51 protein-coding genes (2 of these 51 cut by a window edge) are annotated in these 57,671 nt (G+C 45.6%); 41 read left to right on the forward strand and 10 right to left on the reverse strand.

The genetic code is table 11. The annotated features are described in order from the left end of the window. The 29 genes from A8709_RS10670 to A8709_RS10810 form a co-directional block, all read left to right on the forward strand. Positions 1-683: the 3' end of a DUF4082 domain-containing protein gene (locus A8709_RS10670; protein WP_065852328.1), read on the forward strand. Its footprint begins 3,736 nt before the window's first position; 683 of the gene's 4,419 nt are visible here — the last part of the coding sequence; the start codon falls outside the window, past its left edge; its stop codon occupies positions 681-683. A gap of 176 nt (positions 684-859) precedes the next feature. Then, positions 860-2,713, forward strand: a complete 1,854-nt coding sequence (locus tag A8709_RS10675) for a beta-L-arabinofuranosidase domain-containing protein (protein WP_065852329.1) — start codon at positions 860-862, stop codon at positions 2,711-2,713. 88 nt (positions 2,714-2,801) lie between these two features. Next, positions 2,802-3,725: a helix-turn-helix domain-containing protein gene (locus A8709_RS10680; RefSeq protein ID WP_065852330.1), complete on the forward strand. Its 924-nt coding sequence runs from the start codon at positions 2,802-2,804 to the stop codon at positions 3,723-3,725. Positions 3,726-3,818: 93 nt separating this feature from the next. Then, positions 3,819-4,814, forward strand: coding sequence for a phytanoyl-CoA dioxygenase family protein (locus tag A8709_RS10685; RefSeq protein ID WP_065852331.1), 996 nt, complete (start codon positions 3,819-3,821; stop codon positions 4,812-4,814). A gap of 911 nt (positions 4,815-5,725) precedes the next feature. Continuing rightward, on the forward strand, positions 5,726-8,710 hold the full coding sequence (locus tag A8709_RS10690; RefSeq protein WP_065852332.1) for an alpha-galactosidase: 2,985 nt from the start codon (positions 5,726-5,728) through the stop codon (positions 8,708-8,710). A 47-nt stretch (positions 8,711-8,757) separates the two neighbouring features. Further along, positions 8,758-11,547 carry a GH36 C-terminal domain-containing protein gene (locus A8709_RS10695; protein WP_065852333.1) on the forward strand — a complete coding sequence of 930 codons (2,790 nt, stop codon included), beginning with the start codon at positions 8,758-8,760 and terminating at the stop codon, positions 11,545-11,547. Positions 11,548-11,976: 429 nt separating this feature from the next. Next, positions 11,977-13,395, forward strand: a complete 1,419-nt coding sequence (locus A8709_RS10700) for an ABC transporter substrate-binding protein (RefSeq protein WP_065852334.1) — start codon at positions 11,977-11,979, stop codon at positions 13,393-13,395. Positions 13,396-13,537: 142 nt separating this feature from the next. Next, on the forward strand, positions 13,538-14,365 hold the full coding sequence (locus A8709_RS10705) for a carbohydrate ABC transporter permease (protein WP_167357052.1): 828 nt from the start codon (positions 13,538-13,540) through the stop codon (positions 14,363-14,365). Between the two features lie 9 nt (positions 14,366-14,374). Continuing rightward, the gene (locus A8709_RS10710) at positions 14,375-15,223 is read left to right on the forward strand and encodes a carbohydrate ABC transporter permease (protein ID WP_141692488.1); all 849 of its coding nucleotides are present in this window, start codon (positions 14,375-14,377) and stop codon (positions 15,221-15,223) included. Between the two features lie 157 nt (positions 15,224-15,380). After that, positions 15,381-16,172 carry an SDR family NAD(P)-dependent oxidoreductase gene (locus A8709_RS10715; protein ID WP_065852337.1) on the forward strand — a complete coding sequence of 264 codons (792 nt, stop codon included), beginning with the start codon at positions 15,381-15,383 and terminating at the stop codon, positions 16,170-16,172. 30 nt (positions 16,173-16,202) lie between these two features. After that, the gene (locus tag A8709_RS10720; RefSeq protein WP_065852338.1) at positions 16,203-17,159 is read left to right on the forward strand and encodes a C-terminal binding protein; all 957 of its coding nucleotides are present in this window, start codon (positions 16,203-16,205) and stop codon (positions 17,157-17,159) included. Between the two features lie 24 nt (positions 17,160-17,183). Further along, complete coding sequence (locus A8709_RS10725) at positions 17,184-17,609, forward strand: cupin domain-containing protein (protein WP_065852339.1); 426 nt, start codon at positions 17,184-17,186, stop codon at positions 17,607-17,609. A gap of 32 nt (positions 17,610-17,641) precedes the next feature. Further along, positions 17,642-18,424 carry an MBL fold metallo-hydrolase gene (locus A8709_RS10730; RefSeq protein WP_065852340.1) on the forward strand — a complete coding sequence of 261 codons (783 nt, stop codon included), beginning with the start codon at positions 17,642-17,644 and terminating at the stop codon, positions 18,422-18,424. A gap of 86 nt (positions 18,425-18,510) precedes the next feature. After that, complete coding sequence (locus A8709_RS10735) at positions 18,511-19,278, forward strand: SDR family NAD(P)-dependent oxidoreductase (RefSeq protein WP_065852341.1); 768 nt, start codon at positions 18,511-18,513, stop codon at positions 19,276-19,278. A gap of 10 nt (positions 19,279-19,288) precedes the next feature. After that, positions 19,289-20,236: a thiamine pyrophosphate-dependent dehydrogenase E1 component subunit alpha gene (locus tag A8709_RS10740; protein WP_065852342.1), complete on the forward strand. Its 948-nt coding sequence runs from the start codon at positions 19,289-19,291 to the stop codon at positions 20,234-20,236. A gap of 15 nt (positions 20,237-20,251) precedes the next feature. Continuing rightward, positions 20,252-21,325 (forward strand): aldose 1-epimerase family protein, encoded by a 1,074-nt coding sequence (locus tag A8709_RS10745; protein WP_084224815.1) that lies wholly within the window; start codon positions 20,252-20,254, stop codon positions 21,323-21,325. A gap of 24 nt (positions 21,326-21,349) precedes the next feature. After that, positions 21,350-22,261, forward strand: coding sequence for an SMP-30/gluconolactonase/LRE family protein (locus tag A8709_RS10750; RefSeq protein ID WP_065852343.1), 912 nt, complete (start codon positions 21,350-21,352; stop codon positions 22,259-22,261). A 13-nt stretch (positions 22,262-22,274) separates the two neighbouring features. Next, on the forward strand, positions 22,275-23,102 hold the full coding sequence (locus tag A8709_RS10755) for an SDR family oxidoreductase (RefSeq protein WP_084224816.1): 828 nt from the start codon (positions 22,275-22,277) through the stop codon (positions 23,100-23,102). Between the two features lie 50 nt (positions 23,103-23,152). After that, positions 23,153-24,139, forward strand: coding sequence for an alpha-ketoacid dehydrogenase subunit beta (locus A8709_RS10760; RefSeq protein WP_279615854.1), 987 nt, complete (start codon positions 23,153-23,155; stop codon positions 24,137-24,139). A 24-nt stretch (positions 24,140-24,163) separates the two neighbouring features. Further along, positions 24,164-24,634: a VOC family protein gene (locus A8709_RS10765; RefSeq protein WP_065852344.1), complete on the forward strand. Its 471-nt coding sequence runs from the start codon at positions 24,164-24,166 to the stop codon at positions 24,632-24,634. A 17-nt stretch (positions 24,635-24,651) separates the two neighbouring features. Continuing rightward, the gene (locus A8709_RS10770) at positions 24,652-24,861 is read left to right on the forward strand and encodes a tautomerase family protein (protein WP_065852345.1); all 210 of its coding nucleotides are present in this window, start codon (positions 24,652-24,654) and stop codon (positions 24,859-24,861) included. A gap of 5 nt (positions 24,862-24,866) precedes the next feature. After that, positions 24,867-26,105, forward strand: coding sequence for a dihydrolipoamide acetyltransferase family protein (locus A8709_RS10775; RefSeq protein ID WP_065852346.1), 1,239 nt, complete (start codon positions 24,867-24,869; stop codon positions 26,103-26,105). Between the two features lie 13 nt (positions 26,106-26,118). Beyond that, positions 26,119-26,790 (forward strand): SDR family NAD(P)-dependent oxidoreductase, encoded by a 672-nt coding sequence (locus A8709_RS10780; protein WP_065852347.1) that lies wholly within the window; start codon positions 26,119-26,121, stop codon positions 26,788-26,790. Beyond that, positions 26,787-27,587 carry an SDR family NAD(P)-dependent oxidoreductase gene (locus tag A8709_RS10785; protein WP_065852348.1) on the forward strand — a complete coding sequence of 267 codons (801 nt, stop codon included), beginning with the start codon at positions 26,787-26,789 and terminating at the stop codon, positions 27,585-27,587. The genes A8709_RS10780 and A8709_RS10785 overlap by 4 nt, the downstream gene beginning before the upstream one ends. Before the next feature lie 30 nt (positions 27,588-27,617). Beyond that, complete coding sequence (locus A8709_RS10790; protein WP_065852349.1) at positions 27,618-28,391, forward strand: SDR family NAD(P)-dependent oxidoreductase; 774 nt, start codon at positions 27,618-27,620, stop codon at positions 28,389-28,391. Between the two features lie 15 nt (positions 28,392-28,406). Next, positions 28,407-29,432, forward strand: a complete 1,026-nt coding sequence (locus tag A8709_RS10795; RefSeq protein WP_065852350.1) for a DUF6786 family protein — start codon at positions 28,407-28,409, stop codon at positions 29,430-29,432. A gap of 16 nt (positions 29,433-29,448) precedes the next feature. Beyond that, on the forward strand, positions 29,449-30,141 hold the full coding sequence (locus tag A8709_RS10800; protein WP_065852351.1) for a GntR family transcriptional regulator: 693 nt from the start codon (positions 29,449-29,451) through the stop codon (positions 30,139-30,141). A 205-nt stretch (positions 30,142-30,346) separates the two neighbouring features. Continuing rightward, positions 30,347-31,039: a GntR family transcriptional regulator gene (locus tag A8709_RS10805; RefSeq protein WP_065852352.1), complete on the forward strand. Its 693-nt coding sequence runs from the start codon at positions 30,347-30,349 to the stop codon at positions 31,037-31,039. A 681-nt stretch (positions 31,040-31,720) separates the two neighbouring features. After that, positions 31,721-33,850, forward strand: coding sequence for a hypothetical protein (locus A8709_RS10810; protein ID WP_065852353.1), 2,130 nt, complete (start codon positions 31,721-31,723; stop codon positions 33,848-33,850). 86 nt (positions 33,851-33,936) lie between these two features. On the opposite strand, the gene A8709_RS10815 is transcribed toward A8709_RS10810, so the two are convergent. Further along, on the reverse strand, positions 33,937-34,305 hold the full coding sequence (locus A8709_RS10815; protein WP_065852354.1) for a winged helix-turn-helix transcriptional regulator: 369 nt from the start codon (positions 34,303-34,305) through the stop codon (positions 33,937-33,939). A gap of 185 nt (positions 34,306-34,490) precedes the next feature. Here A8709_RS10815 and A8709_RS10820 point away from each other — a divergent pair, with 185 nt between their 5' ends. Beyond that, positions 34,491-35,549, forward strand: a complete 1,059-nt coding sequence (locus A8709_RS10820; RefSeq protein WP_065852355.1) for an LLM class flavin-dependent oxidoreductase — start codon at positions 34,491-34,493, stop codon at positions 35,547-35,549. Between the two features lie 19 nt (positions 35,550-35,568). Further along, positions 35,569-36,135, forward strand: a complete 567-nt coding sequence (locus tag A8709_RS10825) for an NADPH-dependent FMN reductase (RefSeq protein ID WP_065852356.1) — start codon at positions 35,569-35,571, stop codon at positions 36,133-36,135. Between the two features lie 69 nt (positions 36,136-36,204). On the opposite strand, the gene A8709_RS10830 is transcribed toward A8709_RS10825, so the two are convergent. Beyond that, the gene (locus A8709_RS10830) at positions 36,205-36,483 is read right to left on the reverse strand and encodes an ArsR/SmtB family transcription factor (protein WP_065852357.1); all 279 of its coding nucleotides are present in this window, start codon (positions 36,481-36,483) and stop codon (positions 36,205-36,207) included. A 347-nt stretch (positions 36,484-36,830) separates the two neighbouring features. Here A8709_RS10830 and A8709_RS10835 point away from each other — a divergent pair, with 347 nt between their 5' ends. From A8709_RS10835 to A8709_RS10860, 6 genes are all read left to right on the forward strand, one after another. After that, positions 36,831-38,000: an MFS transporter gene (locus tag A8709_RS10835; protein WP_065852358.1), complete on the forward strand. Its 1,170-nt coding sequence runs from the start codon at positions 36,831-36,833 to the stop codon at positions 37,998-38,000. Between the two features lie 187 nt (positions 38,001-38,187). Further along, positions 38,188-40,230 carry a Na+/H+ antiporter gene (locus tag A8709_RS10840; protein WP_065852359.1) on the forward strand — a complete coding sequence of 681 codons (2,043 nt, stop codon included), beginning with the start codon at positions 38,188-38,190 and terminating at the stop codon, positions 40,228-40,230. A 47-nt stretch (positions 40,231-40,277) separates the two neighbouring features. After that, on the forward strand, positions 40,278-40,961 hold the full coding sequence (locus A8709_RS10845) for a response regulator transcription factor (RefSeq protein ID WP_065852360.1): 684 nt from the start codon (positions 40,278-40,280) through the stop codon (positions 40,959-40,961). Between the two features lie 2 nt (positions 40,962-40,963). Further along, positions 40,964-41,965 (forward strand): sensor histidine kinase, encoded by a 1,002-nt coding sequence (locus A8709_RS10850; RefSeq protein WP_065852361.1) that lies wholly within the window; start codon positions 40,964-40,966, stop codon positions 41,963-41,965. A 96-nt stretch (positions 41,966-42,061) separates the two neighbouring features. Further along, positions 42,062-42,745: an ABC transporter ATP-binding protein gene (locus tag A8709_RS10855; protein WP_065852362.1), complete on the forward strand. Its 684-nt coding sequence runs from the start codon at positions 42,062-42,064 to the stop codon at positions 42,743-42,745. Then, positions 42,742-45,312, forward strand: coding sequence for an ABC transporter permease (locus tag A8709_RS10860; RefSeq protein ID WP_065852363.1), 2,571 nt, complete (start codon positions 42,742-42,744; stop codon positions 45,310-45,312). Before A8709_RS10855 ends, A8709_RS10860 begins: the two co-directional genes overlap by 4 nt. Positions 45,313-45,368: 56 nt before the next feature. Here the strand turns inward: A8709_RS10860 and A8709_RS10865 are convergent, their stop codons facing one another. From A8709_RS10865 to A8709_RS10890, 6 genes are read right to left on the reverse strand one after another with little or no spacing between them, the layout of a single operon-like run. Further along, on the reverse strand, positions 45,369-46,448 hold the full coding sequence (locus tag A8709_RS10865; protein WP_065852364.1) for a Ger(x)C family spore germination protein: 1,080 nt from the start codon (positions 46,446-46,448) through the stop codon (positions 45,369-45,371). Beyond that, positions 46,445-47,488 carry a GerAB/ArcD/ProY family transporter gene (locus tag A8709_RS10870; RefSeq protein ID WP_279615858.1) on the reverse strand — a complete coding sequence of 348 codons (1,044 nt, stop codon included), beginning with the start codon at positions 47,486-47,488 and terminating at the stop codon, positions 46,445-46,447. The genes A8709_RS10865 and A8709_RS10870 overlap by 4 nt, the downstream gene beginning before the upstream one ends. A 53-nt stretch (positions 47,489-47,541) precedes the next feature. Then, positions 47,542-48,990, reverse strand: a complete 1,449-nt coding sequence (locus A8709_RS10875; RefSeq protein ID WP_065852366.1) for a spore germination protein — start codon at positions 48,988-48,990, stop codon at positions 47,542-47,544. Between the two features lie 38 nt (positions 48,991-49,028). Next, complete coding sequence (locus A8709_RS10880; protein WP_065852367.1) at positions 49,029-50,114, reverse strand: Ger(x)C family spore germination protein; 1,086 nt, start codon at positions 50,112-50,114, stop codon at positions 49,029-49,031. After that, the gene (locus A8709_RS10885) at positions 50,111-51,172 is read right to left on the reverse strand and encodes a GerAB/ArcD/ProY family transporter (protein WP_065852368.1); all 1,062 of its coding nucleotides are present in this window, start codon (positions 51,170-51,172) and stop codon (positions 50,111-50,113) included. The genes A8709_RS10880 and A8709_RS10885 overlap by 4 nt, the downstream gene beginning before the upstream one ends. Next, positions 51,169-52,512 (reverse strand): spore germination protein, encoded by a 1,344-nt coding sequence (locus A8709_RS10890; protein WP_084224819.1) that lies wholly within the window; start codon positions 52,510-52,512, stop codon positions 51,169-51,171. Before A8709_RS10890 ends, A8709_RS10885 begins: the two co-directional genes overlap by 4 nt. 187 nt (positions 52,513-52,699) lie before the next feature. Here A8709_RS10890 and rpmF point away from each other — a divergent pair, with 187 nt between their 5' ends. Beyond that, complete coding sequence (rpmF, locus tag A8709_RS10895; RefSeq protein ID WP_028553571.1) at positions 52,700-52,876, forward strand: 50S ribosomal protein L32; 177 nt, start codon at positions 52,700-52,702, stop codon at positions 52,874-52,876. A 234-nt stretch (positions 52,877-53,110) separates the two neighbouring features. On the opposite strand, the gene A8709_RS10900 is transcribed toward rpmF, so the two are convergent. Together A8709_RS10900 and A8709_RS10905 are read right to left on the reverse strand one after the other, a co-directional pair. Beyond that, positions 53,111-54,565: an aldehyde dehydrogenase family protein gene (locus A8709_RS10900; RefSeq protein ID WP_065852369.1), complete on the reverse strand. Its 1,455-nt coding sequence runs from the start codon at positions 54,563-54,565 to the stop codon at positions 53,111-53,113. A 17-nt stretch (positions 54,566-54,582) separates the two neighbouring features. Then, on the reverse strand, positions 54,583-55,626 hold the full coding sequence (locus tag A8709_RS10905; RefSeq protein ID WP_065852370.1) for a zinc-dependent alcohol dehydrogenase family protein: 1,044 nt from the start codon (positions 55,624-55,626) through the stop codon (positions 54,583-54,585). Positions 55,627-55,756: 130 nt separating this feature from the next. Between A8709_RS10905 and A8709_RS10910 the strand changes: the two genes are divergently transcribed. The 3 genes from A8709_RS10910 to A8709_RS10920 all read left to right on the forward strand — a co-directional run. Continuing rightward, the gene (locus tag A8709_RS10910) at positions 55,757-56,641 is read left to right on the forward strand and encodes a LysR family transcriptional regulator (RefSeq protein WP_065852371.1); all 885 of its coding nucleotides are present in this window, start codon (positions 55,757-55,759) and stop codon (positions 56,639-56,641) included. Between the two features lie 145 nt (positions 56,642-56,786). After that, complete coding sequence (locus A8709_RS10915) at positions 56,787-57,212, forward strand: MerR family transcriptional regulator (protein WP_065852372.1); 426 nt, start codon at positions 56,787-56,789, stop codon at positions 57,210-57,212. A gap of 17 nt (positions 57,213-57,229) precedes the next feature. After that, positions 57,230-57,671 carry the beginning of an MFS transporter gene (locus tag A8709_RS10920; protein WP_065852373.1) on the forward strand. The gene runs 824 nt beyond the window's last position, so the window shows 442 of its 1,266 coding nt (coding positions 1-442); it begins with the start codon at positions 57,230-57,232; the stop codon falls past the right edge of the window.

Raw genomic sequence — 57,671 nt, forward strand, 5'->3', positions numbered from 1 at the left:
GCCTTGGTCAAGTGACGGTGCTAGGCGTTACCCAAGCCGTAAGGGATTTACTTACGAGCAAAGGCGCTACTTTGCATGAGTATAACGCAAGTGAATCACTGAACAATGAGGTCATTGTTGTGGGCAATTCGGTAACGAATAATGCAGCGACATGGCGGCCATTGTACAAGAAAGCAGCAAGCGGAGCGCAGATCGTATTCTTATCCAGCAATGTGTTCAGTGGCAATACCGGGCCAAACAAATGGATTAAAGTGGCCAATAAAGGGGACCAAAGCGGCGTGTATAACGGTTTGGGCTGGCTCTATCATGCGGAGCAACTAGCTAAACCGACAGGCATTCTTAACACATTACCAGCGAAATTGATGTCACCTGATGTGTACGGCGATATGCTGGGTACTGTGAAATATTTGCGCAATATTACGGCGCCTACGGTGACAACTGCCTTCTCCATTGATGATAACGGCAGCAACTCCTATGCGGATGGGCTCTTGATTGGAACCTATAATGAGTACGCGGGTAAATTCACCGTCAATACGTTTGATTTGATGAGCAATATTGGTAAGCCTGTGGCAGATCGGATGATTCTCAACATGGTGGCTTATGCCAAGTCGACGACTTCCGCGGTTCAGGCGTTGCCAGCTAATTATGATACAGAATTAAACACATATGGGATTGTGGATTAAAATGTGATAGTAAGGTGCCGGAAGCTGGTCGTCTCCATGATTTGGCCGGTTTCCGGTTTTTCTAGAAATGCACGCCGATTCTTCCTTGAGGGCGGTGCACTTGGTCATTGTGGTTCCCATAACACATGCGGATAGAACACGAAACTGTAAAATGACCCTAGTCGGGAGTGAGTACGGTGGAAATAAGGAAAGCTATGGAAACGATCGATATCCGGCAGATCACAATCGGTGGCGAAATCGGTAGACGCATCGACGTGACGGCTGTTAACAACTTGTTAGCTCTCAACGTGGAGCGTGATTTTCTATCCCCTTTTCAAGAAGAATGGCATAACGAACAGGAACTAGGCGACTATGTCGGTTTGGGGAAGCTGATCGATGCATTGGCGAGACTTGCTGCTTATAAGCAAGATGCGGCGATAACCGATCTTAGGGAACGTGTGATTTCTCAAGTAGTCGCTATGCAAGAGGCGGATGGGTACATCGGCATCATGCCCATGGAATCTAGGTTTAATCGGTTGTGGGATATCCATGAGATTTCCTATTTGATCGTGGGCTTGGTATCGGATTATCGATACTGGCATGAGATAAGATCACTCCATACGGCATGCCAGCTTGCTGATTATCTAATGAAGCAATGGAAAGCGACACCAGAGGCGCTCCCTGAAATCTATATTGGCACATTAGGATCGGAAGAAGCTTTTCTGGCGCTATATGAACAAACCAATGAACCTAAATATTTAGCTTTTTTAACGGAGTTTAGACGGTTTCAAGAATGGGAACGACCGATTGTCAAAGGACGATTGAACAACGTAGAAGGGCATGTTTATGATTATTTGAGCAGACTCCTCGTCAAATTTAAATTACACGCCCATATTCAAGATAATGCGATACAGGCGCAAATCGAGCAGGTCATGGATTTTATGCTAAATCAAGATGGCATGGTGATCACAGGTGTTGCGGGTGAAAATGAATGCTGGCAGGATACCCAAGAAGGGTTGGGTCATCTAGGTGAGACGTGTTCAACCGCTTATTGGATCTTTCTATTGGATATGTTAATGAAGCATACGCAAGATGCCAGTTATGGCGATGTAATGGAACGGACGATATACAACGGATTGTTCGCCGCACAATCACCGGATGGCAGGAAAATTAGGTACTATGTACCTTTTGATGGGCAAAGACGTTACTTCCATCTGGACACGTATTGCTGTCCGAATAACTACAGAAGAATCATATCCGCACTGCCAGAAATGGTGTACTATCGCACCGAAGATGGGGTGGCCGTGAATCTGTATACGGCTTCAGAAGCAAGGTTTGAATGGACGTCTCCAATCAGCAAGACAGATCGAGCGAGTAAGATCGATCGAACAAGTGAAGAGAGAACCACTAAATCTGATCCATCAAACCGAGCTGTGACAACTCTCATCCTGCGGCAGGAAACGGACTATCCGCGATCAGGGCATATTAAGCTGCATATCGATGTGACAGAGTCTGTGCAATTTGTTCTGAAGCTGCGCATTCCTAAGTGGTGCAAGGGTGCAAGTGTAAGCGTAAATGATGAAGTGATGACGACGGGGGCTGTCTCGGGGAAGTTTTTGGAGGTGGATCGCGAGTGGAGCACGGGAGATCAAGTGAAGCTGGAATTACCGATGCCCTATCGATTAATAAAAGGTAGGAAAGCCCAATCAGGCAGGGTTGCTGTTATGCGAGGGCCTATTGTCTATTGCTTGAATCCCGCTAAACAAAGTGGAATGGCAGACATGGACCTGCGACTAGTCACTTGTGATACCAGTTCCATTGAGGGTGAGCATAACGACGGGGGGGTTATGGATAAGGGGTCTACCTGCTGCCTGAAAGCTTGGGGGCCATATCGGCATGGTCCTGAAAATCAACCTGATTTGGACCTCGTCTTGACGGAGTTTCCAGATCCTAACGGGCAATCGGTTTATTTCAGGGTAGCGGATCCAAGTGCTGACCATTTGCTTGAAGATGAACTTACCGAGTTACATTTGAAAAGAATAGAATCGTAAAGCAGTCTTGCTGAGCAAGGCTGCTTTCGTTTACAGTGGTATCAGAACAATTGCAGAACGGTAGAGGCAGCAACACGACGTAAAGGTGATGAGCAGATTGGATAAAGAAACATCCCATCAGGAAATACAAGGTTGGCCTATCGTACATCATGTTGGTGATGTTGTCGTTCAAGCTGGTTATATTCTTGAGACAAGAACAATATCTGATTATGAATTAGTCTATTTTCCAGACGGTGCAGGCACGATCTATGAGCTGGAAGGAAGAGCAATTCCACTCGCATCACCCGGATTTATTTTTACCCGCCCCGGTGAATCTCATCGCTATAGGTTCGCACCTGACAAGCCGGTGCGTCATTTATTTGTCCACTTCGATTATGAGGCTTTGCTGCAGGAAGCGCGGTTTTCCTCTTTGCTCGGCGGGGAAGTCATGTTCGCCGAGAACGGGAATATGCTTGTAGCTAACCTCATGAAGCGTATTCTGCGCATGGCCAATGAACAGGCCACAGGCTGGCAAAGCCGGCTGGCGGTCCTGCTTGCAGCGGCACTAGAAGAGCTTTCCGCAAATGCAAGCAGCATGACGGGGAACACGGCACGTGCTATGCCAGCGCCTATTTTGAAAGCGATTGCTTATATGGAGGAGCATCTCGCCGAAGCCATCACCATTGAAGCGATCGCCAGTCAATCTGGCTGGTCGCATGAACATTTTACCCGTATGTTCGTAGCGGCTATGGGCCTTACTCCGAAGCGGATGCTGCTTGAGCGCAGGCTTTTTCGGGCAGAGGAGCTCATGATGCGCGGGGCCGGAACGGTAAAACAGATTGCCTACTGGGCAGGCTTCGGGGATGAGCATCATTTTTCCAAAATGTATAAACGAATCCGTGGCATTACGGCAACAGCGTACATTGCTCAATGTCAAAATCCACTTTACCGCCATACGGCAGAGTTAGCCTTTGATTCGGATACCCCGTACCCCCTTAATCGTCATATTCATGTCCAAATGGATATCAAATAAACACATCGTTTAGAGGTTTTGATCCATTGAGAATATCCGCATCTTCTTGCAAAATAAGGGTATAAGCAGGAACTAACTAGGAGGAATTCATAGATGGGGACATATTACACACCTAAGTCTAGAGAGCGTCTGGATCGTTATTTGGTTAGTGTCAAAGACTACTCTCACTACCACCGGGAAGGATATCTGATTGTGAAGGGTCTCCTATCAAAAGAAGACATCGCAGAGCTCTACGACATGGCGGAACGATCACGCTTGAGTAAAGAAAAAGCTCCTTCTTCTGCAACAGGAAATAAGGATGATAATCCGTTGAAAGAGGAATTTGCCAAGGCTACCCGCATTCATATGCTCTCGAGATTAGAAGCGGCTGCGGAACGCGGAATGCTCCATCCTCGTATCCTCGATGTGACCGAAGCGTTAATCGGGCCGGATATTTATGCCTTGCAATCGATGCTTTTCCTAAATCCGCCTGGTCGAGGTGGCCAAGGATGGCATCAAGATGCCTGTTACATCAAAACCCACCCGGATACATTAATCGGGGCGTGGATTGCCTTGGAAAAAGCCGATGAGGAAAACGGCTGCTTATGGGTTGTACCTGGCTCAAATCATGAACCGATTTATCCACCGGACGGTGTCGGGGGAGGTAACGTTCACGCGTTAAGCGCGTTTGAAGATTTGCATGCGGTGCAGCACGTCAGCCATTTGGATGACGAAGTGAATACGCTCTCCAAAGTCGCAGCAAACTATCCACCAGCGATTCCGGTGCCGCTAGAACCGGGTGATGTGCTCTTTTTCCACTCACATTTGCTGCACCGTTCCTATCCGAATCGTACGGAAGATCGCTTCCGTCGGTCGTATGTATGTCATTATTGCAACGCCCGTTCATGGGTACCATGGGATCACGATGGCTACGAAGGTGACTCTGGCAACTATCGACAGATCCTGGCACGCGGGCGCACGCAGCTGCCGTATGCAGAGCCTGTATTTGGAACGGAAGTGTTTTTGGCTGACGAGGATACACAATCCGATAGCGTCTCGATGATGGGGATGGATGATGGCATGATGATGCCTGTAGCTGAGAAGAAATGAGTGGGGTTCCAACGTGTGAAGGAGAGCTAGGAGATGCTCTTTTGCAGGTAGTACATGGAATTTCTAGGTATCGAGAACGTACGTTCTAAAATTATGTAGTGAACGCTATACCAACATATAGGCTTTACCACCGAAATAATAAGGGGAATTAGGTATCAAGGATACAGGAGAAGTGGACGACCTAGGATAACAGAGAAGTCAGGAGTCTAGGATACAGGATAAATAGGGGGCCTAGGATAACAGAGAAATCAGGAGTCTAGGATACAGGGGAAGTGGGGGATCTAGGATAGCGGAGAAATTAGGGGTCTAGGATACGGGAGAAGTGGGGGTCCTAGGATAACAGAGAAATCAGGAGTCTAGGATACAGGAGAAGTAGGCGACCTAGGATAACAGAGAAATTAGGAGTCTAGAATACGGGTGAAATGGGGGATCTAGGATAACAAAAAAACAGGGAATTCTGATTCCTCATCACGCTTGTTAATTTACAATATTATCCAATTGTGGAACCTTGATACCTTCCAAACGAGGATAGGCAAACTTCCGCCTTTTGGGAACGTACGTTCCACATTAATTCGTTTGTTGTGTTAAGCCAAGGACTCAAATCAATTAATTCTATTTCATTCAATACTCAATGCAATTGATTGCATGTTAAACGATGGCTCCGTCTAAGAAAACAGGCTGCTTCAAGTAGATACATCTACTTCTGAGGCGGCCTTTTCTATTTGCTTTATAAGTTAAATATGCATAATGATCTACAATTTAATTTAATTGACCTCAAAATGTTTGGATTGTATACTAAATATACATAAATGAAAAGGCTTACAATTTATATAGGAGGTGAATAGTCACCAAAACTTGCGCAAGTAGTCTACGTAATTTGTCTTCGTATCTAAACAATTGGAGGATCAATGATGCTACCTAAAAAAGTGAAAAGTGTACTGATGGCTATCGGCTTACTTACTGTCTTAATGGTTTCCGTCATCTTGCTTCCAATGGGGAAAGCTTACGCGACGCCTACACAGGTGAATGACAATAGTGGAACGATTACCTACTCAGGGTCATGGACCTACGACAATACAGGCGCCAGTGGCTATGTCAATAGCGACCAGCATTATGCCAGTACGTCGGGGAACTATGCACAGTTTACATTTACGGGAACTTCGATCAAATGGATAGGTCCTAGGAATGTCGATTGCGGTAAATCCGATGTGTATATTGATGGTGTCTATGATTCTTCAATTGACATGTATGCCTCCTCATGGCTGAAACAACAGGTCTTGTTTAGTAAAACAGGGCTGTCGAATGCCTCGCATACGATTAAAATCGTCGTGACCAATACGAAGAATGCGTCTGCCAGCGGCTACTATTCTTCCATTGATGCTTTTGAATATGATACTGTGATCAATTCTGTAGGTAATGGCTCGTTCGAAGCGGGTTCAGGCACAGCAGCAACAGGTTGGAGTCTCGGCACCAACCATGCCAGAGCGAATGATAAAGCACATGATGGCAGCTACTCGTTGAAATCGACGGCGACATCGACGGCAGTTTCCAGTACAACCGTCGCGGTTACGGCGAATACGACTTACAAGCTGTCTGTTTGGATTTATAAGAACAATAATCAAGGTGTCGCCTATGTCGATATGAACGATGTTGCTGGCGAAGCGCAAATTGGTGTTTCTAGCGGAGCTGGCGGCGGGCAGTGGGTTTACAGTGAGGATATCTGGAATAGCGGCGCTGCAACCAGCATAACGCTCCGCTGTGTAACGGATAATAGTCCAACGGATGCGATCTGGTTCGATGACATCCAATTAGTGGCGCTGACAGCTGGGCCATCTTGGAGTTTAAGTACATCAGATACGAGTCTCGTTCTGAGCGAAACAAATGCCGGACCTCTGGTCGCTTCGCTCAAAAATCCGACGCAAAATTTCAACTGGGCTTCGACGGCAACGACTGTCCCTTTGCTTAGTAGGGTGGATATTGGGGCGACAGCTTATACGCCGAATTGGGTATATGCCAGTGCAGCGGTAGACACAACCTTGGGAACGAAAGTAACCCTGACCTATAACAGCACGACACCAGCCCTGCAGCTCAAGTCGATATGGTTGGCCAAACCTGGTGTGGGTCCAGTTACGCATACAATGACAATTCAAAATAATACGGGTAGTGTCATTACCGTTTATCCACAAGAATCCATGGATGTCAGTCTTAAGGGCACGGTAGATCCCGTCTTGTGGCGTTTTAATAAAGATGCTGCAGCTCCGAATGCGACTGGTGTGTTTAAGGATACGTTGACCAACGGGTCGAATATTACCGCCATGACGGATTCCAAAGCGAACAGTGCAGGGGACAACGATAATATTCCGCTGGTTTACCTAGACAATGGAGGAACGCACGGAGTGTATGTGGCGTGGGAGTGGCCACATGGCAGGATCAACGTAACGGCAAGCGGTTCAACGCCGGTTACGACTAGAATCAAAGCGGGTGTCAATACGGATTTTAAAACAGACATTCCCGTTTCAGGTGTATTTAATGTCCCAACCGCATACATCGGAACCTACAATGGCACCGTTGATGATGGCTCGAATAGTTTTAAGAAATGGCAATTCAATTATAATATTCCGGCAGAAATGCGAACGAATACAGCAGAGCCTTTCGTGCAAGTGAACGCGCCGAACGGAGCGGCGAATGCTGCCTATTATCCGTATGGCGCCCAATATGAGGCTCCGCTGACGACGTATTTGAATTCATCGCCAACACCAACCAGCTATGGCATTCAATCCATCGTTCAGGATTATGGGTGGTGGGTTGCGAATCATGAGGGGGATTGGCAGGCAGACCCGACCAATTGGCCGAGCGGCAGCGTGGCTAGTTCTGGAGCGCTCATGCATACCAAAGGGCTGAAATTCAACTTGTATTTCTTGCTTCATGATGCACTGGATAATGATCCGAATGCCTTAACCTCCATTGGGCCAAATGCGCATCCGACTTGGTTCTCCAACCGAAATATCGATGGCTACGGAAACTCGGTTGATTTGGGGGATACATCAGCTGTCGCGTGGCTGCAAACGAGATTAGCTTCCTTAATGACCACGTATCATGTGGACACGTTCCGCAATGATTTTGAACCTATTGCTTATACGAGTAATCAAATCAATCGCCATAAATATGGCACAGATACGATGTACTGGAACGCGACGGGCTTCTATGAACTGCTGGATTATTTGTATGCGAACATTACCGCCTTCCGATACGAAAATTGTAATGCCGGCGGCAATCTGAAGGATTTTGCCACGTTGAAACGTTCCAGTGTGGTGTATTCAACAGATGTCTATGATCCTTTATCGAATCGCAAAGTGTTCTATGATGCTTCCTACGCGATACCTTCCTTGCAGTTGCAACAGCCAGGGGATATCAATACGAGCTGGGGAACGGGGACAGACAAAGATTATGCGTTCCGCAGCTTCTTGCTAGGGGTTCCGCATAATTCGGAGTCGACTGCCGGAGCTTCTGGGGCTTTTACCGCCGATACGCTGACGTTTATGAACAAATACTACAACCTTTATAATTCGAGTATCAAACCGCTAGTGCGCAATGCGAATTTGTATCACATTCTGCCAAGACCGGATGGCACGAATTGGGATGGCATCCAATACTTCGATCCTAACACGTCGAATGCGATTAAAGGCGCGGTGTTCCTCTTCATGCCTACAAATGCAGGCGGAAATACGAAGAACATTAAGTTCATGGGCCTAAATCCAACGACGACCTACACGCTGGAGTTCGCTGATCGTACGGCTCAGAACACAACAGCAACAGGTGCAACACTAATGAGCACAGGACTGAATGTGACTTTCACAGGAACAGGGAAAGCATCGGATATCATTTGGATTAAGTAAGGATAAGGGCTGAGATTTGAAATAACAAAGTGGACGGTGACGAATTGATGGCAAAGTTTATGGGGAAAAGAAGGTTAACCGCTCTTGTTTTATTTCTTGCTGTTGTTTTGATTGTGGCTACATTTCCGCTGACCAAAGCTTTCGCAACGCCGACACAGGTGAATGATACGAGTGGATCGATTACGTATTCGGGCGCGTGGACTTATGATAATGCGACCGTATCCGTCGGATACTATAGCAATGATCAACATTATTCAAGTACGAATGGCAACTATGCGCAGTTTACATTTACGGGTACATCCATTCAGTGGATTGGTCCCAAAAATGTGGATTTAGGCATCACGCAGGTATACATTGACGGTGTTTTGAGTGCATCTGTGGATATGTATGCCTCCTCCTGGTTAAAGCAGCAGGTTCTCTACAGCAACACATCACTATCGAATGCGAGTCATACGATCAAATTGGTCGTAACGAATACGAAGAATGCAGCCTCCTCCGGTTACTACTCTTCGGTAGATGCATTCAGCTATGATGCGCCAGTCGTAACTACGACGTTAACAACGGTTCACGATACGGATCCGGGAATTACTTACTCAGGAACATGGACTTACGGGTCAGCCGCAGGTTATGAGAACAGTGATCAGCACTATTCCAATACGAATGGGAGTTATGCACAATTTACGTTTACCGGTACGGCGATTCAATGGATCGGCCCCAAAAATGTCGATTGCGGCATATCCGACGTGTATATAGACGGTGTTAAAGTGGCGTCTGTCGATATGTATGCCAGCACTTTGCGTATGCAGCAGGTCCTCTACAGCAATACCAATTTGACCAATGCTAGTCATACAATCAAAGTGGTTGTGACCAATACGCGAAATTCGGCGAATACGATGAATTATTATTCATCGATTGATGCGTTTTTGTATGGATCGCCAGGAACGGCTCCAACTTGGAATTTAAACACCACAGATACGAATTTAACGTTGACACTAGCTGGGAATCAACCTGCGATCACGCAATTGAAAAATCCAACGCAAAACTGGAACTGGACGCCGACAACAACGATCGTGCCTCTGATGAACAGAGTGACGGTGGGTTCGACGCCCTACACCTTGAATTGGGTGTACCAGGATGCCACGGTGGACACTACGAGTGGAACGAAAGTGACGTTACGGTTCACAAGCACGTCACCTGCCTTAGAATTGAAGTCGATCTGGTGGGCGCGCCCAGGTGTTGGACCGGTCGAGGAGAGCGTGACGATCCAGAATAATACGGGCAGTAACGTGACCTATAATCACGCGGATGTCCTGTCTAACGATTTCACTGTTAGCGCAGATAATACCGTGACGCTGAACCGCTATGATCGAGCAAGTGTGAATCCGAGCGCTTCAGGCGTGTATCAGGACGTATTTGCTGCGAATACGAATGTGGCTTCGACAGTTGCGAATGATTTCAACACGGGACCGTGGGTATTGCCCTATGAAATGCTGGACAGAGGAGCGGTGCATGGACTCTATTTGGGTTACGTGTGGGATTTCGGGAAAATCATGAACTCAACGTCAGGCAATGCGCTGCAAATCCGCAATCAGTTCTATCTTGGTGATTCCGGCAGCGTTACCGAAGCTTCGGGGAAAATATTTAATGTGCCAGGGATGTTCTTCGGGACTTATAAGGGAGACACCGATACGGGCAGTAATGCGATGAAGAAATGGTTCTGGAATTATAAAATGACGCCAACTCTGAAAGCGAATACCAATGAACCGCTTGTGGAATACGATGTCAACTATTATAGCGAAGCTTCGATTAATACCTTTTTGACGACAGATCCGATCAACACCTGGGGCGTTGAATTGGCCAAAGAGGATGCATGGTGGACGAGTGATGTGTATACGGACCCTAACTTTGGCTGGGCATGGACACCGAATACGACGAATTGGCCTAACGGATTTAACCTCGGTACGACGATTCACAATAAAGGCATGCTGCTCTCGCTCTATATGGGCAATCGCTATCAGCACAATGATTTAGCCACACAGGCAGGTAGAGATGCGGAGAAAGCTGCGTTGTTAACTCGATATGATAATTATCATTATGATTACTGGCGTAGTGATATGGAGTCAGAGAATACGAATGATTACTTGAGTCATGAAGGTTTCTTGGAAGTGTTGGACTATATGATTGGCAATCGAGCTGGTTTCCGTTGGGAGAACTGCAGTGCGGGCGGATCGAAGAAATCATTTGATTTCCTGCAAAGGCAAACCGTGATGACCACCGAGGACTCAGGCAATAGTCCAGGATCAGTTGAGAATTATCGCAGAGCATTCTATGCGAACTCATTCATGATTAATTCGATCCAAATGAAAGCGGATAATCTGGATTACACGATCAATACGCCGACTTTTGCCAATTATGAATTCAGAACGGGCTTCCTCTCTGCTTGGATGTATGGCAATCCTTCCAATGCGTCGACGGTGCAACCAGCCGTTTACCAAGCGAATATTGCCCTGTATAAGAGCAAACAAAGACCGATCCTAAGAGGGGCGGACGTGTATCACATTTTACCTATCGCAGATGGTGTGAATTGGGATGGTATGCAATATTTCAATACTTCTCTAAATAAGGGCTCCGTGCTGCTTTTCCATCCAAGTGCAAGCGCGCCGACATCCAAAATCATCAAACTCAAAGGCTTGGATAGTGCTGCCACATATACGATAACATTCCAAGACCGAACAGCTCAGAACACAACGATGACAGGTGCGGATTTGATGAATAACGGGATTAATGTGACGGGAATGACGGGGGATTACGCCTCGGAAATCATGTGGATTAACTAATTACATTGGACGGAGGGCCTCATAATCGATTGCTTAAGGCAAGTGATTGTGGGGCTCTTTTTTTTGTTGACATAAATATATAATTGTATACCTAAAATATAACATTAATTGTTAATTCATAAATAAGTTTTTCATCATATGAAAAATTCAACATTTTATGATAATAATTTGACAATATAATTGTGTTGACTACAATGATTTAAAATTGTATACTAAATTTATAGAAATGAAAGAGCTTACATCGTGTCCCGCGCTATTCTACCTCCTAGATCTCACAGATTAAATTCACCAGCTTTACTACGAAAACGATGCTTAAATTATATTTTTGTAAAGGCTTACAAAAGGCTTCTTTTGGATGTATGATCGTTAATAATTCCAATAACGTCACGTTATTGTCGTTATATAAATGAAAATCAGGAGGGTTTAAGAATGAAGAAAAGTAGAGTAGCAATATCTACGATGTTAGCTAGTATGCTTATGGTTGTCTCCGCATGCAGCAGTAGCAGTACAACTAGCAGCACGGCTTCCCCGGCAGCATCAACGGCACCAGCTGCCACTGTCGCAGCAACGCCAACGCCAGCTCCAGCGAAGGAAGTTAAGCTCACTTATGCAACCTTCATCGGCGATGGGGATAAAGACATGATGGGCATTGTTATTAAAGAATTCATGAAACAACACCCGAATGTGAAAATTGAAACGCAAGTTTTTGACCATGATGCTTACCAAGACAAACTAGCGATTATGGCGAAATCGAATACATTGCCTGACCTTTTCTGGTGGAATGCCACATTGATCACGGATGCGTATAACCAAAGCAAATCTGTTGCTGATTTGACTCCTTATTATGATGACGCTTTCAAAGCTTCATTAACACCTGCTGCTCTAGTCAACCTGACAACAGCAGACAAGAAAATCGTTGGTTTCCCAGCAGAAATGCAAGTGCAAGCATGGTTACATAACAAGGCCTTATTCGATAAATTCGGCGTGAAGATTCCTACAACTTTCGATGAACTTAAAGCGGCTGTTCAAGTCTTCAAGAAGAACGATGTCGTGACCATTGCGGAAGGAACCAAAGATGATTGGCCAACGTGGGGCTTTGAGGATTGGTTAACGAAGTGGGGCATTCACGACAATGCTAAGGCCCTCTTCGAAACAGGCACGATGAAATATTCAGAATCCCCTGTAGTCGGTGCTTATAATGCCATCGGTGAGCTTGCTGCACTGGGCGCATTCCCTGATCACAACAGCACAATGAACTTCGAGCAAGCCGTTGCTTTGTTCACTTCAGGTAAAGCGGCCATGATTTCTATTCCTTCCGATCAACTGGGTAAAGTTGTTGGAACACCAGTTGAGAAGGATACGGAATTTACATGGGGGATTACATTCCCAGATTCGAAGTCTGACCAGAAGCGTGTACCGGGCGGTGTAACGAATGGTTACGCGGTATCAGCGAATACGGCGAAAGACAAGGACAAAATGGATGCCATCGTAGCGTTGAACAAATTCCGCTTTACAGAGCAAGGCTTCAAGCTTTCCCTGCAAGCTGGCGCGAATTTGCCAGGTACCGTGAAAGCGGATCTTTCCTCCTATGGCAAAATTATTCAAGATCAAGCCAAATTGATTGCTGATCCGAATGCACATATCGATTTGACGGCTGACTATTCCTTCCATCTCATTTGGGATGCAAACTGGGAAGCTTATGGAAGTAAATTCGGTACACCGAAGAATGATTTAATTAATGCTCTAATCAATGGCAGTAAGAAGACCGCAGATATTCCGGCTGAGATGAAGAAGCTGGATAAAATTAAAGACGATACGATGAAGAATTGGCAGGCACATAAAAAGTAAACCGGAAAACTAGCTTATAGTAGCGCCCTGTCTGGCAAAATGCGAACTAATTTTGCCAGTGCAGGGCCATACTGTTTCGGAACGGGGGATGAACTTGTACTTATTTAGTAAGAGATGGATAAAGGCGTCATTTATTTTCCCTGTGTTTATTATCTTTTTTTTCTATACGCTGTTCCCGCTCGTTGAGACCATTATTACCAGTTTTAAGAGTGAAACTTTTTTCCAAGACAATGGCTTTGTCTATCTAGATAACTGGAAGAGTATGCTGCAGGATGAAATCTTCCATAAACTCATCTGGAATACGGTGATCGTCGTCATTGGGGAGCTAGTGCTCTTGCTGCCGTTAGGCTTACTGCTTGGTTTTCTGCTCAATGCGCGGTTTAAGGGAAATACGTTTGTCAAAGTGTCTACCTTTATTCCCTATTTGTTATCGGGCGTGATGATCGCCATTATCTGGCTGTTTATTTTGGACCCTGGCATTGGACTTATCAACGCAGGTCTAACGCGTATCGGATTGAGCAGCTGGGCATTGGAGTGGATCGGCGGTGTTCATTTTACACCTTATTCCGTTGTCGTCGTGGATACTTGGAAAACGGTAGGGTTCTACGGCTTATTGTTTCTAACTGGGCTGAAAATGCTGCCGAAAGATAGTTTTGAAGCGGCTGTCATAGACGGGGCTACTAGAGTGCAACAAACCTTCTACATTACGATTCCTTTATTGAAGGAAACCATTAAGGTGTGCGCAGTCATGATCGTCATCAATGCGTTTAACTCTTTTCAAACCGTCCTTATTTTGACAAATGGCGGGCCAAATAACCAGTCGCATCTCCTGACGACCTATTTATATCGGCTAACCTTTACACAGTTTGATTTTGGCAAAGGTTCCGTGCTGGCGACCATCCTGTTCGTGTTCGTCATGGCTTTTTCAATACTGATCTTAGTATTTTCTAGGAAAAGGGTGGGGGAATAGGTGAACGTGATGAGAAGATCGCAAATACCACTGATTATCGTCGGCATTATTGCCTCTTTGATAATGATTCTTCCTTTCTTCTGGGGCGTCTTATTGTCTTTCAAGAACAATAGTGAGATCTTTAGCAACCCGTTGGTGTTGCCGTCGAAATTCGATTTCTCTTTATATGCGGATACGTTTAATAAGGCTCATATTGGCCGACTTTTCATGAATAGCTTGATGCTGTCCATCGTGACCTCTGTAATTGAGATTGGGTTGTTATTTTTCAGCTCTTTCGCAATCGCACGTCTCAATCACAAATATAACCGAATGTCGGATTTGGCCTATTATATGTTTTTATCCGCAAGCGCAATTCCAGTCCTGACCTTGTTAATGCCCTATTATAACTTGGCTTTGTTTATGGGGAAGATTTCAGGTGGGCTGCTGGGTGTAGACAGCATTTGGGGCTTAATGCTTCCTTACATAGCTGGAGGTATTCCATTCATGACGCTCATGCTGGTTGGCGGGATGAAAAGTGTTCCCTTGGAAATGGAAGAGGCCGGCATTATTGATGGTTGTGGGTTATTCCGTTTGATCTTCAATGTGGAAGCTCCTTTATTAACGCCCATCCTGGTCACGTTATTTATCTTCAGCTTCTTAGGGGTATGGAACGAGTTTCCGATCGCTTCCATTCAACTGCATAACAAGAATTTCTTTACCATTCCACTGGCGCTGGCGTTCTTCAAAGACCAATTCTCAGCCGATTACGGTGCGATGATGCGGGGCGTCGTCATGATCTTGCTGCCGCAAGCGGTATTCTTCGTCATTCTTCAAAAGAAGATTATTGAAGGCATGGCCACGACCGGGATCAAAGGATAAAAAGGAAAAAGAAGTAAAAAACAATTATTGACGACAAATTTTAAGTATTGTATTATTAAATTATAAATTGTATACAAATATGCGAGCGGCAAGACAGACACCCTGCCTGCTTGGACCATTTGTAATCATCGTAATTGGGCAGAAAGGAATGATTGAGATGGAATTCATAAATAAAGTTGCGTTAGTTACAGGATCCGGCAACGGAATCGGTCGTTCAGCTGCGATAGCCTTTGCCCGTGAGGGAGCAACTGTAGTCGTAGCCGATATCGATGAAGCGGCAGCAATCCAGACGAAGTTAGAAATTGAGCGTGCGGGAGGCAAGGCCGCTGCTTTCAAAGCAGATGTGTCGATCCGGGCTGATGTTGAAAATTTGTTCTCCTATATTATAGATTCGTTTGGCTACTTGGATATTCTGATGAATAATGTGGGCTCAACAATTCGGAAGCCGATTGTCACCTTCACGGAGGAAGAATGGGATTTCGTCTTCGATACGAATATTAAATCGATGTTCCTCTGTGCCAAAGAAGCAGGGAAGATCATGTTGAAAAGAAAGTCCGGCGTTGTCATTAATATCTCATCCATCCACGGCCTAGGCGGCATCTCCAACCGACTTCCTTATGCCACTTCTAAATCAGCTGTGGATAGCTTCACGAAAACCTTGGCTTGTGAATGGGCTTTTGATGGGGTTCGCGTTAATGCGATCGCGCCTGGTTACATTGAAACAGAAGGAATGAGAGGCGCATTCGAACAAGGTGTCCTCTGTGAAGATGATATGATTCGCAGAACACCGAAAGGCCACTTAGGCACACCGGAGAACATTGCCGAAGCAGCCGTCTTCCTTTCGTCGAATCGAGCAAGCTTTATCACGGGGTCTGTCCTGTATGTCGATGGCGGTTATTCGGCTTATCACGGACCTGAAATCATTCCATCCATTCATCATCATTTATAGAATTCTTTACTAGAATAGGAGGCTAACCCAGTGCGTAAGGTTGCCATACTTGGTGCGGAGTTGTTTGAAGATCAACGCGAGTTAGCATTGTTCGGATTAACGGATATTGAAGCGACGTACTATACCTGCAAAGATCCGTTAGAACTGGTCGAACAGCTATCAGATGTCGACGGATTAATCGTTAACTTGGAGAAAGTGACAAGTGAATTGATCGCTCGTTTGGGCAATTTGAAAGTCATTGGCCGCTATGGGGTAGGCGTTGATAATGTCAACTTGAAGGCCGCGACAGAACGGCATATTGCCGTGATAAACGTGCCAGATTATTGCGTCGACGAAGTGGCGGAACATGCGGTTAGCTTTATTTTGGCCGCGAATCGCAAGCTCTTCTCCTCTTCAGCCTTAACCAAGCAAGGGGTTTGGGGGAAGGTCAAAGACCTGAAGCCGATCCAATCAATCAAGGATATAACGCTGGGCATTGTGGGAACGGGCAGAATTGGCATGAAGGTCATTTCGACCATGTTGCCGATGGGGACTCAGATTCTAGTCTATGATCCTTATTTGAAACAGGAAAATCTGCCACAGGGCGTGACCCTGGTATCTCTCGACCAACTGTTGGAAAGCTCGGATATTATTTCGATCCATTGTCCATTAACCGAGCAAACACGCTATTCATTCAATGCAGAGGCTTTTCAGAAAACGAAGCGCAAGCCAGCGATTATCAATGTCTCACGGGGGCCGATTATTCAAGAAAGCGCTTTGATTGAAGCGCTGGACATTGGGACTATTTCATTCGCAGCGCTAGATGTGATGGAAATAGAGCCGCCACCGGCTGATCATCCGCTGCTGAATCATCCCAAAGCGATTGTAACGAATCATATTGCTTGGTATTCCCTACAGTCGGAAATTAAACTACGTGATCTTCTCGTATCACGGGTGATCGATTATCTAAATGGTGAACCTGTCCCTTCTATTGTTAATAAATTTTAATACATAATCCGAGGAGTGTTCGCGATGCCCAATGGAACCGTTATTAAATCAGCTGAAGTAAAGCCCTTATTCATAGATAAAACGTATACCTCCAAAATGTTGATTGATCAAACGAACTCAGCAACGAAAGGTGTTCAAATCAATCAAGGATTTATCTCACCCGGCAGTAAACATGCGGATCATAAGCATAATCCTCCTTATGATGAGGTGTATCTCATTATGAAAGGCGACGCCATGGTTCGATTGGATGGTGTTGAATATGACTTGACGGCAGGGGATGTTGTTCATATCCCGGCAGGCACGATGCATGCGATTGCCAATAAAAGTGATACCGAGGAATTGGTGATCTTCACGGTCTGGTCCCAACATCCGGAAAAAGGCGCAAACCCTGTCTATGATCAACGGATAGCCGAATGGGGGAAATCGTACAAAACGATTGATGAAGAATAAATACGGATCGTAATCGAACGAGGTGAATTGAAATGATCGATTTGCTGAAATCCTTAAGGGAAGTCGTTGTCCAACCAGGTCAGCTTGCGGTGTGTTCGTTAGGTCAGGCAGGCTTCATTTATAAAACAGAGTCAGGTAGATATATCGTAATCGATCCCTATCTATCTGATTATTGCGAGCATCGGATCGGACGGGAGTTCAAACGTCTCATGCCGTCCCTTCTGACGCCGCAAGAACTAGAGGCATTGCCGATCGCGGCTTATCTCCTGACGCACCAGCACGAAGATCATTTGGATGTAGAAACGATTCAAGCGATAAGTGATGCAACGTTTCCCTTCTATGCTCCGCCAGATTCGATCCAAATGCTGTCCGAGCTGGGGATCGCTGGCGAGAGATGCCAGCCCTTATTCGAAGGAGCTCATTATGAGTTGGATGGCATCGTAATCAAAGGCGTGCACGCTGATCATGGCGATATTGCACCTGATGCGGTCGGCATTATCGTGCAATACGGTGGGAAAACCATCTACCATATGGGCGATACCTGCCTGCATGCGGATAAGCTTCATTTGTTATCCGATCAATTCAATATTGATGTAGTTATTGCGCCTATCAATGGACGTTATGGCAATATGAATGAAGCGGATGCGATATCAGCCGTATCGATTTTGCAGCCGCGCTATGCGGTTCCTTGTCATTTCTGGATGCTGCCAGGAAATTCAGGTGGCGATCCTGTCCGCTTTCTAGACGGTGTTGATGAGCAGGCGCCGAATACGAAGGCAATGTTAGTCCACAGCGGTGAAATTTTCATCGTGTAAGCTGGAAACTGTAAGCCGCAAGCCGCAAGCCGCAAGCCGCAAGCCGTAAGCCGTAAGTTGACTATTAAATTATCGGGGTGTAAGCCATGGACTTATCGAATAAGGTAGCGTTAGTCACAGGAGCAGGAATTGGCATTGGGAAGGGAATTGCCCTTCATTTGGCCGAATGCGGAGCAGATGTCGTCGTTAATTACCGCAGCAGTGAAAGGCAAGCGATGACGGTCGTGGAACAAATTGAAGCGATGGGGAGAAAAGCGATCGCCATCAAGGCAGACGTTTCTTCCGTTGAGGAAATCAATGCGATGGTAGCCAAGGTCTTGGACACATTTGGCCGTATCGATATCCTAGTTAACAATTCAGCGGTCGTTCCGATCGTTGATTTCTTTGAAGTCACGGAAGCGAGTTGGGACGAAACGCTGGACACGAATCTGAAAGGCTGCTTTTTCGCTGCCCAGGCCTGTGCTAGAGCGATGGTGAAGCAAGGAGGCGGGAAAATCATTAATATTAGCTCCGTCCATGCCACTCACACCATGACCAAATACGCGGCTTATGCTTCCTCCAAAGGCGGCATGAATGCGATGACGCGGCAAGTAGCGCTTGATCTGGCTCCGCTCAACATTCAAGTGAATGCCGTTGCGCCAGGCGCGACAGACGTAGAGAAGAACCATGAGAATCCGCTCCATGATGTGGTTCAGATCGGCAAACAGATTCCAGCAGGCCGCATTGGCTATCCGCTGGATGTTGCGAGTGCCGTTGCGTTCTTCGCTTCCGCCAGCTCCGACTTCATTACCGGACAGATTCTTACCGTTGATGGTGGATCTACCACCCAGTTTTATCTAAAACAAGTGGATTAGAGGTGTAACGATGGGGAACTCATTAGCGGATTTTTATCGGAAAATGCTGTTGATCCGCGAATTTGAAGAACAAGCGATTGAGCTGTACAAAGAAGGCTTGGTTGGCGGTTCCTATCATTCATATATCGGGCAAGAAGCCGTGGCTGTTGGTGTCTGCAGCGCCTTACGCGAAGACGACTACATCACAACAACCTACCGCGGCAGAGGGCAGCATCTGGCCAAAGGGGCTGACCCGCAAAAGCTGTTTGCAGAAATTCTGGGCAAGGCCGAGGGGTACTGCAAAGGCAAGGGCGGACCCATGCATATCGCGGCGCCGGAAATCGGGATCTTAGGCGCGAATGGCATCGTCGGTGCAGGCGTTCCTATCGCTGCTGGAGGCGCGTTATCCGCCAAAATGCAGGGATTGGATCGCGTATCTGTGACCTTCTTCGGAGACGGCGCAATGAACCAAGGCGCGTTGTATGAGGCGATGAATTTGGCCGCACTATGGGATTTACCGATGTTGTTCATCTGCGAAAATAACGAATATTCCGAGATGACACCGATTCGGGATTCGGTGAAAGTGGAGGATTTTATCGGCAGAGCGGCTTCGCTGGGCATCGTCAGTGTGAGCGTTGATGGCAACGATCCGGAGGCAGTCTATGCCGAATCAGTCCGTGCGGTGAACCGCGCTAGAAGCGGGCAGGGGCCGACGTTTATTGAAGCGAAAACCTACCGGCTGCAAGGTCATATGTATGGTGACTCCGAGAGTTATCGAAGCAAAGATGAGGTTCAATCTTGGCGGGAGAAGGATCCGATTAAACGAGCGAAGGCGCGACTCTTGGAGGATGCGGCAGTAACTGAGAGTGGCTTGGCGATTTGGCATACAGAGCTGCTAGCTCGACTAAGCGATGCGGTTCACGGAGCAAGGAACAGCACAGAGCCTGATCATATTGAAATTTACACGGACGTCGTGTAAGGAGAGGGTGGCAGGATGGCGGAAGTCTATGGCAAGCAGCTGGATCGGAAAGAACTGCTGAAGAGGGTCGGCCATATGTCGCAGCTGGCTTCGATTCAGCCTTTTACATATACCGGGGGGAAAGCTGAGGGTGTCAAAGCCCATCAGGTAGCCAACGGAACTGGCTTGGAATTCACCGTGCTGGAGAGCAAGTGCTTAGATATCATCTCCATGAAATATAAAGGAATGAATTTGAATTTCCTGCCGAAATCAGGCATCGTGGCTCCCGGATTAGCAGACATGAATGGAACGGAGTTTATGCGCTCCATTTCAGGCGGCATGTTATATACGTGCGGGTTACGCAATGTTGGAACAGCGGCTGTTGATAATGGTTTAAATCAGGTGTTTCACGGCAATCTGAAGAACACACCAGCAGAAAAAGTAAGCGCTACCACAGAGTGGGTTGGCGACGATTATGTGCTGAAGCTGTCTGGTGAAATGAGAGAGGCAGCGATTTTCAACGAGAATTTAGTGCTGAAACGAACGATTACCACGCAAACCTCAGCGAAATCCCTGCTTGTGCATGATGTCGTAGAGAACCAAGGCTTTGAGGAACAAAGCTTGATGCTGCTTTATCATGTCAATGTTGGATATCCGATTTTGGACGATGAAGCTAGGCTGCTCATTCCTACTTCCCGAACGGTAGCAAGAGATCCGCTTTCTCAGGAAGGCATCGATGCCTATGCACAGCTCTCAGCACCGATCGATGGGTATACAGAACAGGTATTTAAGCATGAGACCGTGAATCAGCGAGACGGTAAAACCGGCGCAGCTGTGATCAACGATCGCTTAGGTATCGGCGTGTACATCAAGTACAATGCGGATGCGCTCCCGAATTTGATCGAGTGGAAGTCGATGCGGTCAGGGGATTATGCCCTCGGCATTATGCCTTCTACCTGTTTTGTGATGGGAAGAACTTACGAGAAAGAACACGGAACGCTGAAGACGATTGCGCCATTCGCAACGTTAGAGGTGGAGCTTGAAATTGGCGTTTTGGATGGAGCGCAAGAGATCGCGGACTTCGAGGCATTTATGCGCGAGCTTCTTTAATCGAAGAGAGGAAGGGGAAGTGTTATGGAACAGGATAACGTTGCAATCATCTCGGATTTTGCTTATCTATGCGGAGAAACTCCGATGTGGGATGTGGCGAAGGGGCAGCTGTGGTGGTCCGATATGCTGACAGCGAAGCTGTATCGGTATGATCCGCAAGTAGGTTCTGTGGAGCAAGTTGGCGAGGGCTGTAATGTTAGTGGCTTTACCATGAACCAAGGCGGCGGTTTGGTCTGCGCAACCCATCAAGGGTTATATCTTTGGGATGAAGAGCAAGGCTTTCAGCTCATTGCAGACCACTTCGAAGGGCATCCCCTTCGCTCCAATGATGCGACAGCGGATGGAGCTGGCCGATTTCTATTTGGAACAACCTTCTACGGACCTGACAGTCCTGATTATGAACTCGGTAAGCTCTATATTGTGGAAAAAGATGGCTCAATCCGAATCTTGGATGATGAGATCCATCTATCTAACGGGCTAGGCTTCTCACCTGATCATCAAACGCTTTATTACACAGATACCGTACTAAGGACGATTTACGCCTACGATTATGATCTTGAGAATGGCGTCGTTTCTAATCGCCGTGTATTTGTAAAAGTGCCTGATCATGAAGGTATTCCCGATGGTTTGACCGTCGATGCAGAAGGCTATGTGTGGTCTGCACAGTGGTATGGCCGTTGTTTGGTTAGATATAATCCTGCTGGTCAAGTAGATCGCGTTGTCCAGACGCCAGCTAAGCAGACGTCCTCGCTCATTTTTGGCGGGAAAGATTTGATGACAATCTACGTCACAACAGCGGCGAAGAGTGTTACGTTGCCAGTTGCTCCTGAAGGGTACGATTTTGAAGCAGCGGATATTGGGGGACCCGTCTATAGCTATCATTTAGGCATACAAGGCCGACCAGAATATGTAGCGGATATTTCTATTTCAAAGTGAGGAGTGAAGATAGATGAGATCGATTGAAGAGGGCATGAAGGGAAAAGTTGCTATTATCACAGGTGCTTCCATGGGTATTGGCAAGGCATGTGTGGAAGCTTTTTGTTACGCAGGAGTTCATGTCGTTGCTGCAGCACGCAGTGTGAACTTGGGTAACAAGCTGGCGCAAGAGTTAACGGCGAAAGGGCCTGGAAGCTGTGTGTTTTTTGAATGCGATGTCTCCAAACATGAGAATGTGAAAGCATTAATTGACTTCACCGTGGAACAATTCGGGCGGATCGATGTGTTGGTGAACTGTGCAGGCTATTTCCCTTTACAGCGGCCGATTGATGAAGTTTCAGTTGAAGATTTTAACGACATTCTGGCAACGAATTTGGTTGCTTATTATGCAGGCTGTAAATATGCCTTACCGTATCTGAGGACGACGAAGGGCAATATCGTGAATATCGGCAGCGTGTTGGGCACGACGGGGGATGAGGGTGCAGCAACGTATTGTGCAACCAAAGGCGGAATTACGACGATGACCAAATCGTTAGCCTGCGATGAAGCTCGTCATGGTGTGCGGGTCAATGAGGTGAAGCCAGGTCATATTTGTACGGAAATGTTTGAGAAGACGACGAGTATGCAAAAGGATCCTGAAGCTTTCTTGGCGTACTCGGAGACGCTGCAATGGATGGGGCGCGGCGGACTGCCAGAAGAAATTGCGACGGTTGTGCTGTTTCTTGCCAGTGAATGGGCTAGTTTCATCACAGGAACGGAAATTCTCGCCACAGGCGGTTACGAGATCGGCGAAGGTCCGAAGAAGCCGATGTTCCCTTGGACGACGATGGAGAAGAAGTAAGTGTTCAGCAGCAACATGAACAAGATGTCGGCCTGTGAGGAGAGAATCCAGTGAGAGAAATAACGATGGCGCAAGCGCTTAACGAAGCGCTTCGCGAAGAAATGGCAAGAGATAACCGCGTCTTTCTGATGGGGGAAGATATTGGCGATTACGGCGGTATTTTCAAAGTGACCAAGGATCTGGCGGCGGCGTTCGGTAAGGAAAGAGTACGGGATACACCGATCTCTGAATCTGGATTTATCGGCGCTGGCGTTGGTGCAGCTATGACAGGTTTGATCCCCGTGATCGAAATCATGTGGATCGATTTCACCCTAGTCGCGATGGATCAAATCCTCAATCAAGCGGCGAAAATGAAATATATGTCGGGCGGACAAACAAGTGTCCCGATGGTGATCCGCACGCAAGGCGGCGGGGGGCGCGGCAATGGCGCGCAGCACTCGCAGAGTTTGGAAACCCTTTTTGCCCATATTCCTGGGATCAAAGTCGTTGTCCCCTCCACGCCATATGATGCGAAGGGTTTGCTTAAAGCAGCGATTCGAGACAATGCTCCCGTGCTTTTTGTGGAAAATAAGATGATGTACACGAAGAAAGGCCCTGTGCCCGAAGAGGACTATATCGTTCCGATCGGTGTGGCGGATATCAAGCGCAGCGGAAATGATGTGACGATTATCAGCTTATCCCGCATGGTCGATTATTCGCTTGAAGCGGCTCAAATTCTCGAACAAGAGGGGATCTCCGCCGAAGTTATTGATCTGAGAACGTTGGATCCGCTGGATAAGGAGACGATCCTTCACTCCGTCCGCAAAACAATGCGCGTGGTGATCGTACATGAGGCCCATCTTTCTTTCGGTTGGGGAGCAGAGGTCTGCGCCATCATCCAAGAGGAAGCGTTCGATTATTTAGACGCACCGATTATGCGCGTGGGGACGAAGGATGTACCGATTCCTTTCAATCGTAATTTGGAAAAAATGACCTTACCACAGGTCTCGGATATTGTGAACGCTGTTAAGAAGCAAGTTAACGCTTTACACGTTTAAAAGGAAGGAAGTGAACGAGACGTAATGATCATTGGACATTTTCATACAGCTTTTACGGTAAGTGATATTGAACGCTCTATTTTATTTTATACCGAATTATTAGGCTTCGAAGTAGTAGGCAAACAGCGGCAATCGAATGACTATACACGGAAATTCGTGGGTTACGCAGACGCTGATCTTTATGCGGCTATGTTGGCGATTCCGGGCGTAGATCACGGTCAATCCAAGCATTTGCTGGAATTGAACCAATATATTACGCCGGCTGGGCAGAAGCTGGATGTACAAACGTGCAACACAGGCGCTGCTCATTTGGCCTTCATCGTCGATGATATTCACAGCACGTATAATTTTCTCGTATCGCATGGTGTTCGTTTCAAATCTGAGCCTGTCGCTATCACAGCAGGGCGCAATGAAGGCGGCTTTACGTGCTATTTCCTTGACCCTGATGGGATTACGCTCGAGATCGTACAACCAAGGCGACAAACGGCCTCATAAGGGATGGAGGGCTTGCGATGCCATATATGACGATTAAGCTGGTTGAAGGCCGTGATTTGGAAACGAAACGCCGTCTAGTTGCAGAAGTAACGAAGGCTGTTTGCGATAGTTTACTTATTACACCTGACCATGTACGGATCGAGTTAATTGAACTTAAAGCTGATCTCTTCAGCATTTCGGGGGAGCTGGTATCCGATACGCGCAATAAGAATGCAGACGGAGGTTGAGCTTGATGCAGGAATCGATCCGTTTACCCAAAATGGAATTGTCCATGGAGGAAGGAAGGATTCAGAAATGGCTAGTGTCCGAAGGGACGTATGTCAAAAAGGGTGAAATCATTGCCGAAATTGAGACCGATAAGGCGATGGTTGAGCTTGAAATGCCAAAGGATGGCACCATTCACAGGTTCCTAGCTCAAGAAGATGAGCTTGTGGCGGTCGGTGCGCCGATTGCTGAATTGCAGGAAGCGGCTGCCTTGGCAGTTGTCGAGCCACGTGAGGCGGTTAAAGTTAGTTCCCCGGCAGCCATGGTAGTTGAACCTGTAACTGCTGCGGTTCCCCGAGATATCCGGCGGATTGCGATTTCGCCAGCCGCTCGCAGACGAGCGAGGGAGCTGGGCGTCGATTATACGATGCTCGTCGGCACAGGGCCGCACGGCAGAATCGTGTATCAGGACTTGGAACGAGCGGCTGCGCTAGCGGCAGTGGCAACGGCAACGGCAACGAAAGCTGGGCAGGTCACGCAGGTCGCTGAAGTCAATTCAGTCGAATTGAAGGGTAAGCCGTTATCCAAAATGAGAAGAACGATTGCTAGGCGCATGACGGAGAGCGTCAATACGATCCCGCAATTCAGTATCAAGAAAACGGTGGTTGTGACCAAACCGCTGGAGATCAAGCAAGTGATTCAAGCGAGCTTGGCCAAAAGCGGTGTCAAGCTGTCATTCACGGATTTTCTGATCAGCGCAACTGCACAGGCCTTAAGCAAGCACCGTGCGATCAATGCTTCCTTTATTGGTAATGCGATGGAGGAAAATTGCAGCATCATCGAGCATGATGCCATTAACATCGGTTTGGCTGTCACGACAGACGCTGGGCTTGTTGTTCCTGTTTTTCGCCATGCAGATGAGTTGGGTGTCGTAGGTATTGCCAAAATGCGTACCGCTAAGCTGGAAAGTGTGCGGAATCAGTCGCTGAAAAGCGACGATTTGCAAGGCGGAACATTTACCATATCGAATCTGGGCATGTTTGAAGTCGATGAATTCCAAGCCATTGTGAACCCGCCAGAAGCAGGAATACTTGCTGTGGGCAGCATTCGGCAAGCGCCTATCGTGATCAACGGCCAAGTGGAAGTGCATGCTGTGATGACATTAACGGGGACATTTGATCATCGCGTTGTTGACGGGGCAGGGGCTGCTGCTTTCATGCGCACGCTTGCTGAATTACTGCAATCCGATGAATGGATATTACTATAACGGAGGCTTGTGTATGGGAGTTGGGGAACGCGCCGAATGGAAGGATCAAGTTGTGCTTCTGGTCGGCGGAGATGAAGTGGGCGAAGCAATTGAAGCTAGATTGAGGAATGTAGGGGCACAAGTCGTAACAACGGTGGGAAGCAGCGATCTAATTAACGCGACGGACATTGCGGAGCTCGTTGAAGCGATTGTACAGCAATATGGGAAGATTGACGTTTTGGTGCATGCTTGGGAGTGTTTTGAAGCGTCTCCAGCGATCGATATGCCTTGGGAGAAGTGGAAAACGCTTGTCCAAACCAATGTCAAAAGCAAATTCCTATTTGCCAAAGAAGCGGGCCGTCATATGCTGGCTGCGGGGCATGGGAATATCGTACTGCTCACCTCGATTGCTGGTCTAGTGGCATCGCCTGGAGCCGCCGCTTTCGCTGCGAGTCAGGGTGCTGTGCAACAAGTTACTCGTACATTAGGTGTCGAGTGGGCTAGACGAGGAATTCGTGTGAATGCGGTAGCTTCTTCACTGCCTGAAGGATCCTTTAACCAAGAACGCATGGTGGAAGTAGCACCGTTAGGAAGACTGCCCAAACCAGATGAGCTGGTGGATACGGTTCTTTATCTGGCTTCTGATGCCTCCCAAATGGTAACAGGACAGATCATTGCAGTGGATGGGGGGTATGTGACGCAATGACGACACTATTTGATTTAACAGGGAAAGTCGCCCTCGTTATCGGTGCAGCAGGTATGTTAGGCGAAGCGCAAGCCATTGGATTGGCGTCTGCAGGCGCAGATATTGTTTTAGCAGATGTATTTCCGAAAAACACAGATGCTACGATTCAATCGATCCAAAATCTGGGTCGCGAAGCCGTATTTGAACAAGTAGATGTCACTTCTTATTCCTCTGTTGAAGCGCTGACCCAGAAGGTGGTTGCGCAATTCGGGCGCATAGACATTCTCGTTAATTCGGCGGGCATTACGCACCGGTACCCGAGTGAAGAGTTCGACGATGCGGTATTCGATCGGATTATGGATATTAATTTGCATGGCATGTTCTATGCGTGTCAATCGGTAGGGCAAGTGATGATGGCTCAAGGCGGCGGGCGGATCATTAATATGGCATCGATATTTGCATTTGCCGGAAATCCAGAGTCTATCGCCTATGCAGCTAGTAAAGGTGCCGTAGCACAATTGACACGTACATTAGCTGTTGAATGGGCTGATAAACATATTGCCGTGAATGGCATCACGCCTTCGTGGTTTGAAACGCCAATGGGCACGCTTTCGGATAATATCGATAGTCTCTACAGCGGGTCTACTCGAAAACCAACCAAAGAAGAATTGTTTAACCGTACCATTGGCAAAGTACCCTTGAAGCGTATGGGGCAGCCCCACGAGATTGTTGGCGCGACTGTATTTCTGGCTTCCCAAGAAGCCTCCATGGTGACAGGGCACTTACTGGCGGTGGATGGCGGTTTCCTAGCCCAATAAATAGATGGATGAATGGAGGCGTAAAGGATCATGAGATTAGCTGGCAAAATAACGTTAATTACGGGCTCAGGCTCGGGCATCGGCAGAAGCAGCGCCTTGCTCTTTGCGCAGGAGGGGGCAACCGTTATTGTCAATGATTTGGACGTTAACAAAGGCAATGAAACGGTAGCCGAAATTATTGGAAACGGCGGTAAAGCCATCTGTATCCAAGCGGATGTAACGAATCCGGATGAAGTCAAAGCAATGGTAGATGAAATTATTCGGACCTATGGTCAAATCGATGTGTTATTCAATAACGCAGGCATTAGTGCAGTTGGCCCTGTGCATGAGATTGAGCTTGAACAATGGGATCGCGTGATCAATGTGAACATTAAGGGTGTATTCCTCCCTTCTAAATATGTGATTCCGCACATGATGGCACGCAAAGCGGGTTCGATTATTAATATGTCCTCCTGTGTGGCCGAAATTGGGTTGGCATTACGACCCTTGTATGGTGCAACCAAAGGAGCTATTTTGTCCTTGACCAAGGGCATGCAAGTGGATTATGCAGCCTATAATATTCGGGTTAATGCCCTTTTGCCAGGAACGATCTTGACTCCGTTTGTAGAAAATTATTTAAAAACCTCCTACGCAGACCCAGAGGCTGCCAAGGAAAATTTGAAGAAGCGCCAGCTAAGCGGGGATATGGGCACACCATCCGACGTAGCTTACGCTGCGTTGTTTCTCGCATCGGATGAATCCCGATTCATGATGGGCGCTCCTTTTTATATCGATGGGGGAGCTACTTTCGGGAAAAATGCCTAGCGGAGGTACGAAGATATGACAGATCTGGAAGCCTTACTTAGCGCATTACATACACGCGAGTTGAACTATAAGCTGTTGACTACTGCCGATGATGGCTGTGTTGTGGTTATGGAGCGCGGTGCACGTATATTAGGCGTTTTTGCTCATAAGGAAGCACGTAATGCGCTGTGGACGAATCCGGAATTGCAGCATATAACGGATGAAGAATGGAATGCAGGCGGCGATCGCATCTGGTTCAGTCCGGAGATCCAGTTTCATATGCCGGATACCGATGGCAGCTATGAAGTGCAGCGTGGGATGGACCCCGGGAGCTATCAGTTAAATGCAAGCACGAATGAGACTGTGCGTTTGGAGATGACTGGTGAGGTTCAGGCATTTCGAGCCAACCATGCAGTAACGATGCATCTGAGCAAAAAGGTGAGCCTCATCCCTGATCCGCTTCGGATCAGTCGCAGCCTACTGGCGGATTACGCCTATGTGGGCTATGAGCAGCTAACAGCGCTCACGCGATTGGATCAGGGCCCTGAACTAACCGTTTCCTTATGGAGTATTCTTCAGGTACCGTTCGAAGGAGTAGCCTTGATCGCCACCCATAATAATGCCGCCTATGCGGATTATGTACAGGATGCCTTCGTAGACGGTGTTACCGTGACCCCAAGTGGCATTGTGATGAAGTTTGAAGGAGAACAACGACGGAAGATTGCTGTGAAAGCTGCGTATGCCTCAGGTCGATTAGGGTATTTCCGGGCGGAGAGCCCAAAGCATTGTACGTTAATTGTTCGTAACTTTGCATGCAATCCCTCAGGATATTACCCCGATGTTTCCTTACTGGATCCGACAGATACGGGCTATTGCGCCCAGTGTTATAAAGACGATGGTTCATTGGGTACCTTCGGTGAACTCGAATACCACTCAGCATCGGTCCAATTGCAGGCTGATACGATCGAGCTTCGCGACCAGAGTCAAGTGTGGTGCTATCAGGGTCATCCAGATGTTATCAATCAAATTGCTATACAGTTGTTAGGCCATCGATTTTCGTGAATGAGGAGATTACGCGATGAATAAATACGATGCTCCTTTTGCTAGAGCTATACATACCAATGAAATCGTCAAACGTTTGCGGATGGACATCATTTTAGGAAAATACAAGCCAGGATCCCGCTTAATTGAGGCTACGATTGCCAAAAATATGGACATTAGTCGCGCACCTGTTCGTTCGGCTTTTCAAATGCTAGCACAGGAAGGTCTAGTCCTCAATCTTTCCAATGGCGGGACAGAGGTGGTTGGATTTTCCGTCAAGCATGTGCTGGACCTGTTTGATTTGAGGCTAATCCTAGAGAAACGTGTGTTGGAATTGATTCTTGTAAGCACGACGTTTAACTATCGACCGCTGCTGGATATTATGGAAACCTTTGAACAGTATAGGAAAAAATCACAAACCACCGAAATCATGAGCGCAGAGACGTCCTTTCTGGATCTCCAATTTCATCGCAGCTTGATTAATATGCTGGATAACAACCCGATTCTAACCGCATGGAATTCGATGGCTAACGTATTTCAAGCGATTCTGGAAATTACCAATATGACGAGCGCCAGCTTTGAAGAATTTTATCATGATCATCGAAGGTTGGCCGATCTCGTCATTCAAAAAAATCCAATCTGTGTAGATGAAATTGAAGCACATATCTCTAAATCGAAGAACATCATTATCGTGCGTATGGAAAAAATTTATACAGAAAATGAAGCTTAAGTTTAGATAAGTAAGAGAACGTGAGGATGGCATGTTGCTTTGGCAACATGTCTATTTCTATGTGTACAAAATAGGGGATAACAATCAGCAAAAATTAAATTTAATGTACAAATCATTGAAAATGTTGACAATATTACTCGGATATTGATAACATAATACTAATGTAGTATTCGCAGGTCTGAATTTTACAACGAGGAGATTAGGAATGAATAAATATGATGATCCATTAGCAAGAGCCATGAGTACCAAAGAAATCGTGAAACGGCTGAGGAAAGATATTATTTTAGGCAAATATCGACCCGGATCACGATTAATTGAAGCCACCATCGCCAAGAACATGGACATTAGTCGTGCACCAGTTCGCACGGCCTTCCAGATGCTGGCACAAGAAGGTCTTGTCTTGAACTTATCCAATGGGGGTACCGAGGTCGTTGGTTTTTCGGTCAAGCAAGTCCTCGACCTATTTGATTTGAGACTTATGCTAGAAAAAAGAGTGTTAGAATTGATTCTAGTAAGCACATCTTTCAACTATAGACCGCTGCTGGACATCATGGAAACCTTTGATGAATATAGAAAAAAAGCACAAACTACGGAGATTCTAAGCTCCGAGACGTCTTTCCTGGATATTCAATTTCATCGCAGCTTGATCAATATGCTAGATAACAATCCAATGCTGGTCGCATGGAATTCCATGGCGAATGTGTTTCAAGCGATTCTGGAGATTACCAATATGACAAGCGCGAGTTTTGAAGAGTTTTACACGGATCATCGGAGATTGGCTGATTATGTGATTCAGAAGAACCCAGCCTGTGTAGATGAGCTTACAGCGCACATTACGAAGTCGAAAGATATCATTATGGTTCGTATGGATAAAATTATTACCGAAAATGAAGCTTAGTTTATATAGAAGAGGGCAGGCGATGGTAGTCGCGCTGCTTTTTTTTGTTTTAGGTATGGAGCTGGGATAGGCGTAGAGCAAGCCGAGAGATTGGCGCGGAATCTAAGCGATAGTTGGCGTAAGCTGATGACGTACATTAGTTTGTGTACCTGGATTTGGCGTGTTCATAACATTGAAATAGAAAGGGCCCCCACGGAATTGTCCAACTCCCAACCCTCCGCCCTAGCCCGCCAGCCCCAGCCTATAGTCCCCCCAACCGCAACCGCAACCGCAACCCCAACCGCAACCCAACCCAACCCGCAACCCCAACTCCCGCCCTACAGAAAACCATAATTCATAAAGTGATAAGCCCACCGCGGTGGCCTATTTGTCCGATTTCATAATTTATCGTGGCCTTAAGCAAGGTGCGTGTGCTTATTGTTGGCAAAGAAGCTAGAAATGCTGGATACGAAGCAAATAAGCATTTGCTATGGTCTAATCACAGGATATGCCAAGAAATGGCGATGAATAAGCAAGGCAGGATTCCTTAAGGAGTAGAAGAATCTCAATTCCCACTTGCTGCACTCTAATTATGTATACAAAATAAAATATAAATCAACATATAAATAAAAATGTATTCTGTAAGCGCTTTTTCTGATAAAATAAAGACATTCTAGTGAGTGGAGAGGAAGGGCTCAAAGGATGTCTAGAACCCCCGTTGTAGAGGAAAAACCAAGGGTAGCCTATGAGGCGAACCGCGGGCAGTTGACCTTGACGAATGGTCGATTGCAGTTGCTAATTGATTTGAAAGATGGCTTGAACCCGCATCAACTGAAAGATATACGAAGCGGGCGGGTGTACGCGGATGGCACGTATCATTGGTCAACGGACGAACAGCCTGTTGTGTGTGGGCAACCGATTTTGACGACAGATGTGAATGGCACTTGCACCGTAGTGATTCCTAGTCGCTTAGGTGAGCTTCACATCGAGCAAACGCTGTGCCTGCCCGGGGAGGAACCGGGAGTTCTCACCGAAGTGATTCGGTTGATCAATAAGACTGATCACGTCTTAGACACATCGACGTTTGCTTGCGGATTTGTTAAGCAGATCCATGATGGTGAGCGGTGGCAGGCTGATGGGGAGCAAGAACGCTTTTGTGATGTCCCGTATCGGCGGCATCCGGAGACAGGTGATTTATGCGATTACACGATGGCCGAAATCGCCACCAAGGACAATTGGTTTACGACGGTCCGCAGTCCCGATTATCATATCCAGCCAACTTCCCTTTGGGGTGCAGAAGGCTGGGCCTGGTACCATGCCGGCAATACGTTGCTGATTAGCAAATATAATCAAGACGCACTGGAATGGTCGTTGCTAGCTCCGATGGAGAGGATGGAACCTGACGGTATGGCCAAAGCCTTACGTTTCGGCGGTGCCGGACGTTGGAAATTGGGCGATCCCGAAGGCGCAGCGGAGCTTATGCCTGGTACCTCGTTTGCGTTTGGTGAAACACGCTATCAGATCCTAGACGGCGAATGGAAGGAAGCCTATGCTGCTTTCCGTACTAATACAGAGCGCAAGGGTCATATGACACCGTCATCTTTTGATCCACCGGTGCATTGGAACGAGCTCTATGATAATTTGCTATGGTGGACGGCAGATACAGCCGACAATCGAGTGAAATATTTTCAGAAGGCAGATATGGTGCTGGAAGCGGAAAAAGCCAAAGAGTTTGGCTGTGGATGCCTCTATTTGGACCCGGGATGGGATACTGCACTCAGTTCGAATATTTGGGCGGAGGATCGTTTAGGTTCGCAGGAAAGCTTCGTGCAATGGCTGGAAGAGAACTATCAGATGAAACTAGGGCTTCACATACCACTAGCCCCGTGGGGCGATGCCGATGCGTATCCGAAGGAAGCCAGCCGTATGGATAGGTCGGGAAATCGGATGTCACACCCAGACAATGATATTCTGCATATTGACGTGCTGTGCAGTGCAAGCTCGGTCTATATCGAGACCAAAATAGCCAGACTGAAGGAGCTTTGTCGTCTTGGCGCTTATTTCCTCTTGTTCGACGGGGCATGGTTTGCCGGTGAATGTTGGGATCCTAGCCATGGGCATTCGTTGCCCTTGACCCATCAAGAGCATCTGGACGCGATCCTGCATATTACACAAAGTGTTCATGTAGCCTATCCCGATGTGATCATCGAGCAGCACGATCCCATGACGGGCCCGGGAACTCCACGTTATACCCCTACATACTTCATGCATGGGAAGCCTGGGGGTTTTGACGAGCTATGGGGAAATGAATATATGATAGAACCGTTGGACGATATCTACAGTGGACGTGCTATTTCCTTGTATTATGCGAATTTAGCGTATAGCATCCCGATCTATCTTCATATTGATTTACGGAATGACAATGAGCATGCGCTTATGTTCTGGTGGTATGCCAGCACGTGCAGGCACCTTGGGGTTGGCGGCACACCGACGAATGGGAAGATATGGGAGAAGCAGAAGAAGGAAATGCAAGTGTACTTGTCTTTAAAATCCTTCTATGCACAAGGCATATTCTATGGCCTAGATGAAACGGTTCATGCGCATACGCTGCGTGATCGCGGAGAGACGGTTATCAACTTTTTTAATCTGGAAACTAAATTGGTACAGCGGCAACTCCAATTTCGCTTGGCAGATGTGGGACTGCAGGGTGAAGTCGTGAGTATCGAAGGTGCTGCGTACAAGGTGACGAAGGACAAGATTTCTTTCAATGTTGTCATCCCGGCCGGGGCTCATACGTTAGTAAGGCTGAAAGTGAACACTGGAAACGAGTAATCAGTGAAAACAGCAGCTCCCTGATGGCAGGGGATCTGCTGTTTTCATGAAAGCTCATTAAACGCCGCGTAAATCGCGGTGTTTTTTCATGTCAAACCTTGTTTAGCTTCGTCGTTCTTTCGGTTTAGTTTTTGGATCTTATGTAAAGTGTGCTTCGTTCCCCATTCGTGCATAGCCGTTAGAATAGGCTCCAAGCTCCTGCCATATTCCGTAATCGAATACTCCACTTTGGGAGGAACTTGCGGATAGACAACCCGCTGAATGATATCTTCAACTTCTAGTTCTCTTAATTGACTCGTCAGCATTTTCTGCGTAATCCCAGGTATGTGTCGTTTAAGTTCATTGAATCGATTCGTGCCATTTTTTAAAATATGCAACAAGATCAGAGGTTTCCATTTCCCTACTAAAATTTCTAATGCATCGTCAACATGACATAATTCCGGTTCTATATTCATTTAGAAGCCTCCTATTCGTTAAGTATCCTTTCGTATACTATGCCACATTTAAGTGCGTACTTACATGTCATCTTCATATCGTTCATAATAGCGTTGTAGCGGATGAGCATAGCAAATAACCGTTACATCTAAACAAAATTATGAATGATAACACATAAATAACTAGAACGAAAGGATGAATAGGTATGGAAAAATATCGCATTGATCCGAGCAAAGGGATGGAGTTTGGCCTTTATTCCTTAGGTGATCATATACCCAATCCGACAACTGGAGAACGAATTTCTGCCAAACAACGGATTCAAGAAATCATTGAGTTAGCCAAGCTAGCGGAGCAAGCAGGGATTGATTTATTTAGTATTGGTGAAAGTCATCAAGAATATTTCACAACCCAGGCTCACAGCGTTGTACTATCTGCAATTGCTCAGGCAACTGACAAAATTAAACTGGCAAGTGCCTCAACCATCATTAGTACATTAGATCCAGTGCGGGTGTATGAGGATTTCGCTACCATTGATTTGATTTCGAATGGACGGACGGAGATTGTTGCGGGTCGAGCTTCACGGGTAGGTAACTTTGACCTATTAGGCTACGATGTTCACGATTATGAAGAACTGTTTGAAGAAAAGTTTGAGCTGTTACTGAAAATTAATGAAGAAGAAATCGTCAATTGGACTGGTGATTACCGCGCGCCATTAAAGAATGCGAAGATACTTCCTCGTCCAGAGCATGGTTGGATGCCGATTTGGCGTGCGGTTGGCGGGCATCCAGCAAGTGCTATCAAAGCGGGTTATGCAGGTGTTCCGATGTTTCTGGCTATGTTAGGTGGACCTGCTACGAGTTTCAAGCAGTCTATCGATGCGTACCGGGATGGGGCGAAACGCGGCGGATTTGATCCATCCGAGCTTCCAATTGCAACGGCTGGTTTCTTCTATGCGGCTGAAACGACACAGCAGGCGCAGAGCGAAGCATATCCGCATACGAACTTAGGCATGCAGCTCATCAATGGACGAGGCTATCCGAAGCAGCATTTCGCACAAGGGGCAGATACGCGAGATGTTATGAATATCGGTAGTCCACAGCAAATTATTGAAAAAATTCTGTATCAACATGAACTTTTTGGACATCAGCGGTATATCGCTCAAATGGATTTCGGTGGTGTGCCGTTTGATAAATTAATGAAAAATATTGAATTGATTGGGAAAGAGATTTTACCAGCTGTCAAAAAATATACGGCCAAAAAATAAACGCTAGGGGGCAAATCATATGAAAATTGTTGGATTATCTGGTTCCAAAGTTGGCTCGAAAACAAGAACGGCTATGGACTATACACTAAAATCGCTTAAAGACAAATATGCTGATGTTGAAATAACACTAATTGATTTAGCCGAATATGATGTTCAGTTTAGTGATGGGCGGATGTATTCGGAATATGAAGGGGATACCAAATACGTAACGCAAACGATCATGGACGCTGATGCCATTATATTAGGAACTCCCGTTTTTCAAGCATCGATTCCAGCGACACTCAAAAATATATTTGATTTGCTGCCTGTTAACGCATTTCGCGATAAAATTGTCAGCATTCTGATGACGGCTGGTTCACAAAAACATTATTTAGTCGCCGAGCAACAATTAAAGCCCATTTTGGCCTATATGAAAGCTCAGATTGTGCAAACTTATGTCTTTATCGAAGAAAAGGATTTCCATCGAAAAGAAATTACCAACGATGATGTCCTGTTACGCATTGATCGTTTAGTTGAAGATACAGTCGTATTAACGGAAACATTCACGAAAATTCGCGAGGCAACCGAGCAAGCTTATGGTTTTTAAACCTATATAAACAATTCACCCCCTTACGGATCGTGTAAGGGGGTGAACTACGTTCACGTCTTATTGCTATTAAATCTCCGATAGCTGATCTAAGTAAGCTCGCAAGACGTCCTTTTGGAGGACGAGGCTCATGAACTTTCCTTCGCGAATGCATGTCACCAAACCCGCCGTTTCCAGCTCCTTAATGTGATGAGAGACGGTTGCGGCGCTCACTTGGTTGGAGTTTAGCAGATTGCCGCAAGGGAGTGGTTCACTAGCCGCGCCAATTTCTTTTAGCATTTGATAACGTCGAGGCTCAGCCAAAGCGCGGGAAATCCGCGAGAATTGCTGTTCAGATAAGGTAGTCATACGAATTATTTCCTTTCCTATGGCATGTTAGGTTGCAGCTTATAATACGCCAGTCTATATGGTTGTGGCTATTGATTGATGAAGTAGTAAGTATCTTCATCATACCATATTCGGTTGAAATATTCCTTGACTCAATATTTAGACGCTTATATAATTGTCATATTGACGAGAGGGAAGGAGGCTGAATCAACGTGTTATAGCTATTTAGTAAAAGTTTTATGGGAGAAGGTAAATTAAAACAATAAATGGCGGCCGTGACGGAACGCCTACATGATAAATCACATGTATTTCAGCATAATTTTCTATCACATCGAAGACAAAACATACTATTTAGGAGCTGAGATTCAGTGGTTAAATCTAAAGCTTTTATCATTTTCATCCTTGCTTTCGGTATCTTTGGTATTATCAACACCGAGATGGGTGTCATTGGTATTTTACCCCAAATTGCCGAGCACTTTAACATAAGCGTATCTACGGCTGGTTTGCTAGTTAGTCTTTTTGCACTTGCTGTTGCCATTGCAGGTCCGATCCTACCCTTACTTTTCTCCGGCATGAATCGTAAAGGTGTTATGCTTATGGTCATCGGGCTTTTTATTATCGGTAATATCGTTTCGATTTGGGCACCTACGTTTGGAATAGCACTCGCTGCTCGGATTATACCTGCGTTCCTGCATCCCGTTTATTTCTCGGTTGCCTTCACAGCAGCGGCGGCTTCCGTAAGCCAAGATCAAATTCCGAAAGCTGTCGGTCGGGTATTCATGGGGGTTACTGCTGGTATGGTCATAGGGATTCCTATTACATCGTTCATCGCCAATGTGACTAACCTTGAAATTGCCATGATGTTCTTTGCCATTGTCAATGCGATCACTTTCTTAGCGATTCTGTTTTTTATTCCATCTATGCCAGTACAACAAAAGCTTTCCTATGGCACGCAATTGAGTGTGTTGAAGAAGCCTGCGCTTTGGCTAGCTATTTTTTCATCTATTTTTATTCTCTCCGGTATGTATGCCGTTTATAGCTTTTTTGCTGAGTACTTGGAGTCCGTTTCGGGCATGTCAGGCGGTATGATTAGTCTTATGTTGGTTGTATTCGGGTTGACAGGGGTTATTGGTAATTTGCTCGCTGGTAAATTGCTTATGAATCATGCGCTCAAAACAGTCGTCATCTATCCAGTCATTTTCGGAGCCATTTATCTGCTTGTGTACCTCATGGGTACCTTCACCGTTCCAATGATTATTTTGATCGCTTTATGGGGGGTATTGTTCACCTTCGGTCTGAATATTACGCAATACATGATCACTTCGTCAGCGCCAGAAGCGCCTGATTTCTCCAACGGTTTGTTTGTTGCTTTTGCAAACTTAGGTGTAACGATTGGTACAATGGTTGGTGGTGCCTTTATTTCTGGATGGGGAACTCACCATGTGATGTGGTCCGGTTTATTGTTCCTGGCACTTGGCTTGATCTTTGTTGTGATGTTTGTACCCCTTGCACGCAAGAAACAAGCTGTTGCTTACTAAAACAAGTCACTTTGATTGAAAAATAAAGTACTTGTTATTGTGAACTTTGACCCTGAAGGTGGACACTTTGGAAAAGTGCTTATCTTCAGGGTATTTGTTTCTCCTATAGCACAATTGATGTTTGTTTTCGGACGGATGGGTATTCTAACAAAATAGCATATATAATGACATAGGAAGGTATTGGTTTATGGAACTATTTATTGCCGTTTTTATTATGATTTCGCTGATCGGCGCGTCTAATGTCATCGGCCGATTTCTGCCGTTCATTCCAGTTCCTCTGATACAGATTGGATTGGGCATCATCGTTGCACTCATGCCGTCGGGAATTCACGTTGAACTGGAACCTGAACTCTTTTTCGTGCTATTTATCGCCCCATTGTTGTATCACGATGGCAAACATATATCCCGCAACGAGTTGTGGAAGCTGCGTGCTCCGATTATTGCATTGGCCGTAGGGCTTGTATTTGTTACTGTCTTCGCAGTTGGTTATGCAATTAACTGGATGATTCCGTCTATTCCTTTACCTGCGGCTTTCGGACTTGCTGCTATTTTGTCTCCAACAGACGCCGTGGCGGTAGGGGCATTAGCAGGAAGAATTCATATGCCCAAAACCCTGATGAGGCTGCTCGAGGGTGAAGCCCTCATGAACGATGCATCGGGACTCGTCGCGTTCAAATTTGCCATTGCAGCTGCCGTGACTGGCGTATTCTCGCTGCCCAAAGCAACGGGCAGCTTCCTCCTGATTTCAATTGGCGGATTATTGACCGGAGCGATCATTGCTGTCCTGATCATTTGGTTGCGGGTTGTTCTACGTCGTGCGGGGATTCAAGACGTAACGATGCATATGCTGATTCAAATTTTGACGCCGTTCCTACTGTACATGATCGCGGAAGAGCTGGGCATGTCCGGTATTTTGGCTGCGGTGGCTGGGGGCATCATGCATGCCATCGAACGAGACCGTGAAAGAACGTCGATGATGAAATTAAATGTGGTGTCAAACAACACGTGGTCCGTCATTTTGTTTATTTTGAATGGGCTTGTTTTTGTTATTTTGGGCTTGCAAATCCCGCATGTGTCGAATATCATTTTTGCGGACCCGGCTTTCAATAATTTCAAGATGATCGGCTATGGCGCCATTATTTTCGTGATGCTGATCGTGCTCCGCTTCATTTGGTCGTTTGCTTTTTCGAATGGAAGCCGACTATTTGGTTATAACGAAGAGCAAACCACGCCGGGATTTAAAATGCTTGTGCTAACTTCGATTTCCGGTGTGCGCGGCTCCGTTACGCTTGCTGGGGCATTTTCTATTCCGCTCGTATTGGCAGACGGAAGTCCATTCCCCGAGAGGAACTTGATTATATTTCTGGCTGCAGCAGTTATCTTGTTCTCCCTTATCACAGCAAGTGTGCTGTTGCCTCTTTTTTCGAAGAAGAAGGAGGTACCCGATATGGTAGAGCAAGAGAATTCGGATCAGCGAACCCAGATTCAAATTATGACGGCAGCGATCCAGGCGGTTCATCAGGAAAGTAGTGAGGAGAACGAGGAGGCCGCTTCAGCTGTTATTGCTGACTATCAGCAGTGGATTCAAGAAATCAGGATGAATGGGATCAGACGAAGGAACGAATCTCATTCACAGGAGAAAGAAATCGAGCTGCGTCTCTTGGCACTATCGGAGGAACGCGAATCCATGAATACCATGTTGGAGAGCGGTCAAATTAGTCCTGAGCATGCTCACCAATTTTTCCATATGCTCGATCAGGTCGAACTTATTTTGGCAAAACGCTTTCATTATTGGAGAATGATGTTAAAGATAGTCTTCGACCGTTTTCTAGCTTTGTTTAAGCAAAAGAAAGTCGGATTCGCCATGGTGTCAACAGATGACTTAGAAATACTTCGAAACTTTAAGGTTCGTACGTGCGAGGCCGCGATCAACGAACTGGAGAAGGTCCGGTGCAATGAAAACGAGCATGAGACCACGAACGTTATTTCACACTATCATCATTTACTCGACAGGCTGATCCGGTATTCGAAAACAAGCAGCAGGCAGCATAAATACTTCTATGAGCAGAAAAAGGAGCTTCATTGGGTAGCTGTGCAGGCCGAGCGGAATGTGCTGCAGGCACTTTATGAGAAAAGTGAGATCTCCCGTGAGACGGTAGGCAGAATACGCGGGATCATTCGGGAACGAGAAGCATCCATGTTCGAACAAGACGAATTGGTTGAGCGTTAAGGCCGAGCCGCGAACTTTTATAAAAAACGAATTAGGATGATGATTTCATGCGCATTTTACTTGTAGAAGATGATAAAACAATTGCATCTGGACTCGAGTATTCCCTCCAGCAAGACCAGTTTTCCACAGTTATCTGCTATAATGTCGAATCTGCAAAGAACGTATTAGTGAAGCAATTAGATCAGTTTGCGTTATGTTTGGTTGACCTATCACTGCCGGATGGAAGCGGCTATGAGATATGTAAGATAGTGAAAGAACAAAGTGACATTCCCGTTATTTTCTTGACTGCCATTGATGATGAAGTCAATGTCGTGATGGGGCTTGATATGGGGGCAGATGACTATATTACGAAGCCTTTTCGTGTTCGTGAGCTGCTCTCCCGAATCAAGTCGGTGTTACGAAGATATCAGAAGCAGCCGTTAGCCAAAACCATCATCGACATAGATCCAGTTCGTATCCATACGCAGGAGGGCAAAGTATACAAGCATGGCACTGAAATTTCAGTGACTGCTTTAGAGTACAGGCTGTTATTAATCTTTGCTAATCATGTCGGACAGATCCTTTCTAGAAACCAGTTGTTAGAACAAATATGGGATGTTGCAGGGGATTTCGTGAATGACAATACGCTAACCGTTTACATCAAAAGATTGCGAGAAAAACTGGAGGATGATCCGAAAGAGCCTACGTTCATTAAAACTGTCCGCGGGCTGGGCTATAAGGTTGGTGAATAGACATGCTGCGTAATCGCGAGATCCGCTTCGTTTTACTAGTGATGTGTACAATCAGTCTTCTCCTGCTTTTATCTGCGGCTTTTTTTTCAATTTCTTCCGTGATACTCGTACTTCTAACTTCCGTTTTACTCATTGGATGCAGCCTTATCTTCACAAGAATGAGATATCTAGAGATAGAGAAGTTGTCTAGCTACATGCGGCAAATTAGCAGTGGGGACTATTCCCTTGATGTCCGCGACAACCGTGAGGGTGAATTTAGTATTTTGAAAAATACGATCTATAAAGTAACCGTCATGTTATCGGAGCAGCGTACACTTTTGCAAAAAGACAAGACTCACCTCACAGATGCGATTTCGGATATCTCCCATCAGCTCAAAACCCCCCTAACCTCCATGATGGTCATGGCCGATTTATTAGATGACACACACCTGCCTGAAACGAAAAGAGCGGAATTCACGCGTAATATTCGGATTCAACTCGAACGGTTGGAATGGCTGGTTACGTCCTTATTAAAGCTTTCCAAAATTGACGCGGGTACCGTGCATTTTAAGAATGATCATGTGATAGTGGTCAAGCTTATTCAAAAAGCCTTGCAGCCTGTTCTCATTCCGATTGATATTAAAGAACAAACCGTTACGATAACGGGTGATGATAATGTCGCTTTTGTTGGAGATCTAAATTGGGCGGCGGAAGCTGTCATCAATATTTTGAAAAATGCTGTGGAACATACGGATTCAGGTGGATCAATCGCGATTGCTTTTTCAGAAAACCCGCTATATACAGAGATTGTGATTCGCGATACGGGGAAAGGCATTCCCAGAGATGAGATTCCTTTTATTTTCAAACGTTTTTATAAAGGGAAGTATGCAGGCGAAAGCAGTATCGGTATTGGCCTTTCAATGGCTCACAGCATTATTACGAAGCAAAATGGAACGATTGATGTGCAAAGTGAAATCCATAAGGGCACCCAATTTCGAATACGGATATACAAGCAAATTGTCTAACACAGTTAAGGTGACGGAACTGTCACTTTAGAGTCACTGGAAAGTCACTTTGGGCGGATATACTAAATCCATCGGCAAACGAATGGAGGGTTCACAATGAACATACTACAAATCGAACATCTGTCCAAAGTGTATGGAAAAGGTGACACGGCGGTTAAAGCACTTGATGACGTTTCATTCTCGGTGGATAAAGGAGAATTCGTCGCGATCATAGGTCCATCGGGTTCGGGGAAATCAACCCTATTGCATATGTTGGGTGGCGTGGATAGACCAACTAGCGGCAAAGTGTTTGTAGATAATACGGACATGTATAGTCTGAATGAAACACAATTAGCCATCTTTCGGCGAAGACAAATTGGCTTGATTTATCAGTTTTATAACCTGCTTCCGATTCTAACTGTAGAGGAAAATATGAAACTGCCGCTTTTGCTTGATGAGCATAAGGTGGACCAGAAGCAATTTGATGAGATTGTGAGAACACTAAATTTGGGGAATCGGTTAAATCATCTGCCCAATCAGCTTTCCGGCGGCCAACAGCAGCGGGTCTCGATCGGCAGAGCCTTAATGAATCAGCCATCTATCATTTTGGCGGACGAGCCAACTGGCAATTTGGACAGCAAAAATGGCAATGAAATCATTGATCTGTTGAAAATGTTTAATAAAACCTATCATCAGACGTTGATTATGATAACCCATGATGAACGAATTGCGCTGCAGGCTGACAGGATTATCGCCATTGAAGACGGAAGAATCTCCAAAGATGAGGTTATTCGCGTATGAACATCATCAATAAACTAACGCTGCGGCACTTATTGCAAAATAAAAAACAAACACTCGTTACCCTAATTGGCGTTATTATTTCAGTGGCGATGGTGATGGCAGTTACAACGCTGGGTTCTTCCTTTTTGGGATTAATGCAAAAGCAAACGATTGTAGACTATGGAAAGTGGCATGTCATGTATAAAGACGTGAACACAAATCAGCTTGAAGCGATCAAGCATGACGCGGCAACCAACGAATTGATCATTTCTAAGGATCACGGTTTTGCTCTACTTCAAGGAAGTCAAAATATAAACAAACCTTATTTGTTCATTAAAGCTTATAATGCACAAGGTTTTAAGAACTTTCCGATTGCATTGAGCCAAGGGCGCCTGCCTCAACGAGCAGATGAGGTCGTCCTGTCGGACGCCATCGCGACGAACGCCAAAGTAACTTACAAGATTGGCGATCGTTTAACCCTTAACGTTGGTCAACGTTCGAATACGGCTGATCCTAGTGATAAAGATCTTGTTCAGAATGATCAATTACGGATGAACAACGGTAGTAGTACGGAGACTTTGACTCAAACCACAACCGAGTCGTATACCGTAGTCGGTTTTATTAAACGCCCTGTAGGGGAACAGACATGGGCGCCAGGGTATTCCGTTTTTACCTATGTAGATGAAAGTATGATGGACACAAACCCAACCGTTGATGCGAGTGTTGTCGTGAAGAAAGTGAATGATGCTGTATTTACCCATGCGAAAGACGTAGCCATGACAAACGACATCGGTTCGTTTAAAACGAATGATTCGTTATTACGCTACTTTGGTGTTATGGGCGGTGGGCTAGGCCAAACCTATAACTCGCTTTTAGTGATTGTCATGCTGGTTATTGTCATTGGCTCCATTTCCTTAATCTACAATGCTTTTGCTATTTCTGTCTCAGAACGGTCACGTTATTTAGGGATGCTATCCAGTGTGGGCGCAACGAGAAGGCAGAAGAGGAATTCGGTGTTCTTTGAGGGAGCGGTTATTGGTCTATGTAGTATTCCCATAGGCGTCATCTGCGGACTTGTAGGGATTGGCATCACGTTTTACTTCGTTAACACGAGCCTTGTTGGAGCACTAGGGTTCTCTGAAAAATTAACTGTGATTGTCACACCCCTATCGCTCTTTATCACTTGTGCGATCTCCATCATTACGATTTTTATTTCAACGTATCTTCCTGCTCAAAAGGCTTCTAAAATTTCTGCAATTGACGCGATTCGGCAAACAACCGATATTAAACTTACGAGTAGAACGGTGAAGACATCCAAGCTTACTAAGCGATTATTCGGCATCGAAGCGGAGTTTGGATTGAAAAACTTAAAAAGAAACAAACGCAGGTATTATGCGACTGTTTGGTCACTTGTGATTAGTATCGTGCTGTACTTATCTGTGTCTTTCTTCACGTCTAATCTCCAGAGGTCGCTGGATCTTTCACAAAAAGGTTATAATTTTGATATTGAGGTAGTTAAGTCGGGTGAAAATCTAACGATAGATGAACGATTGTTGCAATCCATTGTGTCGTTAGAAGGCGTCACTGACTACAGCCTGATCCAAAGGATGAATGATGGCTTCACTTGGGTTAACGGAGGAACCATCCCTACCCATGTGAAAAATTATTTGACTTATCAAAATGGTTTATATAAATACAATCTTTCCGTAAATGCTTTAAGTGAAGAGAAGTTGCGGGCCTATGCCAAACAAATCGGCGCAGACTACACGAAGCTAGCGGATCCTGATCACCCAAGCGCCATTATTATTGATGCCACATTGTATAGTGATGAGAAGGACAAATTTATCGAAACCAACGGTATTGGGGCCAAAGCTGGTGAACAACTTGATCTCGTCTTCGCAGACGAAAATGAAAAAGAAACGATCAATAAGGTGGAGCTCGCCGCGGTGACGGATCAATTCCCAATGGGCATAGTTCGCGGCAGCTTTCAAGTCAATCTTGTCGTCTCGGAGCAGGTCTTTGATCAATTAGCGAAAAGAAACAAGGATGCCAGAGCGTATTCAGGGATTTACTTGAATAGTAAAGATCCGCTGAAAACACAGCAAGACATTGAAGAAATGAAAGATAATCTTTCTGTCATGAATATATTTCAAGATAGAAAGCTCTCTGAACAAAAGATAACGTTAATCTCCGTATTTGTTTATGGCTTTGTCGCTTTAATTACGGCGGTTTCGATGGCGAATATCTTCAATACGATTTCGACGAGTATTGCACTTCGCAGACGAGAGTTTGCGATGTTGAGATCGGTGGGCATGACACCGAAAAGCTTGAATACAATGTTGAATTATGAAAGTATATTTTATGGTCTGAAGGCTCTAAGCTATGGGCTTCCGATTAGCGGGGTGATTATGGTGTTGATCTATCGATCATTCATGCATAGTTTTTCGTACGGTTTCCGATTGCCATGGACGAGTATGCTCTATGTCATTGTTGCTGTATTCGTTATGGTTAGTCTGTCTATGTTCTATGCTAGCGCAAAAGTTAAAAAAGCCAACATTATGGATGTGTTGAAACAAGAAAATATATAGTATGATTTCTTGTATAGAATAAACGGAGCCTCTGCTGAGGCTCCGTTTATTAATGTCTATTTGATAGACCCCGTTTCCGTTATTTTAACTTTGGCGTCTACATTCACTTTCACGGTCGGATATTGCTCCCGCCATTTGGACTCATCCCAGTGTCTCGTTCGAGAACGTGAGAGTTCGCCTAGACCAAGCGGATCTATGCCGAGTTGTTGGAACTTCTGAATTAATTTCTCGCTTGTCTGAACAATCATTTTGCTGAAAGCTGCCTCAACGTTATGTTTGAAGAGATCTGTTGTTGTCGAGGTAGTACTTTCAGTAATTGTGCCGTTGATTCGTATACGAATCTTGAATTCAGGTATTCCTGAATTGTTGGAGACTGTATAGTGATATCCTGAATGATTATTCTGCACCGACACATAGGCGTCATTATTTAAGGGGATTTCGAAGGTACTGTTATCCGTGTTCTCGACCAGTAATCGAAAAAATTTCATTTCCTCCGAGTTTAAAGACCCCACGAACTTGTCATCAGCAAATAGGGCAAGTCCTGCAATCTCAATTTTAGCTTCTTCCGCCTTCAGAAGTGGGAGATAAGGATCGTGGCCCTGTCCAAGCCAAGCGGATTCGAACAGATGCAGACTTGTCCGCGGTAAGTGTCCTTCCTTAATATTGCTAGAGATTTGTTGTGCGATATATCGGCCTTTCTCCATTCTGTTTGTGTAATTTTTCTCCAATAATTGTTGAGCTCGTCCATCGACAACGGCCAAATACATGCGATTTGATATTCTTGGATCCCTTAAAGGGGGATCTAAAACCAGATCGAGGCCATTTTTCGCAAGCTCTTGCCCAATTAAGACAACGGAAAGCTTGCCAAGCATGATTGGTAATTCCTGCTCATTTTGCAGGCTATCCCTCGCATTCTGGGTAGTTCTGCTAAAGGCGGTGGATTCAAAATTTTTAATCGCGTCTTTTCCCTTGAAATAAGGTGAGGAAATCGTCAGCCTCGTTGTGGATCCTGGTCCTTTATCTAGACCTGCTACGATGGGGATTGTAATTTGATCGATAACCGTTTGTTTCACGCACCCTATCGTAACCAGCAGAAGAATCACTAAAACAATAAGAAGTTGAAAGCTTTTTATCATGCTGGTTTCACCTTCTTACTGAACAACGAAAGTACAAACAAAATCGGCAAATACACATAAACAATGCCGGTACCTGCAATGTATATCCAATGATGTGCATACTTAATCGCAACCGACTCCGGCAGCAAACACACGAATATCGCTAACAAAGCCGCAAAAAAGGGCACGGTTCTCGATGGTCGAATCGAGGTAACGACTTTAGAGATGCGACCTGCGGACCATAAACAGAGACAAAGGATAGGCAAAGCCCGCATAAGCTGTGAGGCAACACCAAACCCCTCAAACCTTTCAATATAGGGAAGTTGTACAAATTGAAATTGAGCCAAGCTTGGCCATTGTATGTTGATTAATTGATTTTTACTGAAGAAAGCTAAGGAAGTTATAATTTCGCTTAAGTAGAATAACGTGACAACGCCATTAGCCCAGTATACCCAGCGTTCGGATTTTTTGGGGTTTTTGAACCAAGGATAGCATATCAGTATGACCTCCACGCCGAGAAAGCTAAAGGTCATTTGCGACATCGCTTTAACCATTTCCGAAACGCTGTGATCCATCACCGGCAAGAAATAGCTGAAATGAAAATAAGATGCGATAAAAAAATAAATGGGTAAGAGCATGTACTGAAGCATACTAAAAAAGCAAACTCCGATGACCGTGCGAAGCCCACCAAATACCGCATAACAGGCAGCCAGCAGCAAAATGACACATAGAATCCAGGTGTGAAGATCGGGGAATAGCCAAACTTGGACGATCTGAATGAACGTTCGACAAATATTCCCACCCACAAGAAGCAGATAGCCTAACAGCAACAGATTAAGTAAGTTGCCTGCCCATTTGCCGAAATAGGCTTGGTTAATGAACATAATATCATGTTGAGCTTTGTTCAAAACGCGGTACATCATCCATATAACAAGAAAGAAGGTTAAACTGCTGAAGCAGACAACGATCCAAGCATCTTGTCCAACATGTTCCACGAGCTCGCGCTGGAAGGTCAAGAAGCCTACTCCTAGTTGCATACAATGCGCAGCGAAAAAAGCCATGGAAGGAGGCAGTAATGATTTTTCACTTATCTGACTGGTCAATTTCAATCACCTTATTCCTCGTCAACGACAGTATTCTTTCGGGCAGTACGCTGCGTACGTAAATAGCTGGGTGTTTTGGGATAGTTCGAATAGGGAAAACGCACTAACGAATCTCTTAAGTCAGCTCCCCGAAAAGGGAAAAAGGGAACTAAATAGGGCATTCCCATCGTCTTCAACCTTAGAAGATGAATTAGAAGGAAAGCAGCAACGATAAAGATTCCGAGAAAACCTAACCATTCAGCAGCAAAAATAAAAGGATACCGCAGAACACGAATTGTCGTGCTCATTCTGAAAGTAGGCGTCGTGAATGAAGCGAGCGCAGACAATCCAATGATCATGAGCAGCACATTACTGGTCAATGAGGCTTGGACTGCTGCTGTACCGATGACAATACCGCCCACAATCCCGATGGTTTGACCAATTTTGGATGGTAACCTTGCGCCAGCTTCACGAAGCAGCTCAATCGTCAGTTCCATAACAAGCGCCTCGATAAAAGGTGGAAATGGAATGTTCGCTCTTGATGAAATCAATGTACTCAATAAGGGGTTTGAGATGGCCTCATAATGATAAGTCGTTATGGCTACGTAAACAGCGGATGCGATAATCGAGAAACAAACGGCGCAGAAACGTAATAAGCGGAAAAAAGAAGCCACATGCCAGGGGAGGTAGTAATCCTCGTAGGCTACAAAGAACCACCCTAATGAGACTGGTCCCATCAAGGCATGAGGAGAGCCGTCCATGATGATGGCAAATTGCCCTAAAGTCAATGCAGAGGCGATACGATCGGGCCTTTCCGTCTCTAATGATTGGGGGAATATGGATTTGAAGTCATCTTCAATCATCTCGGAGAGCATAGTCGTATCCAAAACAAAATCGAAATCGATAGCTTCGATTCTTTCTATGGCGGTGTTTACATAGGCCTCATTGGTGAACCCTTCCAAATAGCAAATAACGGTTTTGGATTTGGTTAAGTTTCCGACAATCATTTCTTTCGTTCGCAAATTCGGAATCGGCAATCGCTTTCGCAACAAGTTCAAGTTCACTTCCAGAGATTCTACGAAAGCTTCTTTAGGCCCAACAACACTGAACTCAATTTCCGGCGGTTGGACACTTCTGCCTACTTTTTCCGCAGCACACACGATTAGTGTTTGGTTCGTATGCTCCTCGAACTGTATAGCGACATAACCTCGAAGTAAGCCATCTTCAATCTCTGTCCAGTCCGATGTGACCTGTTTCTCAGTAAGAGGCAGCACAGCGAAGAGATCCTCCAACGATAGACTTCCTTCCACATTCAGAAAGAATAGTATTTTTTCGTGCAAAGTCATCGGATCAATCAACGGTTTATAATAACAGATGCTGTAGTACGGATTAATACCAGACTTATTTTCAAAAAATAAAAAATCAGAGGATTGAGCCATCTGTTTTATTTGATGTGAAACGTCAACAGTCTTTTTGTTCATGAGGAGGATCCTTTTTAAATTTTGGCTTTTATGGTTAGCTATTGGCTAGGCTTTTTAATTTTATTGGGAGATTTTAGATAAATACTGTTGAGTATGGTAATCTCTGCCGTGACTTCATCATCTAATGTGAGAAACCAATGTTGTTTCCAATCTTTGATTTGCTCTTCGTTCATTTTTTTTCGGAAAAGTTGTCCGATTGCAAGCACGTCTGCCTTATCATTTTTCAGATCAGCTATTAGTTTTTGTGCTCTTTTCTCGATGATGTCTTTGAGTTTCCTTGTAATTTGTTCTTCCGATTCTTCGTTTTTATTCTCTAATAGTTCTACTTTTAATCGGATACAACTTTTCAGCTGAGGCCCAGATTCAGACCAATGGAGGGTATGTTTGATACTCGCTTTTTTAATCCTTACGCTGCTCTGGTCAGCAACTTCGATGGTGCCGCCTGTGTATCTCTCTTGAAAAACATTGTAAATTAGTACTTCATCAGAGGAAATTTCACCTACCATTTTATCGCTGCGCATGATGGCTGATCCTTCAAATTGATACAAGGTGTCCGTTCCTTTAGTGAGAATGGGTATCGACATATCTTGGGTATAGGACTGAATATCTCGGTAGGCTTCCCATAACCGTACGATGGTCGTTTCGGGTGTCCATCCAGCCTGCTCACTGAAAAAATCATACGAGGATAGCTCTGGATTTGCCGTAAGTTGGTGATGGATGACTTCGTCGAAATCTCCTCTAGCAATCGCTAGTAAGCCTTTAATAGAGATATCGTTTGCCTGTACCGCGTAGTCGATAATGTCGCCAATATCTTCTTTTGCCGTTTTTTCGCAGATTAGAAATAGTCGGATATGGAGAAGATCGATACTTTTTTCTGCTTTTGTCCGGATGTTGTCAACCGCATTATTGATGGTTGCGGAGCTGCTCTCCATATATTGCGAGCCCTTTTTTTCAGGACTTGGGATTTGTAAAATAATGCGGTAATCCTGATTTTTCTCTTTGCATATGCCCATCACAACAGGCATGAGTCGCTTATTAATATCTTTCGTATCCCAACAACCTGTAAGAAGTGCGCTTAAGGTACATAGGACCAGTACAACCGATATAAATGAACGATGGATCAAGCAGGATTCCTCCTAACCTTCAAACTCATGAGCATGACGGCAAGCGGTATACCAATGATGCAGTAGAAGCATAAGAAAGTATCCAAGTAAGTAAATTTCCCTAATTTATCAATATTATCCAAATAACAACTGAAAATATACGATAAGAGGGCAACAATAAGTACAGCTATTCCCCTCTTATTTTTCAAGAAGAGCTTTTCAATCAGTGTTGACATCATCCAGAAACTAACTGCCGCCGCGACCATCGCGATCGCAATCATGGCAATAACGAAAAAAGTGGGGAGCCAATCAAATACAATCCACTCACTATCAATCGTGTCCGATGTCAATACATTCGGATAACGAAAATTGATGATCGATTCCTGACCGAAAATAAGCATTGGAACATAAACAGAAGAGATTGCAAATATAAAAAGGATCCCAAGAATCGGTATGATATGGCGTAATGGCAATCGGCGCTTCATTTTAACCAAACCTAAAAACAGGAACCCTGCATGCACAAAAAAGGCGGAATAAAACATCGGCTTCTTGAAGAAACTCAACCGAGTATTATAGATGGGGTAGATATTATTGAAATCGAAATTGCTCATCGCGCTTATTAAGGAAAATATTACCAAGGGAAGCACACAGATGAATACGACGATCCCCCCTCTAAAAATCGCTTCATAACCTTTCCATGCGACGTAAAGTGGGATGACATAGAGCAATAGAATGAAATAGGTGGGGGTATTCGGCAGCAATAAGATGCTGATCGATTCCATTTCATAGCTGTGCGTAAAGTTGGAATCCAGAAATAGAAAAACGATCAAAGGAGTAAGCAGCAGGCGCGCGACCCATGTTCCGGATACCTCTTTACAAATATCTACAATGTCCTTACCTGGAAAAGAAGATAGTCCTTTCACATATGCCCAGATACAGCCCATTTCAATAAGAAACCCGACAACAATAGGCTCCCAGTGACCTGTGGATGTGGATTCAATCATTTTTACCGGATAGATATAAAAATACAACGAGAGATGAACGGCGACAAACATCGTTAATAGGGCTTTATTGCTCATTCGGATTTCCTTCTTTTGGTGGAGAAGCTTAAATACGGCACCTCAAACGTTGTAATCGTGCCAAGGTAAAAACAAAATAAGACGATCGACGCCATAAGGCCGAGTATGCCATACAAAGCACTGAACACTATGACTACATACTTGTACAACCGAATGGAGACGGTGTTCATATAGGTACCCATCGTAAAATGCGCAATGGTCGAGCCTGCTACGACAATAATAAGAAAATAACTGACTAACCTGGCTTGAACGACAGCTTGTCCCAGAATAATACCGCCGACCATCGTGATGGTGGGGCCAATACTTTTGGGCAGACGAATACTCGCTTCAATGACCATTTCAATAATGAACAGCATCAACAACAATTCAACAAGTACAGGATAGGGAACGCCTTCTCTCGAATTGGTGATCGACACGGCTAACTGAATACGCAAGAGTTCAGGGTTGACGGAATTGAGCACCACATATAACCCTGGCATCGTGAGGGCGATGATTAAGCTGGTGATTCGAATAACCCTGTATAAATACATAAACAGAGGTAACTGATCTTTATCCGTTTTCACTTCCCAGAAGTCCGTTACAATGGAGGGGAAAGACAGAGAGAACGGAAAATGATCTAAGAAGATGACCACGCGACCGTCCATCAGATTGTGTTTGGTTGTGGAGGGAAGCTCAGATGATGTGTAAGTAGGGACAAGGCTGTAGCGAGGCTGATTGAGTGCTCTCAGCAGGCCTTGAACGTCGGAAACATCCATCTTGGTATTTTTATTTAAGCAGTCATGGATATGGGCAATGACTTTGGGATCAGCTGCTCCTTCGACATAGAGGACAGTCACTTCACGGGGAAGTTTAGACCCTAGCGTATAATTCTGAATGTGTAAATCAGTTATTCTCATTTTCTTACGGAGTAGATTGATGTTGGCATACATATCTTCCGTAAAGGCATCCAGAGAAGTTTGAATCGGATTCTCCGTTAGGGCTTCGCCAATGCTTCGACTGCTGTTGACCGAAGCGGGCTCAACTACGATGTTGTCGAAACTTTCTTGGGGGAAAATAATTAGCATTCCTCGCAAAATGGCACTGACGAGCTCAGTTAAGGAAACATTCACTCTAGTTGAAGCGGATAACGCAATCAGATCGATTGGGTTCTCTTTGCTATGTATATGTGACAGTCTAGCTATCAGCGTATCGTAAGACTCCTCATATTGAACCAGAGTTCCCAAATAGCATACATGAACCTGGGCTTCATAAATTCGAGCGTCCCTGCTCACGAAATCAGAAGTATGTTCAAACATTTGATCGATATAGGCTAGTTTTTCTTCTCTTGTCGAGGTGTGCATCTCTCATCGCGCCTTTTACATGTAATTTCCACGCCCTTTATTATCTTCCAATTCCATTCCAATTACTCTGAAAGGATAAAAATCGCTTAAGATGTACATAAATTTACGATAAACATTGACAAAGTCCCCTAGAAAAAGATACAATATTTTTTGTTGTTTATGAAAGTTAACAGGAGGTGTTTTGATCATGGCTGTTCCTCAACGAAGAACGTCCAAAACACGTCGCGATAAGCGCCGTACTCACTTTAAACTGGAAGTTCCAGGTATGGTGAAGTGTGAACAATGTGCAGAATTAAAAAAGGCACATCACGTTTGCAAAAACTGCGGTTCATATAAGGGTAGAGAGATCGTTAAAGCTCAATAATCATATGAATCCAATAAGAATGACACTCCTAAGTAAGTAGGGAGTGTCATTTTTGGTTTGTGGAGATACGCAAGACATAGAAATAGAAATAGAAAGATACAGATATAACCCGTCAGATACGCACTTTATGGTGTGAGTATCTGACGGGTTATTCAACATATGAAATTGGTTTAAGTTTCAGATGATTAGATATGGTAAGCCGCTAAACGCTGTGAGTCGGATGACACCTATAAATCAGAAAGGGAATACGCGCGGCTCTTTCTGAACGGAAACCCATTTGCTCGTCGTAAATTCTTCGAATCCGAGCTCTCCGCCGTAATGGCCGATGCCAGAGGATTTCTCTCCGCCGAACGGCGCGTTCATGTCCATGTTGATGGTCGTGTCATTCACATGTGTCATGCCACTTTCAATAGCACGTGCGAAGGCCATGCCTTGCTCGCTATTCGTTGTGAACACCGCGCTAGATAAGCCGTATTCCGTATCGTTCGCCCACGCCAATGCTTCTTCCTCTATATCAAAAGGAATGATGGAAGCGATCGGACCGAAAATTTCGGTTTGCGCGAGTTTGGAATCTGGCCTAACGTCAGCGAATACGAATGGTGTTACGATGTTGCCGATGCGTTGTCCTTCCAGCACGAGGCGAGCGCCTTCTTGCTTGGCGAGCTCTGCGAGTCCCAGTACTTTTTCGATTTGTTTCTCGTTAATAAGCGGCCCTACAATAACTTTGGGATCTGTGGGATCTCCAAAAGGAACCTGCTGTAATCTTTCAGCCAAACGCGTAACGAAGGTATCGTAATGTTTACGATGTACGAAGAAGCGATTCGTACATATACACACTTGTCCGGAGTTCAACAGTTTGCTGAACACAGCTGCGTTAACAGCCTGATCCAAGTCGGCATCCTCCAGCACGACGAACGGATTGTTGCCCCCTAGCTCAAGCGACGCGCGTTTCAGATGTTTGCCGCATAGCTCGCCGATATGACGGCCAACGCCTGTCGATCCTGTAAAAGAGATCACACGCGGCACGGGATGCTCGATCATATAATCGCCGACTTCGGCGATATCGTAACCGACAACGTTGAGCACACCTTTCGGTAGACCTGCTTGCTCAAAAATCTCGGCAACAATCGGGCCACCTGTGATGTACGTTTGTGAATCTGGCTTTAAGACGACGGCGTCGCCAGCGGCAATCGCTGGTGCAACGACCCGCATTGCCATATATAGCGGGAAATTAAACCCGTTAATCGTTCCGATAACGCCGGCAGGAAAACGATACACATGGTTTTCTTTTCCAGGAATTGGCGATGGAAAGACATGTGGAGCGAACATCGCATCCACGTAATTGATGGCTGCCATAAGTGAACCAACGGATGCCATAAATTCGCCTATGGATTTGGTATAAGAGCCACCCGTTTCTTTTACCATAAGACCGATGATTTCGTCTTTTCTTTCTTGAAGAAGCGTCATCGCTCGCCCCAGAACTTGTTTGCGCTCCTCAGCTGTGGAGGTAGCCCATACTTTCTGCGCTTTCTTTGCAGCGGTGTAAGCTTCGTCGATGTCATCCCGATTAGCCAGCTTGATGCGAGTGACAACCTCGTTATTATAGGGATTCACGTTGTCATAGATCGTCTCGCTCGCGCCATCGCGCCATACTCCGTTAATATATTGTTTATTATAATGTTCGGACATTGGGAATGCCCCCTTGTTTAGTATTTGGTAATAACGGTTACGCCTACGCCAGCATAATTGTTCATCTCTTGGAAAGCCTCGTTAATATCGTCCAGCGCAATTTGCTTCGTTATAAGTTTACCTGGCGCTAATTTGCCGCTCTCGACCATTTGGAGCATTTCCCGATATTCGGGGATCGGCATGCCCGCGGAGCCAACTAATGTTAACTCTTTCAGCAGCATAAGATTAATCGGAACTGGTGTCATTCCGCCTTGCGGGTTATTGCTGACGCCGAGTTGGAGGTGACGGCCGCGTTTGCCAAGACTCATGATCGCATTTACGAATGTGTCTTGGATGCCAAGGGCATCAACAGAGAGGTGAGCTCCGCCTTTGGTCAATTCCATGATTGCCTGCGGTGCGTTCACTTGCTTGCTGTTCACTGTTGCTACAGCTCCCATTTGCTTCGCAAAGTCGAGCTTATCATCAGCGATGTCGACCGCGATCACGTTAGCGCCCGCCGCGGTTGCGATTTGAATCGCGGACAAGCCTACGCCGCCGGAACCATAAACGGCAACCCATTCACCTGGGCGGACGTTGCCTTGTGCAACAACGCCATGGAAAGCGGTCATGAAACGACAGCCCATTGCGCTAGCGGTAAGGAAATCAACACCTTCAGGCAAGTGAAGAAGGTTCAAATCCGCATTCGGAATGTGGATATACTCGGCGAATCCGCCGTCAAAGTGAAAACCGACCATTTTCAAATTGTCACATAAATTGTGGTGGCCTGATTGACAATGTGGGCATACGCCGTCGCCTTGGTTAAAAGGCACGATCACGCGGTCCCCTTTTTTGAAATTGCGGATGTCTTTCCCCACTTCTTGAACAATACCGCTCATCTCGTGGCCCAAAATATGAGGGAAAGTCTTGATTGCACCTAAGCCTCCATGCCATCCGTGTAAATCACTGCGACAGATGCCCGTCGCTTCTAATTTCAGAATAACGCCATCCGACGTAAGCGTAGGATCTGCGACTTGTTTGACGATTAATGGTTCGTGAAATGCTTCTAGTACTGCTGCTTTCAAAAGGATCATCTCCTAGTAGGTGTGTTGTGTGGAGCTCGACTCTATTATAGAAATGTGAAATGATAATGTATAATACATAATAAACTATGAGTCTATAGATTGAAGTCTATATAAAAGGTGGAAAACGAAGATGGAGCTGCTTCAATTGCATTATTTTCAGACTGTCGCCAGATTAGAACATATGACCAAAGCCGCGGAGGAACTGCAAATCGCGCAGCCCTCGCTTAGTAAAACTATTGCCAGGCTGGAGGAGCATCTGGGCACGCCGTTATTCCATCGGCAAGGACGCAATATTCGGTTGAACCCTTTCGGGAAAATGTTTCTCTTGCGCGTTGAACGGATATTTCAGGAATTAGAGGAAGGGCAGAAGGAGATTCGGGATATGGCGGGATTGGAGCGGGGAAGTATTACGCTAGCCGCATCGTTGACCAGTATTTTGCCAGAGCTGTTAAGTGCTTTCCTGGGCTCATATCCAAATGTACATTTTCGGCAGTTATTGGAGCCCGCCGCTGTCATCAAGAGACAGCTGGAAGAAGGGGAAGTTGATTTGTGCATTACAACGGCGCCTGTGGAAGGAGAGGAGATGGCTTGGGTGCCTCTTCGAACGGAGGCATTTTATGTGATCGTACCAGAGAACCATCGTTTGGCAGGCAGAGACAGTGTCTCCCTCATCGAATTAAAGGATGAATCATTTATCGGTTTACGTTCCGGATATTGGTTTCGAACCATGACAGATCATTTATGTCAGAAGGCCGGTTTTACGCCAAACACGATGATTGAAGTGGATGAGCCGGATGCTGTTGTTTTGCTTTTGAGAAAAGGGCTCGGCATCATGTTCGCACCTGAATTGGCATGGCAAAAAAGGGAGCATTTAATGCCGCATCGTTTGCGGATTACAGATCCTGGCTGTACGGTGACGACAGGCTTGGCTTGGTCTAGAAAGCACTATTTATCACTAGCTGCGGAACGATTCCGTCAGTTTGTTATTGATTATTTTCAGCAAATTGAGGCGTGAGCTTAGTAAGGTGCAGGTGATTGGGCATAATATGCTTGTAGGATCAACAAAATAAAACATGTGATAAAGTTAACGTTGACGTTAACGTTATAAAGGATTATGATAATCTCAGTCGACAGGTAATAGAGTTGGAGGGAGTGTTGAAGTGGATACATTCAAAATCGATGATGTGGCCAAGGAGTGTGGGTTGACCAAACGAACGATACGTTACTACGAGGAACTCGGGTTGCTATTCCCGCCCGACCGCAGTGATGGCGGTATGCGTTTGTACACACGAAAGCATATCGAGAGATTGAATCAAATCGTGAATGCACGGGATGTGTTAGGGTTCTCATTGATGGAGATTCTTGATTTCGTGTCCATTCGTGAGAAGATGGGCGAACATCGAGCGGTGTATTCGAAGACAGAAGAAGTTGAACATAAGCTGCAACAATTGCGCGAAATGAAGGTAATGGTTGACCAACAATTAAGCATGGTGGATTTGAAACTAGAGAAGATGAGTGAATTCCGCAAAGAAATCGAACGGATTCAAAAGCGTATCGACGATGGTATTACTAAAATGACAACATAAAAAGGAGTCTTACGAAAATGCAAACTTCACCAATGAGTAAGGCCAATGCGGCCGCACAGACGCAGCCAAAAGCTGGGAAATCAAGTATGTTCAATCAGCCAATATCTGTATGGGCTGTTGCTTTCGCGAGTATTATCGCCTTCATGGGACTTGGCCTCGTGGATCCGATTTTGCCGATGATGAAAGATCAATTGGGCGCATCGGATAGTCAGCTGACCCTGCTTTTCACGAGTTACAATGCCGTCATGGCCGTGGCTATGCTTATAACAGGCCTAATCTCCTCACGTCTGGGCGTTAAAAAAATGCTGCTCGCAGGCATCGTTATGATCGCCTTGTTCTCCGCGCTATCAGGTAATGCAAGCAATGTGATGGAAATCGTCTGGCTTCGCGCGGGATGGGGACTTGGCAATGCATTCTTCGTTGCTACTGCACTTACAGCACTCGTATCAATGTCCAGAG

This window comes from Paenibacillus pectinilyticus (assembly GCF_001700435.1).
Classification (GTDB): domain Bacteria; phylum Bacillota; class Bacilli; order Paenibacillales; family NBRC-103111; genus Paenibacillus_E; species Paenibacillus_E pectinilyticus.

Bases quoted from the DNA above. Each gene is read 5' to 3' on its own strand.
- A8709_RS10710 (WP_141692488.1), top strand. From the start codon at position 14,375: ATGAGAAGATCGCAAATACCACTGATTATCGTCGGCATTATTGCCTCT.
- A8709_RS10750 (WP_065852343.1), top strand. From the start codon at position 21,350: ATGGAACAGGATAACGTTGCAATCATCTCGGATTTTGCTTATCTATGC.
- A8709_RS10685 (WP_065852331.1), top strand. From the start codon at position 3,819: ATGGGGACATATTACACACCTAAGTCTAGAGAGCGTCTGGATCGTTAT.
- A8709_RS10790 (WP_065852349.1), top strand. From the start codon at position 27,618: ATGAGATTAGCTGGCAAAATAACGTTAATTACGGGCTCAGGCTCGGGC.
- A8709_RS10810 (WP_065852353.1), top strand. From the start codon at position 31,721: ATGTCTAGAACCCCCGTTGTAGAGGAAAAACCAAGGGTAGCCTATGAG.
- A8709_RS10725 (WP_065852339.1), top strand. From the start codon at position 17,184: ATGCCCAATGGAACCGTTATTAAATCAGCTGAAGTAAAGCCCTTATTC.
- A8709_RS10765 (WP_065852344.1), top strand. From the start codon at position 24,164: ATGATCATTGGACATTTTCATACAGCTTTTACGGTAAGTGATATTGAA.
- A8709_RS10735 (WP_065852341.1), top strand. From the start codon at position 18,511: ATGGACTTATCGAATAAGGTAGCGTTAGTCACAGGAGCAGGAATTGGC.
- A8709_RS10740 (WP_065852342.1), top strand. From the start codon at position 19,289: ATGGGGAACTCATTAGCGGATTTTTATCGGAAAATGCTGTTGATCCGC.
- A8709_RS10885 (WP_065852368.1), bottom strand. From the start codon at position 51,172: ATGAGCAATAAAGCCCTATTAACGATGTTTGTCGCCGTTCATCTCTCG.
- A8709_RS10800 (WP_065852351.1), top strand. From the start codon at position 29,449: ATGAATAAATACGATGCTCCTTTTGCTAGAGCTATACATACCAATGAA.
- A8709_RS10840 (WP_065852359.1), top strand. From the start codon at position 38,188: ATGGAACTATTTATTGCCGTTTTTATTATGATTTCGCTGATCGGCGCG.
- A8709_RS10730 (WP_065852340.1), top strand. From the start codon at position 17,642: ATGATCGATTTGCTGAAATCCTTAAGGGAAGTCGTTGTCCAACCAGGT.
- A8709_RS10795 (WP_065852350.1), top strand. From the start codon at position 28,407: ATGACAGATCTGGAAGCCTTACTTAGCGCATTACATACACGCGAGTTG.
- A8709_RS10770 (WP_065852345.1), top strand. From the start codon at position 24,652: ATGCCATATATGACGATTAAGCTGGTTGAAGGCCGTGATTTGGAAACG.
- A8709_RS10865 (WP_065852364.1), bottom strand. From the start codon at position 46,448: ATGATAAAAAGCTTTCAACTTCTTATTGTTTTAGTGATTCTTCTGCTG.
- A8709_RS10815 (WP_065852354.1), bottom strand. From the start codon at position 34,305: ATGAATATAGAACCGGAATTATGTCATGTTGACGATGCATTAGAAATT.
- A8709_RS10870 (WP_279615858.1), bottom strand. From the start codon at position 47,488: ATGGCTTTTTTCGCTGCGCATTGTATGCAACTAGGAGTAGGCTTCTTG.
- rpmF (WP_028553571.1), top strand. From the start codon at position 52,700: ATGGCTGTTCCTCAACGAAGAACGTCCAAAACACGTCGCGATAAGCGC.
- A8709_RS10825 (WP_065852356.1), top strand. From the start codon at position 35,569: ATGAAAATTGTTGGATTATCTGGTTCCAAAGTTGGCTCGAAAACAAGA.
- A8709_RS10910 (WP_065852371.1), top strand. From the start codon at position 55,757: ATGGAGCTGCTTCAATTGCATTATTTTCAGACTGTCGCCAGATTAGAA.
- A8709_RS10875 (WP_065852366.1), bottom strand. From the start codon at position 48,990: ATGAACAAAAAGACTGTTGACGTTTCACATCAAATAAAACAGATGGCT.
- A8709_RS10820 (WP_065852355.1), top strand. From the start codon at position 34,491: ATGGAAAAATATCGCATTGATCCGAGCAAAGGGATGGAGTTTGGCCTT.
- A8709_RS10680 (WP_065852330.1), top strand. From the start codon at position 2,802: ATGAGCAGATTGGATAAAGAAACATCCCATCAGGAAATACAAGGTTGG.
- A8709_RS10695 (WP_065852333.1), top strand. From the start codon at position 8,758: ATGGCAAAGTTTATGGGGAAAAGAAGGTTAACCGCTCTTGTTTTATTT.
- A8709_RS10890 (WP_084224819.1), bottom strand. From the start codon at position 52,512: ATGCACACCTCGACAAGAGAAGAAAAACTAGCCTATATCGATCAAATG.
- A8709_RS10780 (WP_065852347.1), top strand. From the start codon at position 26,119: ATGGGAGTTGGGGAACGCGCCGAATGGAAGGATCAAGTTGTGCTTCTG.
- A8709_RS10860 (WP_065852363.1), top strand. From the start codon at position 42,742: ATGAACATCATCAATAAACTAACGCTGCGGCACTTATTGCAAAATAAA.
- A8709_RS10830 (WP_065852357.1), bottom strand. From the start codon at position 36,483: ATGACTACCTTATCTGAACAGCAATTCTCGCGGATTTCCCGCGCTTTG.
- A8709_RS10900 (WP_065852369.1), bottom strand. From the start codon at position 54,565: ATGTCCGAACATTATAATAAACAATATATTAACGGAGTATGGCGCGAT.
- A8709_RS10805 (WP_065852352.1), top strand. From the start codon at position 30,347: ATGAATAAATATGATGATCCATTAGCAAGAGCCATGAGTACCAAAGAA.
- A8709_RS10690 (WP_065852332.1), top strand. From the start codon at position 5,726: ATGCTACCTAAAAAAGTGAAAAGTGTACTGATGGCTATCGGCTTACTT.
- A8709_RS10755 (WP_084224816.1), top strand. From the start codon at position 22,275: ATGAGATCGATTGAAGAGGGCATGAAGGGAAAAGTTGCTATTATCACA.
- A8709_RS10745 (WP_084224815.1), top strand. From the start codon at position 20,252: ATGGCGGAAGTCTATGGCAAGCAGCTGGATCGGAAAGAACTGCTGAAG.
- A8709_RS10850 (WP_065852361.1), top strand. From the start codon at position 40,964: ATGCTGCGTAATCGCGAGATCCGCTTCGTTTTACTAGTGATGTGTACA.
- A8709_RS10700 (WP_065852334.1), top strand. From the start codon at position 11,977: ATGAAGAAAAGTAGAGTAGCAATATCTACGATGTTAGCTAGTATGCTT.
- A8709_RS10775 (WP_065852346.1), top strand. From the start codon at position 24,867: ATGCAGGAATCGATCCGTTTACCCAAAATGGAATTGTCCATGGAGGAA.
- A8709_RS10845 (WP_065852360.1), top strand. From the start codon at position 40,278: ATGCGCATTTTACTTGTAGAAGATGATAAAACAATTGCATCTGGACTC.
- A8709_RS10855 (WP_065852362.1), top strand. From the start codon at position 42,062: ATGAACATACTACAAATCGAACATCTGTCCAAAGTGTATGGAAAAGGT.
- A8709_RS10715 (WP_065852337.1), top strand. From the start codon at position 15,381: ATGGAATTCATAAATAAAGTTGCGTTAGTTACAGGATCCGGCAACGGA.
- A8709_RS10785 (WP_065852348.1), top strand. From the start codon at position 26,787: ATGACGACACTATTTGATTTAACAGGGAAAGTCGCCCTCGTTATCGGT.